This window comes from Lacinutrix chionoecetis (assembly GCF_053604665.1).
In genome coordinates this window covers 173,015-230,685 of sequence record NZ_JBSHNQ010000070.1, presented here as the reverse complement: position 1 = coordinate 230,685, position 57,671 = coordinate 173,015, and the positions used below count along the sequence as shown (strand labels likewise).

Here is a 57,671-nt window from a genome sequence, read left to right as displayed (position 1 = left end):
TTGTATTTACTTCGAAAACAATAGTGTTTATAACATTTTTACTCTTTGCTACCAGTATGGCATCTGTTGTAATGAAAATAATTATCTCTAAATGGAGTTTAGATACAGAAGATGAAAACAACAGCAATGCTCTGGAAAATGCTGGTGCTTATATTGGAATTTTAGAGCGATTATTTGTATTTCTATTTATAATTACAAACCATTGGGAAGGTGTGGGATTTTTAATGGCCGCAAAGTCTATATTCCGATTTGGAGACCTATCTAAAGCCAAAGACAGGAAATTAACAGAGTATGTTTTAATAGGTACCCTATTAAGTTTTGGCATTGCTATACTTGCAGGTTTAGGCTATTTATATTTTTCAAAAAACATCTAAACGTCTTAAAATATGTTAAAAAACAACGGTTTAACAAGGTTTTAACGCTATTTAGTAGCCTTTGTCTGTATCTTGAAACTATTATGATACACACGGAAAAAGTAGAAAACGCAGAATTTATTCAGGAATCGGTTAATTATTTAGAAAACTTAGGTTTTGAAAATATAAAAGCAGATTTAGAAGGTTACGAAACTCCAAAATCTTACATTAAGCAAGATGGAGAAATAAAAATAACTCCAGATATTACTGCAACAAGAAGATCGAGAAAGTATTATTTTGAAATTAGCTTGAAAAGTAACAAACCGCGTTTACTTAAATCGAAATGGCGTTTTTTAGATGTGTTAAGTAGAATGAATGATCATAGATTTAGAATCATTACTACACGTGGGCATTATAAATTTACAAATGAAGTATTAGACGATTTAAATCTAAATAAAACACTAATCAAATTATAAGACATTTTTTTTTGATTAGGAAAAACAGCAAACAATATTTAAACATTATTTGCTGTTTTTTTATGCTACATTATTAGCTTTAACGGTCGTTATCGGATTGAGACCTCAACAGTTTATTTTGCTCTTCCATTAATTCTGTTAAATCTGTAAGCAGTTGTATGTCTTTAGGAGTCGTTACTGTTTTATCTTTAGTATCATGAGATTTGTTTCGTAATCTATTCATCGCTTTTACCACTAAAAATACCGTAATTCCAATGATGAAGAAATCTAATAATGCTTCAAATAAAGCACCATATTGAACCGCGACTTCGTCCGTAATAACTTTTCCAGCGTCGTCTAAAACGCCTTCACGAAGTATTACTCTCTTATCCTCAAAGTTAATACCATCAGTCATTAAAGACAATGGTGGCATAATTACTTTTTTTACTAATACATCAATAACTTTATTAAAGGAAGCGCCAATAATAATACCTATTGCCATATCCATCATGTTGCCCTTAACGGCAAATTCTTTAAATTCTTTTAAAAATCCCATATAAAATAATTAACAAATAAAATACTAATCTTTAAATCGCTTGTTATAAATTCTAATCATAACAATAGCCCAGCAAACTACGCATAACGCAACAACAATAGAAGAATATAATATTACGCTATTTGGATTCATTATCTACCAATTTTAAAAATATCATTATTCCAATAATGGTAGGAGACCACAATCCTAAAAATATTGCATGTATTTCATTTCCAGTAAGAAACATGTATTCTGCAACTAAAATAATGATAAGGCAAATGACCAACATGATAATGTTATGAATACCTATGTGTTTAATGTAATTCATTTATTAAAACAGATTAGAAGACTCTAAGTTAAAATTTAAATATTAAAGTGCACTTTATTTTTTATAGAACTTTTTGTATTTAATAAAAGAAAACACACCTAAAACACCCACAATTGCAACTGCAATTGCAATGTACTGAAAGCTTGCAATTTGTTGTCCAGATTGGTACGAATGCAATCCAGATAGATAGAAATTTACACCAAAGTAGGTGAAAATTATAGCCGATAATGCCACAATAGACATGAGATTGAAAAACCAACGTCCTCGTAATCCAGGCACCAAACGCGCATGAATAACAAAGGCATAGACCATGATACTAATTAAAGCCCAGGTTTCTTTTGGGTCCCAACCCCAATAACGACCCCAACTTTCGTTTGCCCACATGCCACCAAGAAAGTTCCCAATAGTTAACATTACAAGGCCTACTGTTAAGGACATTTCGTTAATAATGGTTAACTCTTTAATATTCAAGAGCATTTTTTCTTTGTTCTTTTTAGAAGTTAAAATCATGAGTATTAAAACCGTTGCTCCTAAAATCATGGATAGCGTAAACGGCCCATAACTGGCAACGATTACAGCAACATGTATCATTAACCAATAACTGTCTAATACTGGTTGTAAATTCGCAATTGCAGGATCCATCCAGCTTAAATGCGCAACCATTAATAACATGGAAGTAACAAATGCAGTAGCAGCCATTGTTAGGTCGCTTTTTCTTCCAAAGGCTAAACCAAAGAACATGGTTGCCCATGCTACATAAATCATAGATTCGTAGGCATCACTCCATGGTGCATGTCCTGAAATATACCAACGAGCAATTAATCCTAAAGTGTGTAAAATAAATGATATTACAATGAGTATTTTAAAAACCGTAATAATTGATTTAATAGCTTTACTTCTGTCTTTAAAGATTTGAATTATCAACACGATAAACATTAAAGCTCCCAACAGCATGTAGGCATAATGCAGATTTTTAAAAATATCATACTTATTATATAATATCTCAGTATCAATCTTCTCGTCGCTAAGCATTACTTCACTACCTAATTTCTCCTGATTTTTCTTAAAAGCCTCTAAAATTTTATCTGCTTCTTTATAATCACCAGATTGTTTTGCTTTATTTAAACGATAGAGATAAAGGTTAAAGCTCTGGTTTACAAAACTCTGATAAATGGTATCTTTTATCTTTTCTTTATAGCCCTCATTTCTAAATTCATTAGAAGAAATCCATTTGTTATTTTCATCTTCAGGAACTGGAAATATTTTAAGAGAACTGCCTTGAATAGTATTATATAATAAAGTTACACGTTGATCTGTTTCTCTGAATTCTTTCTGAAATGCATTAGGTGCTAACGCTTTGTAAGCTTCGTCTAAATAAGGCGCCAATTTATAATCACCTCGACTGGTTAGAAAATGACCTAATGTTGCATATTTAACAGAGGTATCTACACCAATAATTTTTCTAATAGAATCGTCTTTTTTGGCTTTTAAATAAATAATTGGAACATTGTACCAAAATTGCGGGCTTTCTTGAATGGAAAGAAAAATCTGATCAGCCGTAAAACCCTCGTAAGTATCCTTTTTACTTACTTTTCTTAAAAACTCTGATGCATACGTATTAATAGGCATCATTCTACCTCCAACATCTTGTATTACTGTACGACCAAACTTATCTGCCTCTTTTTCAGGAACAATATTGGCTCTTAAAATAGAATCTACTTGCGATTTATTTTCTTGATAAGAATATTCTTTAATGTCAATACTTTTATCTTGAAGGTCTTGCGTTGCAGCCTCTTGAGAATGGTCGTGGCCATCGTCTGCAGCATGCTGTTCTTGTGCGAAACCAGTTAAGCTAAAGCACAATAATAAGATAGAAATTAGGTTAGATTTTTTATTTTTTACTTTGTCAAGCGCTCGTTTTAAATCGGCAAAACGTGTGTTCTTATCAAAAAGAATAGCCATTAAACCAAAATAAAGCAGCATATAGCCTAAATACGTTACCCAAGTTCCCCAACGGTCATGATTTACAGATAATCGCGTTAAAGTTTCATTATTATCGAACCCTGCTTGAAAGAAACGGTACCCTCTATGGTCTAAAACGTTATTCATAAAAATTTTGTAATCAAAATCACCTTCTTGAGCATCGTTTACCGTTATGGCACTTGAAAAAGCGGAATAACTATTTTTTGTCCCTGGATATTTTTCGGCTACAAAATCGTTTAGTTTGATACTAAAAGGCAACTCTAAAACTTTAGCGCCATACCTAAAGCTCATATCTAATCCACCAATTTCTAAATTTTCCCATTGGTTATTTGTACCCATACCACCAAGTAAACGTACTTGTTTCGTGTCGCCATTGGCAGTAACGTTTAATACCATGCCATCTTGATCGTTTTTTAATAATTTCGATTTTTTTACAATATCAAAATGTCCTTTAACGACCGGTTTAGGAAACACCATTTGCATATTTCCAATTACATAGCGAGACCTTAGCATTAACGGCTGAATACTGTCTTTAACAAGTTTACCTTCTGCCATAGTAGCCATTTGCAGGTATTCACCTTCAAAAGGAGATTCTATGGTTAATCCGTTGTCATCACTAACAATATTAATAGCACCCTTTTTAGGATTGTTTAAAGTGAAAATAATGTTATGAATTAATTGATCTTCACCAACTTTTAAAAAGTGATTGTGTGGTGCACTATTTCCAGCTTCAACTATTTTTAAATATTCTTCTCCGTTTTCGTTGGGAATAATATCTCTTTCGGCGTTGGCAATAAATTTATCTAAAGTTATTTTAACAGGAACGGTATCGTACGTTGTATTTATTGAGAGTTTGTTGTTTAATCTTTCAGAAAAATCAACTTCTTTTTCAATGCGTAAGCGTTGTGGGACCTCATCAATTTTATAATCTCCATCAACTAAAACCGAAACATACGTTTTTTGAGAAAGGAAACTGCTTTCGGTTTCTCCTTCCTGAATAGGCATCATACCTTCGTAACCAATGTAACGTGTAATAAAAGCACCTACAAGAATAAATATAAATGCTAAATGCAACGTTAAGGTTGCCCATTTTGCTTTTTTATATAAACGGAATCTAAAAATATTTCCTACAAAATTGATTACAAAAAATACCATAATCCCCTCAAACCACCACGTGTTATAAATCATGCTTCGCGAATAAGGCGTTGGAGATGTTTCTTGACCAGCGTCCATAAACGTACCAACAATCATCGCAATTGCGAAAACGATAAATAAAACAGCTGTTAAACGAGTAGAAAAGAGAATTTTTGCGAGTTTATTTTGCATGATATCAAGGCTTAATTTAGCTCGTGCAAAGATACTCAATTTTGTTTGTTTTCTTTAAGTGAAAAACGAGTAAAAGTGTTAAAATTATTTTAGCTTTTGTGTGCGTGCTTCGAAGATTTTTAAATATAAAAAAGTACCCATTTTTCTTGCACGACGCTTGGCATTGTTTGCAACTTCTCCTTCAAACAGCTCGTCTATAGTTTGCATCCAATAGTTTAACCAGATTCCAAAATGCATTTCTGTAATGCTGCTATTGTTATCCCTATCTACTTTTACATGTGCTTCCAGAGGATTCCCCACATATTTATTATCTAACTTTCTTGTAAAAAACAAGCTGGACTCCCAAAACGTGGTGAGGTGATTTAAATGTTGCTCCCAGTCTTTAATAGCATTGTTAAAAAACGGACCTAACACGTTGTCTTTCCTTATTTTGTTATAAAACAAAGCAACTAATAATTCAATATCCTCTCGTGTAGTTATGTCTTTTTTATTCATTGTTTACAAAGATAATGGAAACATCTTTTATTTGATCTTTTGGTTGATTATTTTAGCACTATGATATCAGTAGTACTTTTAGGCGCAGGAAATGTTGCCACTCATTTATTTAAAGCGTTTAATGCTTCAAAAGAAGTAGCACTAAAACAATGGTATAATCGCAACTTAAAGGCAATTGACAAGTTTAAAAATAAAGTTGAAGTAACCGACGATATATCGAAACTTACAGAAGCAGATATTTATATTTTAGCGGTTAGTGATGATGCTATTGAAGAACTATCAACCCAACTTCCTTTCGAAAACAGATTGGTAGTGCACACCTCTGGCAGTACAAGCCTGTATGCTGTAGATATGAAACAAAAACGAGGTGTTTTTTATCCCTTACAAACGTTTTCTAAAGCTGCAGATGTGGATTTTAAAGAAGTCCCAATTTGTATTGAAGCCTTAAAAAAAACCGATTTACCTATATTAAAAAAATTAGCAAAAGCTATTGGTAGCAAAAGCCACAAGGTAAATAGCGACCAGCGCCAAGCGTTACATTTAGCAGCTGTTTTTGTAAATAATTTTACCAATCAGTTATATCGTATGGCACACGAAATAACAGAAATGAATGGTGCAGAATTCGATATTTTAAAACCATTAATTAAAGAAACTGCGCATAAAATTGAAACCTTATCGCCTTATTTGGCTCAAACTGGTCCTGCTTTGCGTAACGATAAAAAAACCATAAAAAGACATTTAAAGCAATTGGAAAGCGACCAGCATAAAGCGGTTTACGATCTGCTGACTAAATCCATAAAAAAAACACATGGCATTCGATAAAAGTTATAAAGAATATTTAAAAAACATCAACACTTTTATTTTAGATGTAGATGGCGTATTAACCGATGGCTCTTTAACTATTACTACTTCTGGCGAAATGCTAAGAACTATGAATGTAAAAGACGGTTATGCGCTTAAACAAGCCCTAAATAAAGGTTACAACGTATGTATTATTTCTGGAGGTACTAACGAAGGTGTTAAGAAACGGTTAGAACATTTAGGCGTATTAGACGTTTTTTTAGGCGCTCACAACAAAACAGAACCTTTTAAAAAATATCTTTTAAAACGTAAAATAGAGGCTAAAAATGTTTTATATATGGGAGACGATATTCCAGATATTCCTGTTATGCAACTTGCTGGTTTAGCTACTTGCCCGCAAGATGCTGTACAGGAGGTTAAAGGAGTTTCGCATTATATCTCCCATAAATTGGGTGGAAAAGGCTGCGTGAGAGATGTGATTGAGCAGGTTTTAAAACTTAATAATGATTGGGATTATTTGTTTGATGCGTCGCTTTAAAATACAGTGGCAAAAATTTATTAAATAGATTTTAAATTAAAAACAACATACTTTGAATATACTAAACCTCATCCGCTGGAAAAATTTAATAATGATTGCCGTTGTGCAAGTTTTAATTAAATATGCACTTTTTAATGTCACTTTCGCAGATGGAACAGCAATTGCAACAACCTTGGATGGTTTTCATTTTCTATTGCTAGTTTTAACCACCCTGTGTATTGCAGCTGGTGGTTACATTATTAACGATATCTACGATATGGAAACAGATGCCGTTAACAAGCCCAATAAAGTGGTTGTAGGTAAAAGCATTACAGAAAGTACTGCAAACAAACTTTATATTGCATTTACATTTATTGGTGTTTGTATTGGGTTTTACCTGTCTCATGCTGTGGGACGTCCACCATTTTTTGCCATTTTTGTTATCATTGCGGCACTACTTTATGTCTATGCTTCCTATTTAAAACAAATTGCCGTAGCCGGAAACATTGTGGTTTCTATATTGGTTGTGTTTAGTCTTTTAATTGTTGGTGTTTTTGAGCTTATTCCTGCAATGACCGTTCAAAATGAAAGCATACAATCTACTATGTTAGAGGTTTTAACCGATTTTGGAATCTTTGCCTTTCTAATTAATTTTATTCGTGAGATAGTAAAGGATACCGAAGATGTAGATGGCGACCATAAAGTGGGCATGCAAACACTACCTATTCTATTTGGAAAAACCCGAACCTCTAAAATTACTATGGTCTTAACCATAATAACCATAGCTATTATAGTATATTACGTTACCACCTTTTTATACAGGCACACCGCTGCAATTGTATATTTCCTATTCGCGATTATTGGTCCTCTAATATACATTGCTATAAAAATGTTTTCTGCTGAAAAAACTATACACTTTAAGCACATTAGCTTTATGCTTAAAATAGTCATGATAACAGGTATGTTAGCGATGCTACTTTACAGAATTATATTTTAAATATGTTAAGCGAAAAACTTAAAAATTGGCATATTATCTTGGCGTCTGGCTCTCCAAGACGTCAGCAGTTTTTTGTAAATTTAGGTTTAGACTTCGAAATTAGATTAAAAGATATTAAAGAAGATTACCCTAATAAACTTATACATTTTGAAATTAGCGATTATTTGGCACAGTTAAAATCGCTACCATTTGTCGAAGAGCTAAAAGATAATGAGATTTTAGTAACCAGCGATACCATTGTTTGGTATAAGGGTAAAGCATTAGGCAAACCAAGAAACAACGACGAAGCATTTGCCATGTTGCAATCACTAAGTAACGATACGCACGAAGTAATTACTTCTATTTGTGTCCGCACCAAAGTGTTTCAAAAAACAGTTAATGCTGTTACTAAAGTAACTTTTAAAGCTTTTACAGACCAAGAGCTCTGGTATTACATAAAAGCATATGCACCATTAGATAAAGCCGGTGCGTATGGCATACAGGAGTGGATTGGGCAAATAGGTGTTATTGGTATAGAAGGTTCTTACTTCAATGTCATGGGCTTGCCAACACATTTACTTTACGAGACTTTAAATACTATTGCAGATGAACATTAATACAATACCTTTACACAAATTATATTATTAATATGCTTTTTGAAACCTACCAAACACCACTTATAAATACAGCCATTGTATTGGCTGTTTTTATTATTATAAGAATTATTGGAAAAATGACCATTAGAAAAATTGGTCAGAAAAGTGGCGTAAACGACGCAAGAATAAAGCTTATTTCAAGATATTATACAGTTACCCTTCTCATTATTTTCTTATTCTTTTTAGCTTATATATTTGGCGCAGAACTAAATGAAATATCTGTAGTGTTTTCTTCGGTATTTGCTGTAATAGGAATTGGCTTATTCGCTATTTGGTCTATTTTAAGCAACGTTACTTCTGGCATAATCATGTTCTTTTCTTTCCCTTATAAAGTAGGAGATAAAATAAAAATCCACGATAAAGATTATCCTATAGAAGCTGTAATTGAAGATATACGTGCGTTTCAACTACATTTACGTGTAGAGAATGGCGATTTAGTAACCTATCCCAATAATCTAATTTTACAAAAAGCTGTAACTTTAGTCGAGAAAGACGCTATTGAGGATTTTGGCGATTTTCATTAAAACATAAAAATGGCAAGACGTAAACCTAAAAAACGGACTCAACATTACAAAAAACAAGTAGGCCAAGTTCCTGGTGCCCTTGTGTATACGGGAAAAAAGGAAACTTCGCAGTTATTTATTGAAACATTCGATTATAACGCAGACACTATAATAGAAAAAGAATTAACAAACGTTGAAGAGGCTTTTCAGTTTAAAACAACCAATACCATCACGTGGATAAACTTAAACGGGTTGAGTAACACCACAGAAATTGAAAAATTAGGAACGCATTACGATTTACATCCGCTTGTTTTAGAAGATATTGTAAACACAGGACAACGACCAAAAATTGACGAGTACGAAGAGTATATGTTTATTGTACTTAAGATGATGTACTATGATAACGAAGAACATATCATTTCAGAACAAGTTAGTTTTATATTAGGCGAAAATTATGTACTCTCATTACAGGAAGCAGAAGGCGATGTGTTCGATGCTCTTCGCGAACGTCTTCGTCAAAGTAAGGGCCGTATTCGTGGTTTAGGTTCAGATTATTTGTTGTATGCTTTAATAGATTCGGTAGTAGACCATTACTATGCTATTATTGAAATCATGGGTAATAAAATTGAAGATCTTGAGGATAGTTTATTCGAAGGATTAACAAAAGATGAAATTAGCACCGAAATACAAAGCCTTAAACGCGAAGTACTAAAAGTGCGTCGTGCTATTTTTCCACTTCGTGAAATTATAAGCCGCATTGATAAAAGCGACAGTAAACTTATAGACCCAAAAACCTTACATTATTTTGGTGATGTTTACGACCATATTATCCAAGTATCTGATACTATAGATATTTACCGTGAAATGATTTGGGGATTAATGGATATGTACATGACGACCATTAGTAATCGTATGAACGAAGTGATGAAAGTACTAACCATTATCGCTACCATTTTTATACCACTTACCTTTATTGCTGGTATTTACGGGATGAATTTTGATAACATTCCAGAACTGCATTATAAATACAGTTACTATATTCTTTGGGTTGTAATGATTATTATTTTCTTAGGAATGCTGTATTATTTTAAGCGTAAGAAGTGGTTGTGATTTTTATAGGCTATTTTAAAAATGAAACCACACTTTTATAAAAATCTTCCATTAAATAAAGAATGGAAACGTTCTTTTGTTGCGTACTGTAAATAATAATTATTTCGAAGTTAGAATCTGTTTGATTACCTGAAATAGATGGAGAAAATTCAGGACTATTTTCAACTACTTTATAAATTTCGTTGAGATATTTATTCTTTTTTAAAAAAGACTTCATCTTTTTGTTAGAACAGTTTACGCTAAAAAAATGAATTGGATGTTTCTTAAAAATTTTAGAAAAAAGATTTCTTTCAATTATTCTAAATTTTAACTTTTCATCTTTTGAATGTAATTTACATTTTATAATGCAATTGTGTCTATCACCATAGGCTCCACCAACATCAACTGCATTTGGTTTAGTGAATTCAGATTGTCTATACTCATATTGAATTTTAATACTTGATTTTTCAAAAGTATAGTTTACAATAAAAAGCTCTAACGGAAGATATGCATGCCCATTAAACCATTTTTTGCTAATCTTATTGAACTTTACATCTTGTTCAGATTTTTGAGAATCAAAAAAAGTCTCTATTTCATTCATTAAAAAAAAAGAGCATATTAATTCCCCTCAACCCGCGTAATCTTAGCACCAATCCTCTGTAAACGTTCTACAATATGTTGGTAACCACGATCAATCTGCTCGATGTTATGAATAGTAGAGGTTCCTTTTGCAGATAATGCTGCAATTAACAATGAAATTCCGGCTCTAATATCTGGAGACACCATTGTTGTTGCTTTTAATTGCGATTTAAAGTTGTGACCTATAACTGTTGCTCTATGTGGATCGCAAAGTATAATTTTTGCGCCCATATCTATTAACTTATCTGTAAAGAATAAGCGGCTTTCAAACATTTTCTGGTGTACTAACACTTCGCCTTTGGCCTGTGTTGCAACAACTAAAACAATACTCAATAAATCTGGTGTAAAACCTGGCCAAGGTGCATCGGCAATGGTCAATATCGAACCATCGATGTAGTTTTGTATTTCGTAACCGTCTTTATGAGCAGGAATGTAAATATCGTCACCTTTTTTCTCTAATGTTATACCTAATTTAGCAAACACATTTGGTATTTGTCCTAAATCATTCCAGCTTACATTTTTAATGGTTAGCTCACTTTTAGTCATTGCTGCTAAACCTATCCAACTCCCAATTTCTATCATATCTGGAAGCATGGTGTGGTCTGTACCACCTAAGGTATCGACACCTTCAATAGTTAATAAATTTGAGCCAACGCCAGAGATTTTTGCTCCCATTCTGTTAAGCATTTTACATAATTGCTGTAAGTACGGTTCGCAGGCTGCGTTGTAAATGGTTGTTGTGCCTTCGGCTAATACGGCTGCCATGACTATATTTGCCGTTCCTGTTACAGACGCTTCGTCTAAAAGCATATCTGTTCCAACTAATTTATCGGCTTCAACACCATAGAAATAGTCTTCTCTGTTGTATCTAAATTTTGCTCCAAGGTTTATAAAGCCTTCAAAGTGCGTATCTAAACGACGACGGCCAATTTTATCGCCTCCAGGCTTTGGTATGTAACCTTTTCCAAAACGTGCTAATAATGGACCAACCATCATAATGGAACCTCGCAAGCCACTACCTTCTTTTTTAAAGTCGGCAGTTTGCATATAATCCAAGTCTATTTCGTCTGCCTGAAATTTATAAGCACCTGTTCCAAGTTTTTCAACTTTAACTCCTAAATTTTTAAGGAGTGCAATAAGTTTATTAATATCAATAATATCTGGGATATTATTAATGGTTACTACTTCTGGAGTTAATAATACTGCACATAATATCTGTAATGCTTCGTTTTTAGCGCCTTGAGGTTGAATGTCTCCCTTTAATTGGTGACCTCCTTCAATTATAAATGTACCCATGTTAAATTAATATCGTTTTTTTCCGCGATTTGAGTTGTTTTTCTTTGATCCTTTTTTATTAGAAGAATTTGAGTACTTCTTTTTAGCTGTTGTTTTTAATAAACTTGTAGAATCTGTTAAATCTTCTTCAGAGCCCTTAAGGTTAATTTCTCCATTAGACAACTCGAATAAATGGTTGTAAATCACCTCATCTTCAACCGTATCTTTATTCCAATTTAAAAAACACTTCTTCATGTGGTTTGCAATGGTGTAAACCAATGCTTCTTTTAAATCACCTTCTTCCCATGAAATGGCAACATCGATCATGGTTTTTATATTGTTTCCGTAAAAACGATATTTAGGAAAATTTTGCGGGTATTTTAAAACTTCCGGACGTTCCTCTAAAACCTCTTTAGATGGCTTTTCGTAAGGTGAATCGACATCTAACTCAAACTTAGACATGATGAATAGCTGATCCCAGAGTTTGTGCTGAAAATCTGGAACATCCCGTAAATGAGGCTGTAAATTTCCCATCACCGAAATAATTGCTCGCGCTACTTTATTTCGTTCTTCTTTGGTTTCTCTGGATTTGGCAAAGTTTACCATTTTTTGAACGTGTCTTCCATACTCTGGAATAATTAAATGTTCACGTTCTGTGTTGTATTCTATATCGTCTATCAAAATAAAAATGTGTAGAATTAATGTATTGCATTGAAGTTTCTAATGCTTTCGCAAAATACAAAAATGTTTAGAGTATAACGTAAAAATTACAGAGAAATTACGCCATCCACCTTTTTACCCACTTCAAGGTATTTTGCAATAACGGCGTCTGGGTTTTTCATCCTAACGTTTACAGAAACGCTGGTGTATTTACCGTTGCTTGATTCTTTAGTGTTAATGACTGCACCAAGATGATTAAAAACCTCTTCAATCTCTTCTATCTTTTTTTGGTCAGATTTTACAATAAATTTGTACAAATATTCTGATGGCCAAAGTGCGGTATCCTGCAATTGCTCTTTTAGCTTTGCATAAAATTCTTCTTGATTTTCTTGTTTACTCATAAATCTTATAATAGTTAGCAAAGATAAGTTATCCCTGCATTTTTTTTATACCTTTTTTATTCCGAATTTTACATCTAAAATCATACCATAGTTGAACACAAAAAGAATTGTCATAACAGGAGGTCCTGGAAGCGGAAAAACATCAATAATCAACGAATTAATTAAAAGAGGGTTTACTTGTTCTGAAGAAGTTTCGAGAGAAATAATACTAAAAGCGCGAGAAAATGGCATCGAGCAACTCTTTCTTACTAATCCAATTCAGTTTAGCGAACTCCTTTTAAAAGGTAGAATTAAGCAGTATAATGAGGCTTTAGAGAGCAATAACGAATTTGTTTTTTTAGATCGTGGCATTCCAGATATTCCTGCCTATATGGATTTTAAAGGCGATGTTTATCCCGATTTTTTTAATAAAGCCTGCATAGAACACAAGTACGATCGCATTTTTATTTTAGCACCATGGCAAGATATTTTTACTAATGATAATGAGCGTTATGAGAGTTTTGATCAGGCTTTAGAAATCCATGACAAATTAATTGAAACTTACAGCAAATACGGTTACAATTTACGCGATGTGCCTTTTGGCACCATCGAAGGTCGCGCAGACCATATTATAAACGATGTAAAAGCGCTATAATTATTTTATTGAGTCATCCTATAAACATATTAGAACGTTATTGGAAATTCACCTCATTCAGACCGCTTCAGGAAGCTATTATAAATTCGGTTTTAGAAGGTGAAGATACCTTTGCCCTGTTGCCAACTGGTGGCGGAAAATCGGTATGTTTCCAAATACCTGCTTTAGTAAAAGATGGTATATGTGTTGTAATTTCGCCTTTGGTTGCCTTAATGAAAGACCAAGTACAGGCACTTCAAAATAAGGGGATAAAAGCAATGGCTCTCACCAGCGGAATCTCTTACGATGAGTTAGATAAACGCCTTGACAATTGCATCTACGGTAATTATAAATTTCTCTATTTATCTCCAGAACGTTTACAGCAGGATATTGTACAAGAGCGCATTAGGCAAATGAATGTGAATTTGATTGCTGTGGACGAAGCACACTGCATTAGCCAATGGGGAAACGATTTTAGACCCAGTTATAAAAACATTGCAAAACTTAGAGAACTGCAACCCACTGTAAATGTTATTGCTTTAACGGCAAGTGCAACTCCTGAGGTTGTGGAGGACATTATTAAAGAATTAGATTTTATTAGCCCAAAGGTTTTTAAACAATCTTTTTTAAGACCCAATCTTGCGTATATGACGTTTACTGAAGAAGACAAATTCTTTAGACTTAAAGCCATTTTAAGCAAAAATAAAGCGTCCTCTATTGTTTACGTTCGTAACAGAAAGGCGACACAAGATGTTAGTAATTTTATTGAAAAAAACGGATTTACAGCTACTTACTATCATGGCGGGTTAACAAATACAGAAAAAGACAAAGCTTTAGAATTATGGATGAATAATACTAAGCAGGTAATGGTTGCTACCAATGCATTTGGAATGGGTATTGATAAACCAGATGTAAAAACAGTAGTGCACTTAAATTTACCAGAAAGTCTGGAAAGCTATTTTCAGGAAGCCGGACGCGCAGGTCGTGATGGTAACAAAGCCTTTGCTGTAATATTAAAAAACAAGAGTGATGACCTTTTGGTTAAAAATCAATTTTTAAACGTATTACCAGATGTAGCCTTTATTAAAAAAGTGTATAGGAAACTAAGCAGTTACTTTCAAGTACCTTACGGAGAAGGGCAAGACAACACCTTCGATTTTAGCTTTAATAAATTCTGCATAACCTATGGTTTCAACACGCTTTTAGCCTATAATGCCTTACTTCTGTTAGATAGAACAAGTATAATAACGTTGTCTAAACAATTTAATAATCGTACTAAAATTCAGTTTATAGTTAGCAATAACGTTTTGTTTAATTATCTCGAAACCCATGCTAACATCGGTATTATAGTAAAATCAATTTTAAGAACTTATGGTGGTGCTTTCGAACAGGAGACAAAAATTAACACCACTCTAATTGCAGAAAAAGCAGCTACTAAAGAAGATAAAGTAATCGAGGCCTTGCAAAGTCTTGAGAAAGCCAAGGTAATTACACTTAAATACTCGAAAACCGATGCGCAAATAACCTATTTAGTACCGCGTGAGGACGATAGTACAATTAATAGCATCGCTAAAGTAATAAAACAACAAAATGCATTAAAGGAGAAGCAAGTACTATCTGTATTAGAATATTCTAATAATAATGAACTTTGCAAAAGCATACAGCTACTCTCCTATTTTGGAGAAACCAAACTTACAGATTGTGGTATTTGTTCGGTTTGTATAACAAGAAAACCTGCAAGCAAAAGTGCCTCTGCAGATATTAAGAAAGAAATTATTCAAGCATTAGAAAATGGAGAACTTTCGTCGAGAGCCTTATTTGAACATCTTAGCTTTTCCGAAGAAAAAATAAATAACACTTTAAGAGAGTTGTTAGAATATCAAATTATTAGTATTACCAAAACAAACACTTACAAATTAGCACACACATAATGAGTAAAAAGAGAGATTTAAGAATTGTATTTATGGGCACACCAGAATTTGCTGTGACTATTTTAAAGACACTGTTAGAAAACCAATACAATATAGTAGGTGTTATTACTGCGCCAGACAAACCTGCTGGTAGAGGTAGAAAACTCAACAAAAGTGCGGTTAAAGAGTTTGCGGAAACCAAAGGACTTAACATATTGCAACCAACAAATTTAAAAAGTGAAGATTTTATTGAAACACTTAAAACCTTAAACGCAAATTTACAAATAGTTGTCGCTTTTAGAATGTTACCAAAAAAGGTGTGGCAAATGCCAGAATATGGCACCTTTAATCTGCACGCGTCGTTATTACCAAATTATAGAGGAGCAGCACCTATTAATTGGGCGATTATTAATGGTGAAACAAAAACAGGTGTTTCTACATTTTTTATAGATGAAAAAATAGACACTGGTGAAATGATTTTACAAAAGGAAATTAACATTGAGCCCAATGAAAACGCTGGTAAACTACACGATAAACTCATGCATTTAGGGAGCCTCCTTGTTTTACAAACGGTAAAACGTATTGAAAACGGAACCGTTGAAACAACACCACAACCCGAAGACGCCATGTCCAAAACAGCGTACAAATTAAATAAAGACAATTGTAAAATAAACTGGACAGCAAGTATAGATAATATCCATAACCAGATACGTGGCTTGAGCCCTTATCCTGCTGCGTGGTGCATACTACAAAATGGTGATGACGTTTTAGATATTAAAATTTATACTGCAAAAAAGGAAGTAGAAGCGCATAGCTATGAGACAGGACGTATAATTTCTACTAAAAAAGAAGTTAAAGTGGCTGTAAAAGAAGGCTTTATAAATATACAGGATATTAAACTTCCTGGAAAGCGTACAATGGATGTAAAATCACTTTTAAATGGCTACACTTTTAATGAAGATGCCAAAATGCTCTAAAGCCTTATGGTTACTGATAAAGTTAAAAACATCATAAATTCCGGTGCCTTTATTAACAAAAGCCCAAAGTTATCAACAAAATAGGGTTTTTCCCTTGCTATTACTTGCACAGTAGCATAATCCGTATAAATTTGTAGAGGATTTAACAAAAATATTGTTTACCAACTATTTATTAATAATTAAAATTAAAATTATGAACAAAACAGATTTAATCGATGCTATGGCAGAACACGCAGGAATTACTAAAGCAGCTTCTAAGAAAGCTTTAGAATGTGCGTTAATTGAAATTGAAGGCGCTTTACAAAAAGGTGACAGAGTTTCATTAGTAGGATTTGGATCTTGGTCAGTTTCTAAAAGAGCTGCAAGAGACGGAAGAAACCCTCAAACAGGAAAAACAATCAAAATCAAAGCTAAAAACGTTGTTAAGTTTAAAGCTGGATCTGATTTAGCAAGTGCAGTAAACTAAGTTTACTTCATTATAAATGTTTAAAAAGCCTTCTTTAAAGAAGGCTTTTTTGTTTATAACCCTTAAACTATTGGTTTTTTTAAAAAAAAAGTTTACATTTATTTAATAAATTCCTTTTAATATGATTTTAACCAAGCCAAAAAAAGGAGATTTGTTAGTCGCAGAACCATCAATTATTGGCGACTTATCATTTAACCGCTCTATTGTTTTATTAACAGACCATTCTGATGAGGGCTCTATAGGCTTTATCTTAAATAAGCCGTTAGATTTTACAATTAGCGATTTAATTCCCGAAATAGAGATACCGTTTAAAGTATATAATGGTGGTCCCGTAGAACAAGACAACTTATATTTTATTCATAAAGTTCCGGATTTAATACCTAACAGCATTGAAATTTCGTTGGGTATTTTTTGGGGAGGCGATTTTAGTGAGGTTTCAAAATTAATTGCAGAAGGTAAAATTAATGAAAAAGACATTAAATTCTTTTTAGGCTATTCTGGCTGGGAAATCGATCAACTCGAAGGCGAATTAAAGTCTAATGCTTGGGTAGTAACCAATAATATTTACGAAAAAGGAATCATTGAAAAGGATTACGAATTTTTCTGGAAAGAAAAAATGGTTGAATTTGGTGGCGATTACAGTATTTGGTCTAATGCTCCAGAAAATCCAAGTTATAACTAACCTAACCTCACTTTTACGTTAACTTTTTGCAGTAACATTGTACTCACTTCTTTTTTAAATTCTTTTTTTCTATATTTTGTAATTGGCTGAATACCTTGTATTACATTGGTAATAAAGAGTTCGTCGGCTTTTTGAAGTTCGAAAGGTGATATTGAAGCTTCTTCTAAGGTAAACTCTGGAAGCAACTCTAAGACCTTAATAATTTGCGAGCGCATTATGCCTTTTAAACAGCCATCTGCAATAGGTGGTGTTTTTATGGTATTACCTCTTACCAAAAATAAATTACCATTTAAAGCTTCTACTACATTTTTATTGGTATTTAGTAATAAACAATTGTCTAAATCATTCTCTTTAGCAAATATACTTCCAACTACATTTATTGCTTTATTATTTGTCTTTAATGTCGACAACAATCCTGGAGCGATGTAAAAATCTTTAAATAAATCTACTTCGTATGTATCGTCGTTTAGCAAATAGAAATCGTTATCTAATGCTTGTGCTGAAATTATAAAACTCACTGCTTTATTGGTTGGCAAATAATAGCCACCACTATTTCTATGTACTTGAATTTTTACTCGCGCCGAAGCTTTTAGTAAACTGTTTTTATCAACCGTTTTTAAAATTTCTTCCTCTATAAACTCCATAGTAAAAGTCATAGGTATTTCCATACGCATTATGCGCATAGATGCCATTAACCTAAAATAATGATCTTCAAGAAATAATACTTTTCCAAAGGATACTTTTATAGTTTCAAATAACGCATCACCATAGCTATAACCACGGTTTTCTGGTGTTAAAATTGTATGGTCTTCGCTAAAATTTCCGTTAACATTTATCATAAAAAAAACGCTGAATTTCTTCAGCGCAAATATAAGTTTTAAATATATAATCTCTTAAGCCGAGCCTAAAACTTGTTTTAAATCTGAAATTTGGTTCTCCCACAACATTTTACCCTCCTCTATTTCATCTTCTTCTGCAAAATCTGTAATCATTATAGAAACATCTTTAGTGATTTCATCGACTTGAATTCTAATTTCGAAATAATAAGATTCGTCTTCGTCTTCCAACCATCTAAATTTAATACGTTCACCACTTTTTTTGGTTAAGAGTTTAGCCTGCTCTTCTGCACCATCCCAAATAAACTTAAAAAGTTCACCACGTGAATTAACATTATCTGCATACCACTCAGACAATCCTGAGGGCGTAGATATGTATTGATATAGTAGCGAAGGAGAGGCATGAATAGGAAATTCCATCTCGTATTTAATTTTTTCGTCCATGTTAATTATCTAAAAATATTATGTCTCCAATATATACATTAATTAATAAGTTTTGAAACAATTTAAATAAATATTTTAATTCCTTTTATGTTTGCTAACAATCAATTTGTTTTTATATTTGCACACTCAAAATTATGGCGAGGTAGCTCAGTCGGTTAGAGCGTCGGATTCATAACCCGGAGGTCACGAGTTCAATTCTCGTTCTCGCTACAACAAAAAATCATTGCAAATAAACGGTTTAGCCTTTCTAAACCGTTTTTTTTATGCTTAACTTTAAACAAATTGTAACATTTGCATACGATTGTGAATACGAAAACGCATACGATTTGAAAATTAAAAAGAATTTTTCTACTCCAAAAATCTATAACGCTAAAGGAGATTTAACCAAGCGTTGGTATGTGTATTTTTCATTTAGAAATCCAGAAACTGGAAAACTAAAGAGAATGACACCAATTTATGGTGATGCAAATGCATATAAAACCAAAGAAGATCGTTTACAAGTATTAACACAATACCGTAAAACAATTATTAAACTATTAAATCAAGGTTTTTCTCCTTTTGAGAATAATATTGAAGCGTTTGAAAATTTAAAAAAACCACCAACTATTCCAGAAATTATTAAGGAAGAACCTAAACCTGAAACACCTATTCTTAAAGTAGTTGAAGAAAAAATAGTTGAAGAACCAAAAATGCTAGTTAAAGAAGCTTTTGATTTTGCTTTAAACTATAAAAAAAAGCTTGTTGGTGTAACCACAATGAGGAGTTATGAAAATAGAGATGATTATTTTTTAAGATGGTTGACTAAAAATTACCCAGAATTAAAAACTATAGATAAATTATCAAAAAAGTTAATGTTAACCTTTTTAAATGAAACCTTAGAAAGAACAACCGCAAGAACAAGAAACAATTATCGAACCGAATTAGGCGCTATTTTTCAAGTTTTAGAAGATAATGAAATTATTGAGTCGAATTTTGTAAAAAAAATTAACGTTCTAAAGTCTACACCAAACAGAAATAAAACCTATACAGATGAGCAGCAACAAGTCATTTTTGAGTATCTAGAAAAACATGATAAAGTACTGTTATTGTTTATTAAGTTTATTTCTTATAATTTTCTACGTCCTATAGAAGTTTGTAGATTACAAATAAAAGACATAAATATTAATACAAGAACTGTTCAGTTTAAAGCAAAAAACAGTCCTTTAAAAACTAAAATTATTCCAGAAATACTCTGGAAAGAGCTTCCCGATTTAACACAATTTAATCCCGAAGACTTTTTATTTACCAACGATGGAATTGGAGGCACTTGGGATACAAAAATTAACAACAAACGCGATTTTTACTCCAAACGTTTTAAAAAGGTTGTAAAAGAGAAGTTTGATTTAGGTGTGAATTATGGCTTATATAGTTTTAGGCATACTTTTATTACCAAATTATATAGAGCAATGGTTAAAGACTCTTCTCCTTATGAAGCTAAAAGTAAGTTAATGCTAATTACTGGACATGCAACGATGACAGCATTAGAAAAATATTTGCGAGATATAGATGCAGAATTACCGGCTGATTATTCTGAAATGCTATAAAATAAGAATGAATAATAAAGATTTAAATACTTTCTATAATAAGTTAACTACAAAACTTAAAAACGATTTGGTGTTTTTTATTCCAAAAGCAATTTTAGATAAAAACACACTAAAGACTATAGAGATAGAAGAGAATTTAAGTATGTTATTTGATAATGTATTAATTATCGAATTAAATAATGGTGCATTTATTTTCGATTCTATAGAAGATTTAAGCAGGTGTATAAGAAAACCTGAAGAGCTAACCGAAATAATTTTTCTCTTATTAGAAAAGAAGGACGCATTACAAGATTTTCAGTTCTCCTTTATTGTAGATAAATATTTTGAGCAAGTAGAATTCTTGTTTTACATAACAAACTGGTTTAGTTTAAATATAGAAAAACTTGACAATGCAGATTTTAAGTTTAAAGGCTTGTTTAAAACACAGCAAAAATATTACAAACAACATTTAGAAGATTTTATTAGAAACTTTTATCCTAATAAAACATATATACCAAAAGATAAACTCGATCTATTAAAGCTTATTAAAGTTAATTTTAAAGACTTAACTAATACTAGTTTAAACAAGGAAATACTGCCAGAAAAAACAAAAGAAATTTTCACTAATCTAATTGATGAAAAGCAGAAAGAGGTTAAACAAACTAAAATAAAACCTATAAAGAAAGTATTAGTAACTGAGGAAGAATCAGAAAAATTTATATTAAGAACAGTTTTCAATATTGACATATAATCATTAATTTAGCGTTAAACAAACGTTTGTTTAACGCTAAATTAATGATTAATGGAATTTTACACCTGTAAATATTGTTTTTCTGAATTCAAACCAACACGAAGACGTGTACAAAAATATTGTAGTGGTACTTGTAGATCAAAGGCTCATCATGCAAGAAAAACAAACGAAATAAATTCGCCTACTCAAAAAATAATTGCACCTCCTCTATCATTATCATTAGATACTACACCAACTAAAACTAAAGTCGAAGCTATGAGTGCTTCTGGTGTTGGCAATGCAGCTGCTGGAAGTTTACTTGCAGAAGGAATAAAAAATGTTTTTACTGCAGACAAAAACAAACCTGCCACTAAAGGTGATATTGCTGATTTAAAATCACATTTAAGCAAAAGGTATTTGCCTATTAAAAATATGCCTTTTGATCAATTTGGTAGATTACCGTATTATGACGTGAGCACTGAGAGTGTGATTTATTTGTAGGGCAAAATTTAAATAAAGTTTCTTTAATTTATTACATCTTTTTTAGCACCAACCCTATAACAACTTTCCTCTCCAAGATATAGAGAGTCTCCATGCTCTTCAGACCAAAAGCCATCTTGCAATACATTTATAAACGACAACGCCTTTAAAAATAGCCTCGTTATCGCCTTTTTAATTAAAATATTATTTTTAAAGAAACCTATACCAAATTGTTCTTGGTAATTGTTTATTAACCTTTTGGCAATAAATTGGTTGTGCTCGTTTAGTATAGGTCTAATTTGCCTTTATAGGCTTAAGCCTCCTGGTCTTTGTTTTTGCCTATTATTAGGTAAGTTCCTGAGAGTTGGGTTATTTCCATTTGATTTATTTTAAATTAACATCTTTCACTGAAAAATTAAATTTTTCTTTTATGAAATCTAAAATTCTATTTTCATTTAGTATAAGTTCTTTAATCTCTTCACCTGAATAAACCCGTAATAGATCTCCTTTAATAAAATAAAACTTATCATTCTTTACTATTGAAAATCTAATACTATTTTGAAATGGATAATTTGAAGAATCAACAAATCTGTTTTTAATATCGATTAATATATCTCCCTCTGACTTTGTGAGTTTAGGTATAACAGTCATTTTGTTAAACTCCTTAGACGATTTAGATTTATGATATAAAACAATTTCCGTATCCTTTACTTCTGTTTTAAAATTCATGCCATAAACAGAATATTCAATTTCTTCAAATTCAGGAAACAATTTAACTGATGGCCATCCAGAACCAACATCTATAAAGTATTTTTTATTATTAATAATAACAGAAAGCATTCTGTGACACTCTATTCCATTAATAAAAGATGAATGGAGATTACTCTTAATACCGTTATTGAATAGTACTTTTTTAAAACTTAAAACTTTATCTGAACAGGTTCCTCCTAAAGAGAATTGTCTATTTTGAATATTATTTAACATAAACAGGTTATGAAAAGGAACTGTCTTAAATTCATTCAATAATAAAAATTCTATTTTATCAATTTCACTCAACTTATCTATGTTTAATTCCTCTTTTATCAATTGCTTCATCAAAAACAGGATATTGATGAAAGTAATTTTTATCAGCTAATCTTTCTGGGTAATATTTTAACCATATTTTTTTTAAAGAAGACCTTTCTAATTGATTGTTTTTTTCAAGATGTTCCACTATTAATTTCCTAATTCCTGAACCTACATCGAATGATGTCTTTTTTCGAGATAAAATATCTTTTGGTAATTCATTAATAAATAAATCCCTCAATATTTGCTTATCTATTAATTGGTCTAGCGTCAAGTCTAAAGAAGTTTCATAAACTTGTTTGTCTAAAAAAGGACACCTAGCTTCAATAGTGTTTGCCATTGAAGCTAAATCCAATCGTCTTAACTCTGTATAATATAGGTTATTAATTAAGATTGCACTTTTTTTTCTTGTGACTTCTGTGTCATCAGATATTTTATAGCCACAAAATAACTCATCTGCACCTTCTCCTGACAATATTACTTTCAAACCATCCTCTGAAGCATATCTTGATAAAACGTATGTTGCTAACCCATTACTTATTATAGAAGGATTATAACTTTCTGTTTGATAAACTAATCTATCTATTAATTTATCCAATTCAATTGGAGCTGGTAATGATATTATTTTTAATTGCTTTTCAATGCCTAAAAAAACAGATAGTTTCTTAACATATTTATAATCTTCACTATCAAAATTTACTAGTGTATAATAAATCACATTTTTAGTTAACCTATTAACTATTGAGGCAATTATTGAGCTATCTAATCCTCCACTTAAACAAACACCAAAGGGAATATCATGATTTTCTGGGATTCTTTTTTTAACAGCATCTATTATTCTTTTTTTTAAATCTACTGATGATTGACTTAAAAATTGATGTTCTACATTTTTTGATAATGTGTTATTTTCGATAACAGAAAAACCTCTTGGAACAGATTCAAAATATTCTATATCACTAATACTCTTTAACTCACTAGTTATAAATTTAAATTTAAAACTAGAACCATAAAAAAGAGGCTTTTTTCCAATATAATCTCTTATCGTATATACTTTGTAAGTTAATTTGTTATAAATTAAACCTGAATAAAATCCATCTAAAAGATGAATTACATCTTCTCCATACTTAGTAAACAAGGGTAAAATGATTTCAGTATCAGATTTAGAAACTAATGAAATATTATTTTCTTTTGCTAAAGATTTATAATTGAAAATTTCTCCGTTAAAGACACCAATATAGTCTCCATATTCAAATGGTTGCATTCCATTGTCTGATATATCGTTAATTGCTAAACGATTAAAGCCTATTGAAATAGTATTATCTTGATATACTCTAGAACCATCTTTACCTCTATGCTTTAAAAGCTGTAGGCATTCTTCTATAGCTTTAGGGTTTTGATTTCCTATTAAAGCAACAATACCACACATATTTATATATTAGTATTATTAATCCATTGTATAAACTTAATAAATACTTCTTTATGTTTTTCTAATTTTAGAATATCTAAACTTTCATTTTCTCTATGTATATTAGACTTACTATCATTAGGACCAAAACCAATATAAAAACCATCATCAGGTATATTAGAAACAAAAGGACATTTTGTAAATTTACTTAAGCTCCTATTATCAAAAATAGCTTCACCATTATATATTACAATGTTTAATTCTGTTAAGAAAGCAGGCTGGTTTTGAGTAATAGGCAAATAGAAAATCACTGGTGTTTCGCCTTTATTAACTCCTGTTTCCTCAACATATATTTTAGAACCAAATTCAGTAATATGTTTTGGTATCACTTTAAAAGGTGTATTTCCTGCAACCTCTTCTTCTCCTTGAATAATCCATAATATATTTGGTAATTCAAGTCCTCTTTCTTTCATTTCTAACAAGGCAAATATGCGACAAATTAAAATCCCTTTATTATCAGCTATGCCTCTTGCATAATACCTACCTTCCTTTTCCGATAGAACAAAAGGATCCGTTTCCCATTTTTCTTTTCTATTTATCTTTTCAACGTCGTAGTGATTATATAGAGTTACTTTTTTTGAAGAATCTATATTAATGTACTTCGCTATTATTACTGGTTGATTATAAGGGCTATCTCCTTCAACAGATATTACAAAACCTATTTTTTCTAATAATTCTTTAACTAATTTAATTCCTTCAAGGTTTGCTTCTTTATCATTTGCTATCGTCTTAATAGAGATAAAGTTTTTTAAAATATTAATCATATATGTTTTTTCTAATTGATTCTGAATAAGACCATATTGTGGTAGATAAAGACTCTATAAATTGTTTTAACATTGTTTTATTTTCGGAAACCTCAATAATATCTAGAAAATGTTCTTTTAGAACAGGATTTGTAAATTGATTATAGTAATCATTAATAAAGTTATAGTCTTCACCTAATATTTCTAAAAGTCCATATATTCTATAATAATTCATTAAAAATCGAGATTTTCTTTTAATAATATTCTTTTTATATTCCTCTAAAAAAATATTAAAATAACTAGATTCATTTAATCTTTCATAAATGTCATTTGGATTATTTGGTTTTGATTTCTGTTTAATATCTTCGATTGTTTTTATTATAGCCTTGTTAAAAGCATAACCAATTAAATCATTAGCGGATTTGTCAAGTTCGTGCTCAATCTTAAAATTTTGAATAGGTCTATTCTGATCTAAACAAAAAGTGTGTTCTGCAATTTTTTTATTAGATATTGACTGATTTAAAAGTGCCCAAAACAAATCACCTCTTCTTACAAACTTATCATTTACTTCTAAATTAACAACAGGATAAAATCGCAACAAATCTCTATTAAAAATCAAGGTATTAGGACCTCTATTGCTAACAAAATTTGAGTGATAAATCTCAGTTTTTTGTAAAACTGGTCTAGAAACTGATTTCCCTGAAAAAATGTGAATAATATCCTTTTCTATACTATAAGAATAATAAATAGGTGATTCTATATGTGTAAAGTGTGCATCTGATATATCGTAATAATAATCCTTTAAATCTTTAAGACTTTTATAATCTAACTCCTCTTTATTTTTAGAATGAATACTATAAACCAAATCCACTAATTGCACTCTTATTGTTGATAAAAAAGGTAATGGAGGATCTTTACTTACACTACCTATTAATGCATCGTATTTATCTTTATAGTTATTAATTATAGAGAACAAATCTGTTTTTGAACAAATATTATTACCATGTGTACTTGAAAAAGTTATATCATCATCTATAACCCAATACACTGGGTTTTTAAATGATATAGATTCCGTAAACAAATGATGTTGAAGTATTGTCCTACCAATAGGAATAGAGTTAATTTTATTAAATTTTTTAAAGTACTCACCGTAATACCCTAAAATTAAATTATTCTCCCAATCCTTTCTAGGTACGATTGTAAACTCTATCCTAGACTTTACTAATTTCTGTTTTACATCATCGAAATTTTCAAAAGAAGATAGATTATCTATTATCAACAGTTTATCAATTCGTATAGTTTTTTTTATAATAGAATCAATAATTCTTTCTGAAGTTTTTTTATCTCCAGCTATAAAACCTACAATAAATTCAAAATCTTTAAAATCGTCAAATAGTATTTCTTGTTTATTAACCAATTCCTGTTTTTTATTAGGAACAATAATATCTTTTTCGTCTAATTCAAATAATTTTTTTGCTCTGCTAAAAAAGCGTTGCCTATCTTGAGAATTCATAATATGTTGGTATTTATAATAGAAATACCTGTAACTCTCTTTTTTTAGCTTCAAATTATTTGTTATACGTTGTCGTGAGTTTTCAACATAAAGAGTTACTAAATTATTTTCTATAACTTTATATTTTGGGTTTAATTGAAATAATCTTACAAATAAATCTCTGTCTACTGTAGCATCCATTGCTTCATCAAAAGCACCTGCTTTTAAAAGCGTTTTCAATCTTACAAAAGTACTAGAGCCTCCAACTCCAGGATTTCCACTTAAAAAATCATGAGAATCTAACTGTTTAGGTAATTTTAAATAGGACTCTTCTTTTAAATTTTTTCTTATTAAGTTAGCATAAACTATATCTTCATTTGCAGTATTTAAAGTAATTGTTTCTAAATAATTACAATGCCATTCATCATCATCGTCAAGTGACGAAAAATAAACAGTATCAACAATTTCATTACTACTAATAAAATATTCTATTCCTGTATTTAAAGCTCCTGAATAATTATTTGTTCTTTTATTTTTAATCCAATCAAAGTTATAAGTCTTGCATAACTCTTGTTCTTCTATCTGATTTTTTTGATGGGAATTTGAAACAATTACAACATAATCTGGTTTTCGTACTTGATTCTGAATAGACTTTAGTGCTCTGTTTAATAACTTTACTCTATTACAAGTAACTACAACTGTAAAAACAACCATTCTCTTTACATCTGTTTAATATAATCCTCAATATCTTCAATAGTCTTTACAGGAATTAATAAATCTTTCAATCTATGATCTAGATTTTTTCCTGCTAATTCCTCAGACCAACCACCAAATTGAGTAACACATAAAACTATTTTCTTTTTTTGCCATGCAAAAGCTAATTCGGATAAAGTACCTGCTCCTCCTCCTGCTGCAATAATAATATCTGAGCTATTTACCAAAATAATATTACGTGCTATTCCCATTCCTGTTGGTATAGCTATATCTATATATTTATTAGCTTCTTCTGCTTTATTTCCTTGTAAAACACCTATTGTTTGGCTATCAAACGTTTCGCTAGAAGATTTCACACCTTTACTAACTGCTTCCATAAAACCACCTGCTCCACCATTAAAAAACAATCGATTTTTTTTTGATATTGCCTTTCCTAACTTCTCTCCAAAATCATACAACGCATCACTACAAACCGATTTATTAGGACCTATTACTCCAATCTTAATCATTCACTAATTCTTATTATATTTATTTAACTCGCTTTTGATTATATACACTCTTATTATTACCATAGTAATTAGTGTAAATGTGCTGATAAACATTGGCTGTTTTAATACCTACTTCTTCATCGCTATAAAAATCTTGAGGTAAATACAACAGGTTATCATAAATCGCACTTTTAACTTGTGCTTTTATCTGTCTACTTTCTCTCCAATTTTCAATTTTAAGCTTTTCAGACTTTAGTGTTTCTAATGTTTTAGCTGCCACTTTTTTGACTTCTTTAAGCTCTTTATTTGTTAATTCCTTTCCTTCTTTTAGTAAATCGAAAATAGCTAGAGTTTCTTGATCTTTAAGATTTTCCCTAACCACACGTTGCTCTTCAAAAGATAAATCTTTTATAAAATCATATAAATTATCAAAAGTCTTAACCGTATCTTCTAAACTCTTTCCTTTGTTGTACTCTTCTATAATTTCTTTGTAACGCTCATAAAATTCAATACGTAACGGATTTTCTTTTAGCATTTGCTCCAATTGCTGTTCTATAGCTTCCTGCAAGTTAAAAACCAACGTGTTTTTACGAGGCGTTTTAGCAAAGGCTGCTTTCAATTTATCAAAATCTAAAGATGACAAATCTACATACACTTCTTCTTCATCCTCATTAACTTCGTTATCTTGAACAACAACACTATCGCTTACTATAGCTTGTAATTCCATAATAATTTGTGTTACATCAGCCGATTTTACATTTTGGTTTAAAGCCGTGTAAATTGCTTCGATTGCATTAAAATCTTTAACGTGCTTTTTTAATTTATCATTAGGAAATAAAGCTTTGTATTTTCTAAATACATTTCTAGCCATCATTTCAAAAGTAGTACGTGTGGTTTCATTTAAACACACACAATCTGTTGCGTCTTTAATTTTAGCAATCTTAGAAATTGGTTTTGCATCTTTTAAGTCTTGAAGTTTAAAGTCCAATTCTTTTAAATACGCTTTAACATCTTTTATAGCTTGTTTTAACTCAACCTCAACATCTTCTAATGGCTCCACAGGACTTCCTGACCCTTTATCTTTCCCTCCAGATTTTCCGCCTTCTCCATATACCGAATATGCATGTTCTAATTGCTTATATACGTTTCCATAATCTACAATTAAACCGTTTTCCTTTTCATCGTCATACACACGGTTTGCTCTTGCAATGGTTTGCATTAACGTATGTCCTTTTATGGGTTTGTCTAAATAAACAGTAGAGACACAAGGTGCATCAAAACCAGTAATCCACATGGCACATACTATGGCTAAACGAAATGGATTCTCTTCGTCTTTAAATTCTTTTTCTAGGTTACGTTCCACCATTTTTCTACGATGCACTTCAATATCTAAATTCATTTTACGGAATTTATCTACTTCGTTTTGCTCGCTACTTACTACAACGCAAACTTCTGTTTCTTTTACTTTATTGTATTTACGTTTTAGTTCTTGTTCTTCCTGTTGGTCTTCTGCGTTTTTTATGCGTTCTTCTAATTCTTTTAGGTATTCTGGCCAATAACCTTGAATCATCTGATACATTCTAACTGCTGTAGGTTTATCTAAAGCCACATACATGGCTTTACCTTGATAACCTCTTTCATTAAAATGCCAGACTAAATCTTTTGCAATTGCTTCTAATCTTGGTTGCGCTGTAAGAATTGGATAATTTCTACTAAACAAATATTCTAGTTTCTTCTTTTGGTCGTCGTCTAAATCTTCATTCTCGAAAACCTCAGCCATTTTTGCATCCAACTCAGGATTGGTAATATCTAACTTTTCTCCTCTATTTAAATAACGCAGTGGTAAGGTTGCTTCATCTTCAATGGCACGTTTAAAATCGTAAACAGAAACGTACTCACCAAATATGTTTTTAGTTAACTCTTCTTCTTCTTTTATAATTGGAGTTCCAGTAAACCCTAAATATGATGCATTTGGTAAACCATGAAAACGCATGTTTCTTGCATAGGTTCCAGATTGTGTTCTGTGGGCTTCATCACTAATAACGATTACATTTTTACGATCTGTAATTAATGGATATTCGGTTTCTAGTTTTGGATCTATAGAAAATTTATGAATCAAAGAAAACACATAACGATGGTTTTCAGACAATAACTCACGCAAATGCTCACGACCAGTCATCCCTTTCTTTTTTCCTGCAATACAGTTTTTATCGTTTACTGCGCCAACACCAGAAAAGGTATCGTATAATTGATTTTCTAATTCGGTTCTATCTACAGCAATTAAAAAGGTATAAGAACCTCCTAATTTTCTGTGAATCTTTTCACATAAAAACACCATAGAATAAGACTTTCCAGAACCTTGCGTATGCCAAAACACACCCAACTTCCCTTCTAAATCTTCTATATTATTTACGTTTTCAATCACTTTGTTTACACCAATATATTGGTGATTTTTAGCCATTAACTTTACCACATCACCTTCAGAATCATCGAATAATAAATAGTTTTCAAAAATATCCATTAAACGATGCTTGTCGCAAGTACCACGCAACATCGTATCTAAACTTACTTCTCCTTCTTCATCTTCTTCTATACGTTTCCAGTCTAAAAAGTATTTATACTTACTAGTAATGGTCCCAACTTTTGCATCTAAACCGTTACTTAAAATAACAAATCCGTTATTATGAAACACTTGTGGTATAGCATCTTTATAATCTTTTAAGTTATCGTTATACGCATGACGTAAATCTTGATGATGTGCTTTTAACTCAAAAAACACTAACGGAATACCATTAACAAAACCAATAACATCTGGTCGTCTTAAATATAACTCTCCTAAAACTTCTAATTGACGTACTGCTAAAAAGTGATTATCTTGATAATCATTAAAATTAAAAACCTTTAGTTTGGTTTTTATCAATTCTCCTTTATCGTTAGTATAACTTACAGGAACACCATTTTTAAGTAAATTACTTTTTTCTTTATTTATAAAACCTAAAGTTTGGTCTGCTACGTTTTGAGTGATTCTATCTATAGCTTGTTGATACGCTAACTCAGGATGATTGGGATTTAATTTTTTAAGCGCTTGTAATAAGTAATGCGTTAAAACTACCTCGCTTTTATCTTCTCTACCTAACAAACCGTTGTCTCCAAAAGATTCTTTATGCCATGCGGAAACTACTATCCAACCCAATTGTTCTAAAACATCTTGCGTTGCATTTTCTATTAAACCGTCTTCTGAATATTCGTAGCTCATCCTTTATTATTTTACTAATGGCAGTTTAACACCAAGTTTATAAACATCGTAATAATGTTCGATTGGTGAATCATTTAATTTTACATCCAATAAATTTTCTAATCCATTTTGGTCTGGATGAATTATCAAACAATCTATAACCTCTCCTTGTTCTTTGTTTAAAGCATCATAAACTTTTTTTAAACGCGCATAACCACTTACTTGTCTTATATCCTCATCATGCTTACCATTTAAATATTTAAGCTTGTATTTAGCATCTATAACCATTTGATAGTCTTCATTATTTAATAGGTAATCTAACTCGTTACCATAATGTTTAAATTGAAACTTAACTAGATTATGAAATCTGACTTTTAACAAACCCAATACATACAACTCAAACAACTTGGTCATGTCTATCCAAAAAGGTGGAGATTGTACTGTTTCCTTTATTGTATTAGAAATATTATAACCAAAACGTTTTAAAATAAGCTTTGCTAGATATAATGCTTGCTCATACTCTTTATAAAACACATTGGTTTTAGTGTGCTTAATCTCGGTAATTTCTATGTTGTCTGATACTTGAGTAAAAGCAGGATTTATATAATTAAAGGTGTTTTGTAAGTCTTTATGATTAGTAAGTTTTGTGTACGTTGGTAAATAGCGTTTTATAAATTGTAACGCTTTTTTTAATAATCTATTTTCTTTATTGTTGATGCCAAATTCATCAAAACTACAATAGGTATAAAGGTTTTTATTTTTAACAAGGTTATGTTTTATAGTTTTAGATACTTGTACTTTTCCTTTTACTCTACCTTGAAGATTTTGCTCTACTTTGTAATAGGATTTTTTTAATCCTTTTCTAACGATTTGTTTTAAAAGACTTAGAAACTCTACCACTAAAAAAGGCGTAAGTAAATCTTGTTTCTGACTAATCTCAATTGTTGGTTGGTCCCATTTTACAACAAAAAGCTCTTTTATCTCTTTAGAAATATCTGGATGCTTTAAAGCCGAAAACAACATATTTACAAAATCGACTTCTTGTGAATCATCATTAATTTTAGAAACCACATGAATAGCAGTTTTATTGACTTCTAACCAATCTAGACCAATAAAATAGCCTGTTTCTAAATAATAAACTGGATTTTCTTCCGTACGCTTAGTAATGGTGTAACAAGGCTCATTATAAACATTTTGTTTATGAGATTTAGAAAAACAATCTTGATAAAACGATTGCGTTAAATACTTTGCGTCTTCAACTTTAACCCAATTATTATAATGCTCCCTATATGTTAACAGTTTAACACTCAAATTCTGAAATTTCTTTTAATTTATCTTTAGCAGTTTCTAATAGCAAACCATCTTTTATATACTCATTTAGTATTGGTAAAATTTCGTAATCTAGTTTTAATTGTAATTGCTCTGACTCACTTAAATCACTTTTATTATCTAACAAAAAATAACTATGTCCTAGCTTAACATCTTTAGATTCAAAATCTGATGCTAAGTAATTATTCTTTTTTTCAAATAGCTCACTGACTAATCCAAATAAAGCTTTTGCTTTATCATAAATAATCACCTGAGCATTTGGAGGAACATCAACAAAAGCAAAACGACGTTTTATAGCATAATCTATATGACCAACACTTCTATCTGCTGTGTTCATAGTCCCAATGATGTACAAATTCTCTGGAATAGTAATAGCAGAATCTCCATCTATAGCATACATGCTATTAACAGGTTCTCCTCTATATTCTATAGCGTATATAAGTTCTCCTAAAACTGATGGTAAATTTGCTCTGTTTATTTCGTCAATAATTAATACGTAATCGTTGTTTTGAAGTTTTTTAACAAACGCGTCAAAATCCTGCCATATAGCATAATGAGATGCATTATTAAAATTATCTAGCTTATGATACGCTGGATCGTTCCAATTGTCAAGGTTATATTTATTTTCAATACTTACCCAAGTTGCCATATACCAGTTACCATTATCTGCAAGTGTTTCATATCGCATTCTACCAACATCAGTTTCAGACGTTGGAACATCTTTTAATCTAATTGTTTTTTCTTTATTAAAATAATAGTGCGTTCCGTTGTGCTCTGCTTCTTCTCCTTTTTGATGTAAAAAACTTCTATACTCTAATGGAATATTATAATCTTCTAAAGCATTCTTTTTAGATGCTAATTCTGATAATTTTGCAATAACCTTATTTTCAGTTTTATAAATAATACTATCATTTTCGTTTTTTACAGAAATACCTCGTACAAAATCCTCATAACTATAAGATGGATGAAACTGCACCAAAGTAAAATTAGATTCAGTTTTTACTTTAGAAGGTTTTATTAATTTATACAAGTATTTAGCTACTGCTAATTCATAAGGTTCAAAAGCATGTACATTGCTTGGTTTTTCTCCTTCAACAAGTTCATTATACTTAGAAATAATATTTTTATATTTTGGTTTCCAAGGTTGACTTCTTTCAGATTGAAGCTCTACGTTTTCGTCATTAATACTATTAATAGTGTAATAATCTTGCTTTCCACTTGCATTAGCTATTTTTTGGCCAACCTCTAGCGCTTCTATTATAATCTCTACTGTTAAAGCATTATATTTAGAAACACTTCTTCTACCTGCCAATTGCTCTGCAATCTTTTTTGCTGTATAGGTTTTACCAGTTCCTGGAGGTCCTTGTAAAATGATTTGTTTTTTGTGTTTTAAAATTTTAATATAACTATTTAACTCGCTCATTTCTTTTTTGTTTGATAAAAAACGTTCTAAGTATTCTACTTGCTTTTTAAAAATTGGTGTGGCAATCTCTATTAAATCATTCCAATTTTTGGGAAAAGTATTATCTACAGGAATTTTCCAATTTACTTCCTTTTGAAACTGGTCACGAAACTGATTAAATGTGTTGTTCTCATCTGAAAAGTTAACATCTATATCAAACCCAAACTGAAAGTTAGATTGAAAACCATGAAACGTCATTTTTAAAAACACACTATTCCCAAACTTGGAATACTTACTTGGTAAAAAACCAGTTAATATATATTCTTTTAAAACAAACCCTTTACCTTGACCAGCCATTTTATTTGGCTTTTCGTTGTAATTATTTTTTAAAGGAATCCCTAATTCTTTAGACAAGCAATCTCCTAAATATTGTAATTTTTTACGTGTATCAAAGTACAATTTAGTACTTAGATTATCAGAATCGTAAGGTTTACCAATATCATTTTTATAGTTATGTAATTGTATTAAATCAAAATAGTCCATTTTATGGTTTAAATTAACAATTGGGTAACCAGACATTTCTTTAAATACAGCTCTATAATGTGCATTACTACTAAAATCTCCTGCTATTAGATTTACATTTGCCAATTTTGCAGCTTCTGTTATTATATATTTAAATGGATAGTTTTTTCCATTTATGGATACTGCATATTCTGTACCTTGTCTATTATCAGGCACACCATTTTTGTCAATCTCTAAAACTGCTTGATCTATTAAATCTTTAGTTAAAAAATCTAGTTTTTGATTCATTAATTATAATTGATTTATCTGTTTTCGCAAAATATTTATATCTTTCAAAGCTTTTCTACCTTGACTTGCTAAATGCTCTAATTGTAATTCTTGCAATTTATTTGGTACAAAACCCTTGACTAAAATCTCGTTATTTGTAACTTTAATCATAGTTCTTAAACCTAATACATAAGTTTCTAATTCGTTTATTCTTTCGTTAATTGTCTTTTTCATAAATATATTGTTTTAATATAAATATGTAGAAAAAAAGCAAACGACACTTTTTCTCTAATTATATTTCTCACGCTCCTCCGCAACCATACCCAAACCTGCATCTACCTCCAAACCATCAACATCTATCATCCCACTCATTAAACGTGGTAACAAAATATCGCGTGCTTCTTTTAAGTGTTGGTTTTGTTTTTGAAGATTTAAGACCATTGTAAATATCTTTGTATAATATATATCGAATCTCTCCTGCAATTCTATATTTGGTACTTTTATAGAATATGGTTCTAAAGATGTAATTGTAATTTGTGATTGTGCTGCACCACTATCTAAAGACCTTAAATTTGAATCTTTTAGATGATAATACAAATAACTTTGTTTAATATCATCATTCACTAAAACAGCAATAGATAGATTTGTTAACCAACATTTGGCTGGAGCAATTTTTACATCTCCAGTTCCTCCAACACCTCTTGCTACAATTATTAAAGTTGGATTTTCAAATAAATAACCATTGCAATATCCTGTTACTCGATAACCACTATAAACAGGAAAACCAGTTTCTGTAAGCATTCCTTTTTTAGGCATTTTACCGTATTTGAAGTCTGCAAATTTATCAAGTCTTGCAATCTCCCAACCAAAAGGCAAACCACTTACCTCATCAATCTCCACATCTTCATAACCAGGAAACTTAAAACGTACAAACCATTCTTCATAGGTTTGTTGTGCTTGTTCTTCTAATAATTTAATGCGTTTTAGGTTGTTTTCTATTAAATCATCATATGCTGATAAAATGGATGCTATTTTGCGTTGGGTTTTTAGTGGTGGAATAGTGACTTTAGCTTCAGAAATATCTTTTGCACTTACTGCTGGATAATTTGCTCCTTTTTCAACAGATACTAAATACGACGTAAAAGAATTTTCTGAAATGATATAATACAAATATCTTGAATCTATTTTATCCCTAATTGGTGTTAAAACAGCAAAACCAGTTGATACGACAGTGTTTTCTGGAAAATCACTCAAATAACTATAAGTTTTATTTCCAGGTCTCACTGTTGCAATTATTGAATCTCCTTTAATTGGGATTCTCTTTGCTCGAGAAGGTGCTTCTTTAATAGAAACTACATTATCAAGTTGAGCATCTCCAGAACCAACTGAAGAAATATCTAAATACGTAATATCATTAAATTTAAAATCTTTGTTAATATTCTTATCATTGATTTTACAAACTTCACCTAACTTTATTTGTTTCCAATCTTGACTCATAACTTCACCGATTGTATTTGCTCCATTAAACTATTGGCTTCGGTATTGAGTTGTGCTAATTCGGTATGTATTTCTGTTAGTCGTGTTTTGTAGTCAAAATCCATATCAATATCAATCTTTACACCAACGTAGCGTCCTGGTGTTAGGCTGTAGTCTTGTTCCTTAATTTCTTCTATAGAAGCTATTTTGCATAAGCCTTCTACGTCTTGGTATTTGTTTTCTGGGAAGTGGGTTTTTAGCCAGTCGTTCCCATCATGAGATTGCTTTACTTCGACTGCGCTCAGTACAGGCTCTTCGCCTCGCAATGACGGTTTTAATGATGGTTCGTTGTTTCTAAATGAATTTAGAATTGCAGTTAACCCTTCTAAATGTTCGTCGCTAAAATCGTTAATAGTTGTGCTTACTTTGTTAAAGGTGTTACGTGCATCTATCATGAGCACTTTGTCTTTGTTGGCTTTGGTTTTTCCTTTGTTAAAAAACCAAACGTGACAAGGTAAACTACGTGTGTAGAAAAAGTTATTGCTTATGGCTACAATACATTCTACATCGCCTGTTTCTATTAATTTTTGGCGTATTAGTTTTTCGGCATTACCTGCATCGGTTGCAGAACTTGCCATAACAAAACCTGCGCGACCTGTTGCATTTAAATACGAATGGAAATATTGCATCCACAAATAGTTACCATTGCTTATGGTTCCTTTTCCTGTTAATGGGGCACCAAATGGTAAACGGTCATCATCCGCTAAAAATTTATTCTTCGCATCAATTTTATCGACATTAAATGGTGGATTCGCCATTACAAAATCGCACTTTCCAGTTAATTTTGGAGTATGTGGATTAGTGTAAAAACTATTGGCTTCTATAATTTTACCTTCTATACCATGTATGGCAAGGTTCATTTTAGCTAAACGTGTGTTGTTACTTTTTAGCTCTGTACCATAAACGGTTATGGCTTCGTTTACGCTTTTGTTTTCTTTGTCTTTTATAAAGTGTGCTGTTTGTACAAACATACCACCAGAACCACAAGCAGGATCGTGTACAATTCCGTGATTAGGCTGTATAAAATTTACAATAAGGTTTACTAAAGATGGTGGTGTAAAAAACTCTCCACCTTCCTGTGCGCCTGCACCTTGCATAGAGAATTTCATTAAGAAAAACTCGTAAATACGTCCAAACACATCGCCTTTTGCGTTTTTTACAGCATCTTTGTTAAAAACACGTACGAGATTGCGTAATAGCTTTTCATCAAATTCTTGATAGCTTTTTGGTAGAATACCTTCTAAATCTGGATATTCTGCTTCAATAAGCTTCATGGCATTGTTAATGGCTTCGGCTATATTTTCGCCTTCTGGTAAGTCTGCTAAATAATCGTACTTTGCTTTTTCTGAAATAAACATGGCGCCTGCTCCTGCATAATCTCCTTTATTGGCTTCGCGTTTTTTTCCTGTTCTTGGGTTAATAGGCAGTTTACTTTCTACTTCTATTTTAGCATCTTCGAAACGGTTTTGTGCAAAGCGTAGTAATACTAAACCTAATAATGGGTCTTTGTATTCGGCTGCTGTTAGTTTAGAATTTGCTCTAAGGTCGTCTGCTGCGTCCCAAAGTTCTGATTCTAATTGTTTTATATCTTGGTGGTTCATTTATGGCTTTTTAAACAAATAAAGCGACTCGATAGAGGCGCTATTTACTAATAAATATTTTGACTTTCAATATACAAAAAGCCTATTACTGTCAAAGTTAATCTAAGTAAGTTTTAGCCTTTAATCGAAAATTTTATCATACCATGAGCCTACGTTTTCACAAATTTCATCATGGTACTTATAAATGGTTAGAGCAAGACTAAAATCTGCCCGTTTAGTTTTATATGAATTGACTGTAAAATATCCATAGAAATTGCCTTCTTTGTCTACTACCACTGGTGGATTTGAGCTGTATTTATTCCAAGGTGATAAAGAATTATATTCACTTCCATAAGTTCCAAATTTATTCCAAATTGATTTTGAATTATAACTACTTCCATAGGTTCCGTATTCATTCCAGATAGAGCTACTGTTGTAATTATTACAATTCAAACAGCCTAAGTAAACATCATGATTACTTCCACCATACAAATGCAATGTTTGCCCAAAACTTAATTGAGATAAAACAAATAGAACACAAAAGAGATAGAACAATCGCATCATAAACATTTTTGTTTTTTAATTATTTTTATTTGAAAGATCATCAAATTTAGCTTTCATCGTTGGGTTCCCATGAGTTAACTTTTTAATTGTTAAATCATCTGCTTTGTTATTAGCAAGACGCAAATTATTTTCTGAAGATAGCAAAGCCTCTTTTGTTTTTTGTAAATGACTAATGGTTTTATCAATTTCATCTATAGCTGTTTTAAACTTCCTACTAGCTAAATCGTAATTTCGAGCAAAACCTTCTTTGAATACGCTTATTTTTTCTTCAAAATTGGTAATATCTACATTTTGGTTTCTAATTAAATTTAGTTCTGCTTTGTATTGCATTGAATTCATTGCTGCATTTCGAAGAAGCGTAATTATAGGAATGAAAAATTGAGGTCGTACTACATACATCTTATTAAATTTATGTGACACATCCACTATACCCGTGTTATAGAATTCATTTTCTGATTCAAGTAAAGATACAAAAACTGCATATTCACATTTCTTTTCCGTACGATCTTTATCTAGTTTGGTAAAAAAATCTTCATTCTTCTTTTTTGTAGCTGTCTCGTCGTTCTCATTCTTCATTTCAAACATAATTGAAATAATTTCATTACCAAATTCATCTGTTTCTTTATAAATAAAATCACCTTTATTACCACCTCTTGAGTCGTTATCTTTTTCAAAATAGGCATTTTGAAAACCAGTTGCGCGAAGTTTGTTAAATTCGGCCTCACAATGCTGTTCCAATGTTTCGCCTAGCATTTTAGTGGAGAGTTTTTGCTTCATATCTTTGTAAAAAGCAATTTCTTCATCTTTTATTCTGATGAAATCATCTTTAGTTTTAAGGTCATTACTAAATTTTTCATTTAAAGATTTTTCAAGTAATTGTTTTTCAGTTTCTTTAATTTTTAAATCATTAGCAAGATTATCACGTTCCTTTTCGATATCCTTAATCGCTTCAGAAACCTTTAGTTTTTTCTCTATTTCTGCATTCTGAATTTTTGAATTCAATTCTGAAATTTCCGATTCTTTCTTAGCCAGCTTTTCGGCAAATTCGCTATCACTTTTAGCTTTTAATTCGGTTAATTCTTTATCTTTTTTCGAGAGTTGTTCTTGTAATGTATTTCTCAAATTAGCTTCTGCAAGCTTAACAGCATTTTCTTTATCTTTCTCAGCGAGTACTAGTCGCTTTTCTAATTCTTCTTCGAATTGATGATCACGCACCTGTTTCAATATATCTGCAAAACCAGCTTCATCAACTTTAAACGCTTTATCACAATTTGGACATATAATCTCGTTCATATTCTTTTTTTAATTAAAAGTTATTGATTTGGCTTTCGCCTTAAAAATAGTATTTAATATAAAATTACTAAAGTAATTTCTTACATTACTTTTGCAGCTAAGTATTTTTGTACTACGTAAACATCTATACTTTTATTAAATTTCTTACTTACCGATGGTATGTTTTCGCTAGAGATCCAAATTTTTAATTCGGCATCCAAGTCAAACGTTCCAGAGGTTTCTAGCGAGAATCTTGAAATGCTTTTGTATGGCATAGATTTGTATTCTATTTTACTACCAGTTAGTCCTTGCACATCAATTAATATTAGACGTTTGTTAGTAAACATAAATACGTCTCTAAACAATATAAAACCTAATTCTATTTGTTCGTTATCTATTAATAAACGTCCGTATTTCTCACTTAATTTCTCGGCAGATACTTCGCTTGCGTTTCCTAATAGTTTGTTAAGTAATCCCATGGTTTTTTATTTTTTTGATTTGTTTAATATAATTATAGATTAAAGTTCCTTGTCGAAGTGTTTAACAACTAGGCAATTATCATCTTTTACTGCAACTTTATACACAATTGAATGCTCGTAGTCTTTCCAAGTCATATTGTCGACTTTTACAAAATTTTTACTATTGAAGTATCTTACCCAATTATTAGTTTCCGAACTAGGCTCAATAAATAATACACGATAGCATAATTGTTCTTCATTTTCTTCTTTTTTAGTAAGATAGCAAGCTACTATTTGATTGTAATTTTCAAACTCAACCACATAGGAAATATACTCTGTACCATCGTCTGCAACTTCGATGGTATAATTTTCATGCTCTTGAAGTATTATAGACTTTGTTGCTCCTATTTGTGAGCTAACGTTTGTTGTTGTGAGGATTAATAAAATTAGGAAAAAAACGTTTTTCATAACAAATAAAGATTTTGTTTATTTAGTGTTAATAGATATAAAAAAGTTAGGTAATTTTAATCTTTATCAAAAAAGAAGTCATGAATATTAATAATGTCACCTCTTCCTATTTGCACGAGGTCTTTAGTTTCTTTTAGAAAAATACCTAAAGACCTTTCATTATATAATAATTTCATTTCTGATGAGTAATCTGTGACCACATACATGTCACCTTCTAACTTAAAAAAAGGGATGACTAATTTGCTTTTTACTTTCACACCTCTATTGACCACTTTACCTTCCTTTAAAGTAGACACTATTGTACTGTTATTACTTTCACTAGAGGCAACTTTTACATAAGCGACCATCATGTTCATCCATTCGGCATCATCAATGAGATACCATCTTACTTTTTCGAAATCAATGCCATATTCGCTAATCCAACCTCGACTTGTAAAACCGAATAGCACTTGCTTTTTACCATTTAATTCAGGTTTATCGCCTGGAGTAAATTCTTGTAGTTTAAATGAGATTACAGAGGTTGTAGACATATCTTTTACCTTTTTGCCATCAAAGTCTAATGTTTTAAGAGAGAAACTAGTTAGCTCTGGCTGGTTGGTTAATACCCATTGTGTAGCGGTTAGCTCTGCTTGTTCTTTCATTTGGTCAACAGCAGCGATACCTACTCCTATTGCTAATAGACCACTTACAGCAGCTACTGCTCCCTCGTTTTGCGCTGTAACATTATTAGGAGTTAGATAAAAGACGATTAGAATTGTTAGAATAGTTTTTTTCATTAGTTAAAGTTTTTATTAAGTTAAAATAAGTTGCTAACCTAACTTTAATTAAAAACAATACACTACGGAAAACCGTAAACAATAAATAATATTAGAGTATTTAATGTTGATAGCACCTTCCATTTACGCTTTTAGTTTTTCGTTTACAACGCTTGCCTGCTTTAGTTTTACCTGTACATTGACTTGCTGTAGCTGTTCTTGAAGTTGAACTATTACTACTAGAGGTTGCTTTTAAACTAGAAGACAGATTGCTTTTTGTAGGTTTACATACAGAACACGCCACGAAACCTAATGCTAAAGCTTTTTTTAATGTGTATTCCTTTTTAGAATACTTTAAATACCTACAGCTAGATTTATGATATTTCTCTCCTGTTTTAGTTGTGTATACGTTTTGTGCAATAACACTGTTAAAAAAAGCAAACGATAGTATGAATAAGACTATTTTTAATGTTTTCATTTCGATTTAGGTTTTACAAATGATGAAATTATTAAGCCAATAGCGACTATAACATCTACTATGTTCCAAAGCTCTCGACCTAAAGCTATTTTAAAAAGTGGCTGAAACAGTATTGCCAAAGCGATATAAACAAAGGCTTGTATTTTGTTTTCTTTTTTATAAGCATCAAATGCTAAATAGCCAAAACCTACTAATGCAAGAAAACGTACTAATTCATAGAAACCGTACGGCATATTTAATAAACATAAAAGCAATAGTATGGTTAATATAACTTTAATTAGCTTTTCAATCATTTTTTTGCTTTTTCAATTTGTAAAGTCTCTTTTTATTGGCTCTCCATTCCCAAGGTGACATCACATTTTTATCTGCCCATAAACCAACATTATCTTTTCTTGCTTTATCTTCTAAGCTTTGTAAAATAGTGTCTTTTGAATACTTTACGTAATGCCAGGCAAATCCGTTTTTAACTAATTCATGGTTTAGATTAATCGAGTCTCCGTAAAATACATTAGCAATTAGTCTTCTGTATCTGTCTTTTTTTAAAACTTGAACAGTTACTTCTTTACTAAAAATAGCTTCTGAAACAAACTGCTTTGCTTTTGTTGAAAACGGTTGCTTTTTCTCTGGGCAATCAATGTTAGCAAGCCTTACTTTTACGGTTGTTGAATCTTTTGTTAGTAGTTTAAAAGTATCGCCATCCATAATGCCAACTACTTTTCCTTTAATTATAGTTGGTTTAATTTCACTAACTATATTAAAAGAAAATATTAATATTACAAGTGATACTGAATATAACCAAAGCTTAGACATAAGTTGTTTTAATTAATTATTTAAAATAAAATCTTTAATGATTTTATCCATATTTGAAGGTAAACTGGCTGTTTTAATAATATAACGCTCTACTTTCATCTCGTCAAACCAATCACTCCAATATTTTACTATAACTTCTTCTTCATAAGGATTTTTTTTATCTAGATTAATCCCCAAAACTAAAATTTCAAGTTTCGATAAATCTTTATTTGCTGGTATAAACCCAAATTGCTTTTGAATTAACTTATTATTCCAATCTTTGACGTTTAAGTCAAGGCTTCTTATTACTTGAGGTGTTAGATAAGTTGTTAAGTTGTCTTCTTTCATTTTGGAATCCTTATGATAAATGTAACCATCTGTTAAAACGATTAAAATATTTCTATAATCTTTATCAATACAGTAGTCGTTGACTTTCGTTTTAAAAAATCGCCATGTGTCTGAACCTACGTATTTATTGTCCGAAATTGCTGAATCATAAATCTCTATTGGTTGTGTAGCATAACGTTTTTTTAACTCATCTAAAAGTTCTAATGTAACATTATCTCTATTTAAATTATACCTTAAATCCTTAGATATTTTATTTATATTTTGGTTTTTTGGTTCAGGATCAAAATACAATTGAATTTTATCATTCATATATCTTACTTTTTTTCTTCTTAGATGCATATCAAAAGCTTCCGAAACAGATTTAATATATGCAACATCTCTTAAATAAAATTCCATAGATTCATTTGGATACTTTTTTGGATTTATCCTATCTGATAGGTCTAATAAGAAACTAATATTTAAATTTTCTCCATTTTTGCTTTTTACTTCTTTTTTAGCTTCTTTTACTACCTTAGTTTCATTTTTTTCTGAATCATCAACGCATGATAAAAACGTAAAAAGTATTAAAAGTATTGAAATTTTATGTAAAGTATTTTTCATGATATTAATTTTTAGTAAATACTAAATGCTGAAAATCTAGACCTTCCAAATTCAATTCTTTTAAATGATTTTGAGAGACATCTTCACAACTATTTCTTAATTCATCCTTTGTTTTGGTGGGCAATGCTAAAACTTCATTTATAGATTGATACCATCCTTCCTTATATTGATAGTGATAATGAAGATATTCTTTTACGGGAAAAATAAATCCATCAATTTTTGATTGAAGTTCAGATATTTTGCCACTTATTGAAGCTATTTCATTTTTGAGATCAGCCATTTTTATAAGCAAATTCTTTTTTTTGTTTTCTGTGTTTTTAATTTCTTCTTTTTTTCCTCTTATAAAAGCTTTTATTTTATCTACATTTTCATGTTCTTTCATGACAAAGTCAAAAACCAATCCCCAAATTAAATAGACGACAAAACCAGCAAAAATTATTCCCCAAAAATTAACACTTTTAAATGCTATAGAAGGAGAGAAGCTCTCTCCTAAAACTCTATCAAAATCAAATATCTTTTTTTCTATTAAGTATGCTAAAATCACATCAAAAATAAAAGTCAGGACAAAAAGAGCGGAGAGTTTTATGAATGAAATAAACTTTTTGTTTTTTTGAAACATATGTATTAAATAACCTAAACCTAAAAATACAAAAGGAATTGTACCTATGAAAACAGCTTCAAGCCAACCATCTGACATTGCCTTATTTAGGGCGTTAGCATCAAAAATGGCAGCAGTTAGACTACCTGTTTCAAAATCTTTAAAAAAAGCGGAATATGAAGCAGAAATATAAAATACAAATAGATAAATAGTAATAGGTAACAACAATAATAACCCTATATAAAATTGTGCTTTAGGTCTTTTGTCCGCATCAATTCCATAAGTTTCTGGATTTTGATTGACATCTATCATTTCAAATTTACAATCATCAATGTTTTTTATTAGATCTTTTTTTTGTTCTTCATGGATTAATAATCCTGTTTCTCGTTTCTTTAGTTCTGTTCTTTCCTTTTCTTGTTGTTCCTTATATGGCTGTTTCAGCCTGTCTTGTTCGTTTAACTGTTTCCTACATAAATCTTCAAAACTGTTGTACAAGTTTTTAAGTCCAACACCAAAAGTAACTGAATTACCTGATGCTTTTGTTGATGCTCCATAACCACTTTGATAATAAGTGATTCTTACTTGCTCTCTAGCCTCTTCTGTATTATCAAATAGAGGTTTAGTAGCCTCATTGCTTTTAAGCTTAAATAATTTTTTTATAGCTCCCATATCTTACGAATTTATGTCTCTAATAATATCTTCTTTGTTCACTCCCTTTTTAGCAGATTCTAATAAATAATCTGTTAATTCAATAATATTTTCATCCAAGAATTCGAATTTTTTACAGTACTTTTTTAAAGTATTATATTCATCGTCCGTCACTTTTCCGTCTGCCCATATCATTACAGCTAAATCATAGAGATATTCTACTCTTAGCTCCAAAGATTCTGGTATAGATGAATCGTGAGAAGGATTCAGCAAAATTTCATTAAGCTGTTCTTTTGTTAAGCCTCTTTCTTCTGCAAAACTGTACAGCATTTGCATTTCAAGAATGTCAAAATTGTCGTCTGAGAAGGCAATTTGATAGAGTCTTAAAAAGTGACTTTTTAATTCTGTTGATATCATAATTGTTATTTGGTTTAGCTAATTTGCGTTAAGTAATTTTTTATAATCTATTTTTTTACGATAATTTCATTATTAATTTTTCAAACATAAATGATAAATGCAAAAAACCCTTACGGAAAACCGTAAGGGTTTTTTGCATTAATGAGGATGATGACTATTCTTATCTAAATCTAATTTTTACAACCATTCTTATTACAAGTAATGCGTTCATTACTATTAACCCAGTGTAATGATTGATCTTTAGTATTAGTACCGCATCCTGTACTTCCTCCTTTATGTCCACTATGAACAACTCCTGTTGGTGTGTGTTTTACTGCCATGATTTTTTATTTTAAAATTATTACTTCAAATTTAGAAGATTTAAAAAATAAAACCTTACGGAAAACCGTATGTAAATAAAAGTGAAACTAATTATTATCACGCAAAGACTAAATCAGTCCCAAATCTTTTCCAATAGCAACTAAGTGTATTGCATTGTTGGCACTAAATTGAATTTTTAATTTGTTTATTTTCTTTTCCACAGAACTTAAACTGTAAGGAGATATATTATTTTCTTGGAGGTATTTAGATATTTCATCCTGAGACAATCCTAAAGATAATTGGCGAAGTAATTCTATATCAAAATCGTCAATTTCCAGATTAGTTTTAGGACTTAAAGCAGAAACAACCTGTGGCGAGAGATAAGTTTCATTTATATAAACAGCATTAATTGCCATGTTAAGTTCCGTAAGTCCTCTCCTGCCCTTACAGACATATGCATCACTATCATGCTTGTTAATAAGTGTCCTTACTTTTTGTAATCGGTCTTCGATAGAATAGACTATGATTTTTAACTCTGGATGCTCTTTTTTCAATATTTTGACTAACTCCTCTCCTGAAGCATATTTCTGACTTCGATGATCTTTTTTATAAGATAAATCTGTAATAAGTAACTGTATAGGATTATTATCTAATGCAGCTTTCTTAACTTTTAAATAAGCATCATCACAATATTGTACTTCCTGAACGTCTTCAATACCAAGAGTATGCAAAACTGTTAAAACACCTTGATTAATACTCAATAAGTCATCTGCTACTAAAACTTTCTTAAACATATTTTAAACCTTAATAATCGCTTTAAATCCTTTATTAATTTCAGATTCAAAAATAACGGTTCCTTTTATTCCAGAAATACGGTTTTCCACATTCTGTAATCCATTAGCTTTTTTTAAAGTAGTACCAACTCCATTATCTTGATACATTATCTTTAGACAACCTCTTAATTCTTCAAAATTAATCACAACGTATGTTGCTTTACTATGTTTTCTCATATTTATCATTAACTCTTGTAAAACTCTATAAATAACCATCTTTTTTAATTTTGAAAACGATTCCCAATCTATCTTATACAGATTTTTGGTTATGATATTAGTTCTTTCATTTTTATAGCTTTGAAATAAATCGGTTAGAACTTGATCAAAATTTTCTGTGACCAAAATGGCACTAATCTCTTTAGAAATATCTCTTGTTTTTATATAGACAGATTCTAAATCGTCTAATACAATATCATTGATGTTATGTTCGTTTTGAAGTTTTGTCATTACATGATAGATATCATTAGCTACTTCATCGTGTACTTTTTTAGAAATACGAGCTTCGGTATTAAAAACATTTTGCAAATTGGCTTTTTTGTGTTTTGCCCTCAATAAAAGCAAAAGAAATATTGAACTCAAAAAAATTAATACACCAATTGACTTATAGAATAACTTGAGACGTTTTTCTTTTTCTTTTTCAAGTTCATTTTCTTTGGCAATTAGCTCTTGCTTTGTGTAATCGTATTTAACTGATGCATATTTATTAGTAGTCGAGAGTTTAGCTTCTGAAATACTGTCTTTTAAATATATATATTCTGCAACTTTAGAATCGCTTGATAATTTACCTAATAATGCTAAAGCTTCTAGTCTATAAATTGAGCTATTCAGTTTTTCTGCAATTAGGTAGGCTTCTTGTGAATGAAATTCTGCTTTTACAGTATTATTGTTGTCTAAGAAATATTCAGCCATATGCATATGACTTGTGTATATTCCAAAAGAGTCATTATCCTCCTTTCTAAGCAGAAGCGCTTTTTCTAAATTTTTTATACCTATGGGTTTATTTAATTTTGACTGCACGAATCCCAAATTATCTAATGCTTGATTTTGCTGTTTTAAGGTTTGATTTTTAAGAGTGCTTTCATAAACAAAATTTAGAATACTTTCCGCTTCTTCCAAATTTCCTTGTTCTCTGTAAACATTCGCTTTATTATTTGAGATATTAATTTTATATATAGCATTATTGGTTTTTGAAAGGGCAACATTATATAATTCTAAAGATCGCTTATAGTTTTTTAGATCTTTATAAATAATACCTAATTGATTATATATACCTACTTTTGCTCTAACTACTTTTGGTGTTTCATTTATGAGCTCTAATAATTTTAAACATTCTACTGAAGATTTTTCACTTTCAAATGGTAATCCAATAACATTTTGTATGCTAGCTATATACTGTAAAGCTTTTACCGCTGCTAAAGTATCTCCAGACTTAATACTAATTTTTTTAAATTCGTCATAATAATTGAATGCATTCACTAAACTAGTGTTTAGCCTACTATAGTCAGCTAGTTTTTCATAAGCCAATTTTTGCATTTTTAAATCATTTGCTAATATGCTTTTATCCAATAGGATTTCGGCGTAAACTAGAGCACTATCAAATTGTTTTTGACGATTAAATAAAAAGCTTTTCGTATTTAGGGCTTTCAGATACAATTTATTGGTTTTATCTTTTTCTAACAACTTTAACACCTTAGAAACATTATTTTGTCTGTATTCAACAGACTCAGACATATCTTTAGCTTGTTCATAGTAAAGCTCAATACTATCTTGTTTTTGGCAGAACATATAATTTACTGTCAAAAAAAACAAAACAAAAAAGAGGAATGGGTTTTTTAAACTTTTCATTCCTCTAATTTATCAACTAAAAATTTAATTTTTTAGTTATGAAAGCAATAATTTTTAATTATCACCATCATCTTCTGGTTCTTCTGGTAAGATTTCCGCATCTTCACCACCTGTCGCTTGTTCGGCATTCACGGGGTCATGAATACTAGTTGGTGTACAAGAAAAAAATGCTCCATTGAGGAAAACCGTAAATACTATTATGAATAATTTCTTCATTTTATTAAAATTTAAAATTTGACAATAGTGTTGCTGTCCGATAGTTTTATCAGATTTTATTTTGTATAGCAACACGCTAAAAATTTGAAGAGAATTCTCTTCTTCTTTTGGAAAGTGTGGAGTATATTACCTAAGAAAGATTGTTACTTTCCAAATGGCAATTTTAACTTAGAATAATACTCCACTTTCGAATTAAAGAATCTCGCAAGCCTTATTACGAAAAGGCATTCTTTAATTCTGAGTCAAATAAAAGGATTATGTCAAAAAATGAATGGAATGATTATGGAAAGTCTATGGAAAAGAATTTCCATAATAGAATATAAATATTTGCAGAAAATAAAAGAGGAAGTTTAATGCACAGAAAATTACTTACGGAAGCTTTTGAAAAAGCAAAAAAAGAGCGTGGTTTTACTCAAAAGATTCACGTTACAAGATTTTTATCAGATTATATTATTGAGGACACAAAAAAACCTTACGGTGAAAGAATTTTGCGTAATCATTACAAAAATGCAATCGAAAACAGAGAGGAAGATGTAGAATTAAAATCTTTTGCTGCGAAAAGTTTAGCAAAATATGTGGGTTATAATAGCTACGAAGATTACACAACAAAAACTAAAGGAGTTTTGCCTACGATTCATAATATATCCTTTATAAAAAAACATAAATTAAAATTTATTTTTCTATCACCAATAATTATAATTATAATATTGTTAAGCACAATGACTGTTAATAATCAAAGATGGATGATTTGGCAGAACGATCATTATGTAGAAGTTAAATTTGATCCAAGTTTATATAGTGTTAGTGATTTAAAACTATACAAAGAAGAGCGTATTAATACATTTAAGAAAATTAAACCCGACTGTGATATAATTTTTTTTAAAGGTGATGGAAGCGTGAATATTTGGTATGGTAAAAACACTAAAAAAGAGTTAGAACTTTTTACTAGTTTAGGTTTGCATCCAGAAACTGGAAGAACATTAAAGCCTATTACAGAATATATGATTACTAAATATATTTGTAGTGACTTTAATAAACAATAACTTTTTATATATCTGTAAATAATCCCTAAATTGTAATTGAAATTATTATTTAACCATTAGGTTAAACTGAATACGATTTGCATACGATTTAGAAAACACATAACTCGGGAAACCTTATAAACAGGCGTTATTGAATTTCAAAATTCGATTCATAACCCGGAGGTCACGAGTTCAATTCTCGTTCTCGCTACAACATTAAATTATTTCAAAATCAACGGCTTAGTTCACTCTAAACCGTTTTTTTTATGCAAACTATTTATGAATTGGTTACCTTAGATGTTCATATTGAACACGATTTGATACACAAAACCCTTTTTTTCTTTCCTAAAAATTACTAATTGAGATATCTGTTTATCTGAAGCACAAAAAAATAGAAGGGCTCTGTTAAAATTTGTGTCGATTTAAAAAACAAATTAATTTCGTTACAGCCACTAATAAATGCATAAAAGTTAATCCAATTAAAAAAATATTTGGATTTTAGAGTACAAGATTTCAATTCAGAAATTTAAAAAACTTATTCCATGGCAAAAGAGAAAACGACCACCAATCAAAAATCCAAAGATTTAAAACAGTTCGAAAAAGATTCTAAGAATAAAGTAATGACTACCAACCAAGGCTTGAAGGTCAATGACACAAACAATTCACTAAAGGCTGGCGAAAGAGGTTCTACACTACTTGAAGACTTTTTATTACGCGAAAAGATTACACATTTTGACCATGAACGTATCCCAGAACGCATTGTTCATGCCAGAGGAAGTGCTGCCCATGGTGAATTTGAATTGTACGAGAGTATTGAAAAATACAGTAAGGCTGGTATATTTACAGACACCAAACGAAAAACACCTGTGTTTGTTAGGTTCTCTACAGTTGCGGGTTCAAAAGGTTCACCAGATTTAGCGCGAGATGTTCGTGGATTTGCCGTTAAATTTTATACACAGGAAGGAACTTGGGATTTAGTCGGAAATAATATGCCGATTTTCTTTATCCAAGATGCCATGAAATTTCCAGATTTAATTCATGCCGTTAAACCAGAGCCAAATAATGAAATTCCTCAAGCAGCCTCCGCACACGATACCTTTTATGATTTCATTTCCCACACTACTGAAACTATGCATAACCACATTTGGGCGATGAGTGATAGAGCAATCCCTCGAAGTCTAAGAATGATGGAAGGTTTTGGTATCCACACGTTTAGGTTAATAAACAAAAAAGGGGAATCGCATTTTGTAAAATTCCATTGGAAACCAAAATTAGGTGTGCACTCTGTTACTTGGGACGAAGCTGTTAAAATTAATGGTGCAGATTCCGATTTTCATAGACGTGATTTATGGGATGCTATTGAAGCAGGACACTACCCAGAATGGGAATTAGGAATCCAAGTAGTAGCTCAGGAAGACGAACATAAGTTTGAATTTGACCTTTTAGATCCAACGAAATTAATTCCTGAAGAAATGGTTCCCGTTGAGATTATTGGTAAAATGACTTTGAACAGAAATCCTGAAAACTTTTTCGCAGAAACTGAACAAGTTGCATTTTTACCAGGACATATTGTTCCTGGAATCGATTTTACAAACGATCCGCTACTTCAAGGACGGTTATTTTCGTATAGAGATACACAGTTGTCGCGTTTAGGCAGTCCTAATTTTCATCAAATTCCAATTAACCGACCTATTGGTGAGGTACATAACAATCAGCGCGATGGACACATGCAAATGGATATTCCTAAAGGACAAACGGCTTACTTTCCAAACACGTTAGGTGGTGGATGTCCGCATTTGGCAAAAATGGCTGAAGGTGGTTTTACCTCTTATGAGGAACGTATTGACGCCAAGAAAATTAGGACTCGTAGTGAAAGTTTTAACGACCATTTTTCACAACCAGCACTCTTTTATAGAAGTTTAGCGAAATGGGAACAGCAACATGTTGCCGACGCCTATACTTTTGAACTTGGCAAATGTACCCAAAAACCCATTAAAGAACGTATGCTTTGGTTAATTGCCCAAATTGATAAAGATTTAGCAAAAAAGGTAGCTGAAGGTTTAGGCTTAGATATTCCAAAAAAGATCGATCAACCTATTAACCAGGCGATTGGTGCTGATGCTGACGTTAAAAAAAACCAACCGCCAAAAAAGAAGAATTACTTGGATGCTGATCCAGCATTGAGTCAGGCCAATACAAAATTCGATAGTATTGCTACACGACAAATTGCGGTATTGGCTGCTGATGGTTTTTCAATGAGCGATTATAAAAAAATGAAAAAAGCATTAGAAGGTGAGGGCGCCATAACAAAGTTAATTGCACCACATGGTGGGACAATTAAATGCGATGAAAACATGGAGCATGAAGTTGATGCTTCAATAATGACCACTGAAAGTGTTTTATTTGATGCTATATTTATTCCTGGTGGTAAAAAATCAGTGGATAAACTTAAAAAAGAATCTAAATATATTAAGTTTATTAATGAAGCTTTTAAACATTGTAAAGCCATTGCTGCAAATGGAGAGGCAGAGTCATTAATTGATGATACTTTTGTATCCTATTACAAAGATGATAAGGCCATATTAATTAACGACAAGCCTAAGGCTTTTATAGATGCTATTTCACAACACAGAAATTGGGATAGAATGGAAGTAGCTTCTAAAGTTCCAGCTTAAAATCGGTAACCATATAAAAGCACCATGAATTCATTTTTCATTGTATTGTTAATTGTAGGAATTACGTCGTTGATGGCAAGTTTTATGCCTATAATTCTAAAAAAATATAAAATTAGCTTTACAATACCTTTATTAATTCTTGGTGCTTTACTTTATTATCTCAAGGCACCATTGCCATGGCCAGATCCGGTATGGCAAATTGATTTAACCTTGCGGTTTTCGGAATTCTTAGTAATTATTAGCCTTATGGTCGCTGGATTAAAAATTGGGCTTAATTATTCATGGAAAGAGTGGCGAAATCCATTCAGGTTAATCGGTATTACAATGCCGCTTTTTATGGCATTTGTTTTCCTAACGTCTTATTATGTATTTGATTTTGATGGGCCAATTTCATTATTACTTGCAGCAGTCCTTGCGCCTACAGATCCAGCACTTGCTTCCGAAATAAAATTAAATAAAAAACAATCATTAGCCTCAAAAAACACTGGAGTTCAATACAATTTAACTGCTGAAGCAGGTATTAATGACGGTTTGGCTTTTCCGTTTGTGTTTTTAGCCATATTGTGGTCTAAAAATGACTCGTTAGGGTTGGATGAATGGCAAGAATGGATTAGCTATTATCTAATTTATAAGGTATTTGTCGGAATTTTAATTGGTTCAGCAATTGGTTTTTCATATAGTTACTTAACCATGAAATTATCAAAGAAAAACGAGCTTAAAATTCATCAAGCTTTTGTGGCAATTTCCTTAACACTAATTTCTTATGGATTAGCAGAGGTTATTAGTTCTTATGGATTTTTGAGTGTTTTTTTTACAGGTTTATTTGCGCATTATCACAAGCATATCAATGATAAAACAACTGAAAGTGATCCAAGCTTGAGCTTTATTTCCAACGTTGAAAAATTTCTTATCATCTTTTGGATGATTTTCTTTGGAGGCTCGATTATGGGAGGTATTTTAAATTTTATTACTATACCAACCTTGGTATTTGCCATCGTGTTAGTCGTCGCAATAAGACCTCTTTTAGGTTTTATAAGTCTCAAAAAATCGGGATTAAGTAAGGGCAAAAAATGGGCCATTTCATTTTTGGGCATCCGTGGAATAGGTTCTGTATTCTATTTAACTTATGCAATCAAACATGGAAATTTTAATGATATCAACTCTTTATTCTCAATAGTGGCATTGGTTATTCTTATTTCGGTTTTAATTCATGGATTTTCTGCAAAGCGCATAATGACTAAAATAAATGAGTGAATATTTAGATTCAAAAAGTTAAATTATTATAAACTAAAACAGCATAATTATGAGATCAGTATGGAATGGTTCAATAAGTTTTGGGTTGGTATCAATCCCAATAAAAATGTACTCAGCTTCAGAAGACAGGGCGCTGGACTTAGACATGTTAGATAAAAGTGATCACGCACGCATAAGATACAAACGCGTTAATGAAGATACAGGTAAAGAGGTTGAGTGGAAAAATATCGTTAAAGGTTATAAAAAGGATGATGCCTATATAATTCTGGAAAAGGAAGATTTTGAAAACGCCAACGTTAAAAAAAGTAAAACTATAGACATTGAAGCGTTTGTGGAGGAGACTGATGTGGCAGATATGCTATTTAAAAAGCCTTATTATTTAGAGCCTCAAAAAGAAGGCGGAAAAGCCTATAATCTACTTCGAGATGCTTTAAAAAAAACAGGGAAGTTAGGTGTGGCAACCTTTGTGATGCGCCAAAAGGAAAATTTATCGCTAATTGGTGTTTACAAAGATGTTATTGTTTTACACGTTATCAGGTTTGAAGATGAAATTAGAAACCCAAAGGATGTAAAGATTCCTAAGACAAAAACCTCACCTAAAGAAATAAAAATGGCAGAAAGCTTGATAGAAAATTACACAGAAAAATTCGATTTTAAAAAGTACAAGGATATTTACAACTCACAACTTTTAAAGATTATTGAATCTAAAGCTTCAGGAAAAACTGTCAAGGTTGAAAAAGTTGAAAGTGAACCAACAGCTGCCAAGGATTTAATGGCAAAATTAAAGGCGAGTTTAGAGCAAAAGAAAAGTAAAGCATCCTAACCATGAGTCTCGACGAGTATCGCAAAAAACGAAGTTTTGAGAATACACCAGAGCCAAAAGATGCTTACGATAACTCCAATAAGCTTCGGTTTGTGGTGCAACGGCATCGTGCAAGCCACTTGCATTACGATTTACGCTTAGAAATGGAAGGCGTTTTAAAAAGTTGGGCGGTACCTAAAGGTCCTTCAATGAATCCAAAGGATAAGCGACTTGCTGTACATACTGAAGATCATCCAGTCGCTTATTTAAATTTTGAAGGCATTATTCCTAAAGGAAATTATGGAGCGGGAAAAATGAGTATTTGGGATAGTGGGTATTATGAAAGCTTGTATGACAATGAAGATCTACCTACCGATTATGCTGAGGGCAAATTGAAAATTGTCTGTCATGGCAAACGCTTAAAAGGTATTTTTACATTGGTACGTTCTTCATCAATGAACAAAAAAAATCAATGGTTGCTCATAAAACACGAAGATGAATTTGCTACCAACCTAAATTATGATGCAGAGGACTATGGATTGGAATCTTTTACCAATACAGAATCCAAAGAGACGAAACTGCTCAGCCTTAAGTCTTTTGTTAAACCAATGCTGGCATCACCAGCTAAAAAAGTGTTTAATAGCAAAGATTGGATTTTCGAATTGAAATATGATGGTTATAGGGCCTTAGCAAATATCAATTCGGCTGAAGTGGAATTGTACACCAGAAATGGCATTTCCTTGAATGAAAAATTCAAAATTATCTATAACGAACTTTCCGCTATAGAACACAATGCCATTTTAGATGGTGAAATTGTAATTTTAGATGAACAGGGTATTCCTAAATTTAATGCGCTTCAAAATTATGATGAAAAATCCACTAAAGGCCATTTGGTTTATTATGTATTCGATTTATTGTTCTTGAATGATCACAGCACTTTAGAACTTCCTTTATTAGATAGAAAACAACTTTTAAAAGCATTACTTGCCGAATCGTCTCATATTAAATATTGCGATCATATTGAAAGCATGGGAAATACGGTTTACAATCAAGCCATAGAAATGGGCATGGAAGGTATTATTGCTAAAAAAGCGAATTCTAAATATTACACAAATACCAGATCGCCAGATTGGTTGAAATTTAAGAAGGTTGAAAATTCAGAAGCTATAATTTGTGGTTATACGCATTCTAAAACTAAGTCGCGAAAATTTGCTTCCTTAATTTTGGGTATGGTTGAAGATGACCAATTGGTATATGTGGGTACTTGTGGTTCGGGGTTTTCTGAAGCACAGATTAAGGAACTTTACAAAAAGTTTGAAGTATTGAAAATCGACACACCAGTTTTTGATATCAAAAGTCATCTCAAAGGAAGAGAAGCTACTTGGTTAATACCCAAGTTAGTTTGCGAGGTGAAATTAGCAGAGTGGACCTCAGCAAATGTAATGCGACATCCTGTGTTTAAGCGATTACGTGAAGACAAATCGGTTCCTGTATCTGTTGAAAATACGTCTGAAACCCTTCAAAAAAAAGAGAAAAAAACAAATACCGAATCCATACTCGATGTCAATGGAATTGACGTTGCTATTTCCAATATCGACAAAATGTATTGGCCTACCCAAAGTTTAACCAAGTATGATTTAATGGATTACTATTTAAAAATGTCGGATATTATTTTGCCCTATTTAAAAGATCGACCGCAAAGTTTGCATCGCCATCCCAATGGTATTCAAGGCGATTCATTTTATCAGAAAGACAACGACAATTTACCTAAATGGATTGAAACGGTTCCTATATACTCTAAATCTTCAGAAAAAGAGATTAATTATCTATTATGCCAAAATGAAGCCACCTTATTGTATATGAATAACTTAGGCTGCATAGAATTGCATCCATGGCATTCAACAATTTTTCAATTAGATCACCCAGATTATACAATTATCGATTTAGATCCTTCAGAGAGCAATACTTTTGAACAGGTTATAGAAACCGCTTTAGTAGCCAAAGACATTTTAGACAAAGCAAAAATTGATAGTTATTGCAAAACCTCTGGTGCGTCAGGACTTCACATTTATATCCCATTAGGTGGACAATACACTTATGGTGAAGCCCGAGATTTTACTAAATTAATTTGTATATATATTCAAGAGCGACTTCCAAAACTAACCACATTAGAACGTTCACTAAAAAAACGAGGTCCAAAAATATACTTAGACTATTTACAAAATCGAAGAGGTCAAACGATAGCATCTGCTTATAGTTTAAGGCCAACTAAAGAAGCCACAGTTTCCAAGCCACTTCTATGGTCTGAACTAAAAAATGGATTGCGTGTTGAAGATTTTAATATACATTCAGTTCCTAAAAGAATTAATTCAATGCAAGATCCTTTTTCTGGCATATTAAAAAAAGGCATTGATATGAATCAAGCACTTGATAATTTAAGTGAAATTTAAAAACCTACTGAACTAATCGAAAAAAATATGGAAGATATTATTGGAATATTAGCGGGTATTTTTACGACTGTTGCAGTTTTACCTCAGATAATCAAAGCTGTAAAAACTAAAAAAGTTGAAGATGTTAGTACATTTATGTTTGTTATATTATGCTTAGGCGTTGGCCTTTGGACGGTTTATGGTATTATGAAAAAAGATTGGCCAATTATAATAACCAATGGGATTTCATGTATATTAAATGGCATTATGTTATATATCGTTTTAACACAAAATAAAAATTGTGGCAAAAATTAAATGATTATAGGAAATGAGCCAAAATTAATCTTGATTGAGTAAGTAATTAAAATATTTTACAATTAACTTTAGTGAAACAGTTTTTCATTTAAATAATAAATAACATGGCAAAAGACAGAGAAAATCCAAAAACGGAACATGCAAAAAAACTTCATCAAAATGCTACCGATGAAAAAGGTCCACAAAAGAAAGAACACTATAACCAATATGGTAAACAAGGTGATGACCGTGTAGAGCGAGGAGCGACTAAAAATAAATAACGGTTTTACGCTTGTTACAAATAATTTCAAATGAACGGTTTAGTTGTATTAAACCGTTTTTTTTTATTGTAAACTATTAAGAAATTGACTACTCAATGGGTAAAACAGTTTGGATAAAAAATAACTTTAATGGTAACACATTTATTGGTGCACAGTTAATACTGTACTCGTATTTAACTTTTTTAATGTGGAGATAGCCTTAGATTTATAGAGACCAATTTTGAATTAACAATGTTGTATTTCTTAATTATTAACAAATAACATTGTATTTTCTTTACGCATTTTAAAGAGAATATAAATATAGCTATTAATCTGTCTGTTTACTTTTTATCGACATCAAATATCTCAATCTCACCAAGTCATAATGGCTTACCTTATTTGGTTGAGCAGATATGAAACAGTGATTATTAACAACTACAATGTTTTTAAAACTTTTTAATTATTTTTTTTTCAGAGTTAAAATCAACTAAAACAGAATCTTTAAAAAATTCGACAACTTTCAATCCTTCGGTAAAATCTTCTCCAATTTTTTTTCTAAAAAACTTATTATCAATCTTAATCAATATTAATGGATCATTTGCTTTTTCTTCTTTGACGAAACCTAAGTATTCAATATTAGGCCAATTTTGATTTATTGGAGTTTCTATTTTTTTTATTTGATTAAAAGGTTTGCGTGTTTTATCTGTCCTTTGATTATTGTTCAAAGTCCCAAGGAATGGATCTCTGGTATATCTTTTTAAATTAAATGTGTCTTTTGCTATTTGCGGTACATCTATTATTTTTTGAGAAACAGTA

59 protein-coding genes and 1 tRNA gene (2 of these 60 running past the window's edge) are annotated in these 57,671 nt (G+C 31.1%); 24 read left to right on the top strand and 36 right to left on the bottom strand.

All coding sequences use genetic code 11. The features are described from left to right. Positions 1-374, top strand: the 3' portion of a protein-coding gene (locus ACVC43_RS05345) for a DUF3307 domain-containing protein (RefSeq protein WP_452223541.1). It extends 352 nt beyond the left edge of the window; only the last 374 of its 726 coding nucleotides appear in the window; the start codon falls outside the window, past its left edge; it ends in the stop codon at positions 372-374. Positions 375-457: 83 nt separating this feature from the next. Beyond that, on the top strand, positions 458-829 hold the full coding sequence (locus ACVC43_RS05340; RefSeq protein WP_452223540.1) for a hypothetical protein: 372 nt from the start codon (positions 458-460) through the stop codon (positions 827-829). Between the two features lie 79 nt (positions 830-908). Here the strand turns inward: ACVC43_RS05340 and mscL are convergent, their stop codons facing one another. From mscL to ACVC43_RS05325, 3 genes are all read right to left on the bottom strand, one after another. After that, on the bottom strand, positions 909-1,364 hold the full coding sequence (gene mscL, locus ACVC43_RS05335; protein ID WP_452223539.1) for a large conductance mechanosensitive channel protein MscL: 456 nt from the start codon (positions 1,362-1,364) through the stop codon (positions 909-911). Positions 1,365-1,725: 361 nt separating this feature from the next. Further along, positions 1,726-4,980, bottom strand: coding sequence for a cytochrome c biogenesis protein CcsA (gene ccsA / locus ACVC43_RS05330; RefSeq protein WP_452223538.1), 3,255 nt, complete (start codon positions 4,978-4,980; stop codon positions 1,726-1,728). Positions 4,981-5,064: 84 nt separating this feature from the next. Continuing rightward, a complete protein-coding gene (locus tag ACVC43_RS05325) occupies positions 5,065-5,475 on the bottom strand; it encodes a group III truncated hemoglobin (RefSeq protein WP_452223537.1) in 411 nt (136 codons plus the stop codon). 60 nt (positions 5,476-5,535) lie between these two features. Between ACVC43_RS05325 and ACVC43_RS05320 the strand changes: the two genes are divergently transcribed. From ACVC43_RS05320 to corA, 6 genes are read left to right on the top strand one after another with little or no spacing between them, the layout of a single operon-like run. Beyond that, complete coding sequence (locus ACVC43_RS05320; protein WP_452223536.1) at positions 5,536-6,297, top strand: Rossmann-like and DUF2520 domain-containing protein; 762 nt, start codon at positions 5,536-5,538, stop codon at positions 6,295-6,297. Beyond that, positions 6,284-6,814, top strand: a complete 531-nt coding sequence (locus ACVC43_RS05315) for a KdsC family phosphatase (protein ID WP_452223535.1) — start codon at positions 6,284-6,286, stop codon at positions 6,812-6,814. The genes ACVC43_RS05320 and ACVC43_RS05315 overlap by 14 nt, the downstream gene beginning before the upstream one ends. Positions 6,815-6,866: 52 nt before the next feature. Continuing rightward, entirely contained in the window at positions 6,867-7,790 is a 924-nt protein-coding gene (locus tag ACVC43_RS05310; RefSeq protein WP_452223534.1) for a geranylgeranylglycerol-phosphate geranylgeranyltransferase, read from the top strand. Between the two features lie 2 nt (positions 7,791-7,792). Then, on the top strand, positions 7,793-8,386 hold the full coding sequence (locus tag ACVC43_RS05305) for a Maf family nucleotide pyrophosphatase (protein ID WP_452223533.1): 594 nt from the start codon (positions 7,793-7,795) through the stop codon (positions 8,384-8,386). A gap of 32 nt (positions 8,387-8,418) precedes the next feature. Further along, positions 8,419-8,949, top strand: coding sequence for a mechanosensitive ion channel domain-containing protein (locus ACVC43_RS05300; protein WP_452223532.1), 531 nt, complete (start codon positions 8,419-8,421; stop codon positions 8,947-8,949). A 9-nt stretch (positions 8,950-8,958) separates the two neighbouring features. After that, the gene (corA, locus tag ACVC43_RS05295) at positions 8,959-10,038 is read left to right on the top strand and encodes a magnesium/cobalt transporter CorA (RefSeq protein ID WP_452223531.1); all 1,080 of its coding nucleotides are present in this window, start codon (positions 8,959-8,961) and stop codon (positions 10,036-10,038) included. A 10-nt stretch (positions 10,039-10,048) separates the two neighbouring features. Here corA and ACVC43_RS05290 read toward each other — a convergent pair whose 3' ends face one another. From ACVC43_RS05290 to ACVC43_RS05275, 4 genes are all read right to left on the bottom strand, one after another. Further along, positions 10,049-10,618, bottom strand: a complete 570-nt coding sequence (locus ACVC43_RS05290) for a hypothetical protein (RefSeq protein ID WP_452223530.1) — start codon at positions 10,616-10,618, stop codon at positions 10,049-10,051. Positions 10,619-10,635: 17 nt separating this feature from the next. After that, the gene (gene murA / locus ACVC43_RS05285; protein ID WP_452223529.1) at positions 10,636-11,952 is read right to left on the bottom strand and encodes a UDP-N-acetylglucosamine 1-carboxyvinyltransferase; all 1,317 of its coding nucleotides are present in this window, start codon (positions 11,950-11,952) and stop codon (positions 10,636-10,638) included. 6 nt (positions 11,953-11,958) lie between these two features. Beyond that, on the bottom strand, positions 11,959-12,612 hold the full coding sequence (locus tag ACVC43_RS05280; protein ID WP_452223528.1) for a DUF4290 domain-containing protein: 654 nt from the start codon (positions 12,610-12,612) through the stop codon (positions 11,959-11,961). An 86-nt stretch (positions 12,613-12,698) separates the two neighbouring features. Further along, complete coding sequence (locus tag ACVC43_RS05275; protein ID WP_452223527.1) at positions 12,699-12,992, bottom strand: DUF493 family protein; 294 nt, start codon at positions 12,990-12,992, stop codon at positions 12,699-12,701. A gap of 91 nt (positions 12,993-13,083) precedes the next feature. Between ACVC43_RS05275 and ACVC43_RS05270 the strand changes: the two genes are divergently transcribed. The 5 genes from ACVC43_RS05270 (at position 13,084) to ACVC43_RS05250 (ending at position 17,640) form a co-directional block, all read left to right on the top strand. Next, complete coding sequence (locus tag ACVC43_RS05270) at positions 13,084-13,626, top strand: AAA family ATPase (protein WP_452223526.1); 543 nt, start codon at positions 13,084-13,086, stop codon at positions 13,624-13,626. 8 nt (positions 13,627-13,634) lie between these two features. After that, entirely contained in the window at positions 13,635-15,536 is a 1,902-nt protein-coding gene (locus ACVC43_RS05265) for a RecQ family ATP-dependent DNA helicase (protein WP_452223525.1), read from the top strand. Continuing rightward, positions 15,536-16,492, top strand: a complete 957-nt coding sequence (gene fmt, locus ACVC43_RS05260) for a methionyl-tRNA formyltransferase (RefSeq protein ID WP_452223524.1) — start codon at positions 15,536-15,538, stop codon at positions 16,490-16,492. The genes ACVC43_RS05265 and fmt overlap by 1 nt, the downstream gene beginning before the upstream one ends. A 193-nt stretch (positions 16,493-16,685) precedes the next feature. Continuing rightward, the gene (locus ACVC43_RS05255) at positions 16,686-16,958 is read left to right on the top strand and encodes an HU family DNA-binding protein (RefSeq protein WP_299890817.1); all 273 of its coding nucleotides are present in this window, start codon (positions 16,686-16,688) and stop codon (positions 16,956-16,958) included. Between the two features lie 121 nt (positions 16,959-17,079). Next, complete coding sequence (locus tag ACVC43_RS05250) at positions 17,080-17,640, top strand: YqgE/AlgH family protein (protein WP_452223523.1); 561 nt, start codon at positions 17,080-17,082, stop codon at positions 17,638-17,640. Here the strand turns inward: ACVC43_RS05250 and ACVC43_RS05245 are convergent. Then, a complete protein-coding gene (locus tag ACVC43_RS05245) occupies positions 17,637-18,479 on the bottom strand; it encodes an aminotransferase class IV (RefSeq protein ID WP_452223522.1) in 843 nt (280 codons plus the stop codon). The genes ACVC43_RS05250 and ACVC43_RS05245 overlap by 4 nt on opposite strands. Positions 18,480-18,533: 54 nt before the next feature. Next, positions 18,534-18,920 carry an START-like domain-containing protein gene (locus ACVC43_RS05240; RefSeq protein WP_452223521.1) on the bottom strand — a complete coding sequence of 129 codons (387 nt, stop codon included), beginning with the start codon at positions 18,918-18,920 and terminating at the stop codon, positions 18,534-18,536. 136 nt (positions 18,921-19,056) lie between these two features. On the opposite strand from ACVC43_RS05240, the gene ACVC43_RS05235 reads away from it, so the two are divergent. The 4 genes from ACVC43_RS05235 to ACVC43_RS05220 all read left to right on the top strand — a co-directional run bounded on the left by ACVC43_RS05235 (position 19,057) and on the right by ACVC43_RS05220 (position 21,713). Then, a tRNA-Met gene (locus ACVC43_RS05235) sits at positions 19,057-19,130 on the top strand. 53 nt (positions 19,131-19,183) lie between these two features. Then, positions 19,184-20,503 (top strand): tyrosine-type recombinase/integrase, encoded by a 1,320-nt coding sequence (locus ACVC43_RS05230; RefSeq protein ID WP_452223520.1) that lies wholly within the window; start codon positions 19,184-19,186, stop codon positions 20,501-20,503. 7 nt (positions 20,504-20,510) lie between these two features. After that, on the top strand, positions 20,511-21,233 hold the full coding sequence (locus ACVC43_RS05225; RefSeq protein WP_452223519.1) for a hypothetical protein: 723 nt from the start codon (positions 20,511-20,513) through the stop codon (positions 21,231-21,233). A gap of 51 nt (positions 21,234-21,284) precedes the next feature. Further along, a complete protein-coding gene (locus ACVC43_RS05220) occupies positions 21,285-21,713 on the top strand; it encodes a hypothetical protein (RefSeq protein WP_452223518.1) in 429 nt (142 codons plus the stop codon). Positions 21,714-22,076: 363 nt separating this feature from the next. Here ACVC43_RS05220 and ACVC43_RS05215 read toward each other — a convergent pair whose 3' ends face one another. The 26 genes from ACVC43_RS05215 to ACVC43_RS05090 all read right to left on the bottom strand — a co-directional run bounded on the left by ACVC43_RS05215 (position 22,077) and on the right by ACVC43_RS05090 (position 48,119). Further along, on the bottom strand, positions 22,077-22,748 hold the full coding sequence (locus ACVC43_RS05215; RefSeq protein WP_452223517.1) for an arylamine N-acetyltransferase: 672 nt from the start codon (positions 22,746-22,748) through the stop codon (positions 22,077-22,079). A 1-nt stretch (position 22,749) separates the two neighbouring features. Next, entirely contained in the window at positions 22,750-24,183 is a 1,434-nt protein-coding gene (locus tag ACVC43_RS05210; RefSeq protein ID WP_452223516.1) for an asparagine synthetase B family protein, read from the bottom strand. Between the two features lie 2 nt (positions 24,184-24,185). Next, the gene (locus ACVC43_RS05205) at positions 24,186-24,986 is read right to left on the bottom strand and encodes a M20/M25/M40 family metallo-hydrolase (protein WP_452223515.1); all 801 of its coding nucleotides are present in this window, start codon (positions 24,984-24,986) and stop codon (positions 24,186-24,188) included. Beyond that, entirely contained in the window at positions 24,979-27,171 is a 2,193-nt protein-coding gene (locus tag ACVC43_RS05200) for a glycosyltransferase family 2 protein (protein WP_452223514.1), read from the bottom strand. Before ACVC43_RS05200 ends, ACVC43_RS05205 begins: the two co-directional genes overlap by 8 nt. A gap of 5 nt (positions 27,172-27,176) precedes the next feature. Next, positions 27,177-27,680: a TIGR00725 family protein gene (locus ACVC43_RS05195; protein ID WP_452223513.1), complete on the bottom strand. Its 504-nt coding sequence runs from the start codon at positions 27,678-27,680 to the stop codon at positions 27,177-27,179. 19 nt (positions 27,681-27,699) lie between these two features. After that, positions 27,700-30,915, bottom strand: coding sequence for a type I restriction endonuclease subunit R (locus ACVC43_RS05190; RefSeq protein ID WP_452223512.1), 3,216 nt, complete (start codon positions 30,913-30,915; stop codon positions 27,700-27,702). Positions 30,916-30,921: 6 nt separating this feature from the next. Continuing rightward, entirely contained in the window at positions 30,922-32,205 is a 1,284-nt protein-coding gene (locus ACVC43_RS05185; protein WP_452223511.1) for a 5-methylcytosine restriction system specificity protein McrC, read from the bottom strand. Next, a complete protein-coding gene (locus ACVC43_RS05180; protein WP_452223510.1) occupies positions 32,195-34,435 on the bottom strand; it encodes an AAA family ATPase in 2,241 nt (746 codons plus the stop codon). Before ACVC43_RS05180 ends, ACVC43_RS05185 begins: the two co-directional genes overlap by 11 nt. Before the next feature lie 3 nt (positions 34,436-34,438). Then, positions 34,439-34,648 carry a hypothetical protein gene (locus tag ACVC43_RS05175; RefSeq protein ID WP_452223509.1) on the bottom strand — a complete coding sequence of 70 codons (210 nt, stop codon included), beginning with the start codon at positions 34,646-34,648 and terminating at the stop codon, positions 34,439-34,441. Positions 34,649-34,702: 54 nt separating this feature from the next. Beyond that, positions 34,703-35,911: a restriction endonuclease subunit S gene (locus ACVC43_RS05170; protein WP_452223508.1), complete on the bottom strand. Its 1,209-nt coding sequence runs from the start codon at positions 35,909-35,911 to the stop codon at positions 34,703-34,705. Then, positions 35,908-37,551 carry a type I restriction-modification system subunit M gene (locus tag ACVC43_RS05165; RefSeq protein ID WP_452223507.1) on the bottom strand — a complete coding sequence of 548 codons (1,644 nt, stop codon included), beginning with the start codon at positions 37,549-37,551 and terminating at the stop codon, positions 35,908-35,910. Before ACVC43_RS05165 ends, ACVC43_RS05170 begins: the two co-directional genes overlap by 4 nt. 120 nt (positions 37,552-37,671) lie before the next feature. Next, entirely contained in the window at positions 37,672-38,094 is a 423-nt protein-coding gene (locus ACVC43_RS05160) for a hypothetical protein (RefSeq protein ID WP_452223506.1), read from the bottom strand. Positions 38,095-38,109: 15 nt separating this feature from the next. Continuing rightward, the gene (locus tag ACVC43_RS05155) at positions 38,110-39,387 is read right to left on the bottom strand and encodes a DUF2130 domain-containing protein (protein WP_452223505.1); all 1,278 of its coding nucleotides are present in this window, start codon (positions 39,385-39,387) and stop codon (positions 38,110-38,112) included. A gap of 80 nt (positions 39,388-39,467) precedes the next feature. Beyond that, positions 39,468-39,845: a PH domain-containing protein gene (locus tag ACVC43_RS05150; RefSeq protein WP_452223504.1), complete on the bottom strand. Its 378-nt coding sequence runs from the start codon at positions 39,843-39,845 to the stop codon at positions 39,468-39,470. A gap of 39 nt (positions 39,846-39,884) precedes the next feature. Further along, complete coding sequence (locus tag ACVC43_RS05145) at positions 39,885-40,292, bottom strand: hypothetical protein (RefSeq protein ID WP_452223503.1); 408 nt, start codon at positions 40,290-40,292, stop codon at positions 39,885-39,887. A 56-nt stretch (positions 40,293-40,348) separates the two neighbouring features. After that, positions 40,349-41,068, bottom strand: a complete 720-nt coding sequence (locus ACVC43_RS05140; protein WP_452223502.1) for a hypothetical protein — start codon at positions 41,066-41,068, stop codon at positions 40,349-40,351. A 100-nt stretch (positions 41,069-41,168) separates the two neighbouring features. Beyond that, a complete protein-coding gene (locus ACVC43_RS05135; RefSeq protein ID WP_452223501.1) occupies positions 41,169-41,525 on the bottom strand; it encodes a hypothetical protein in 357 nt (118 codons plus the stop codon). Beyond that, positions 41,522-41,815 carry a DUF6804 family protein gene (locus tag ACVC43_RS05130; RefSeq protein ID WP_452223569.1) on the bottom strand — a complete coding sequence of 98 codons (294 nt, stop codon included), beginning with the start codon at positions 41,813-41,815 and terminating at the stop codon, positions 41,522-41,524. Before ACVC43_RS05130 ends, ACVC43_RS05135 begins: the two co-directional genes overlap by 4 nt. Then, entirely contained in the window at positions 41,811-42,335 is a 525-nt protein-coding gene (locus ACVC43_RS05125) for a thermonuclease family protein (RefSeq protein ID WP_452223500.1), read from the bottom strand. The genes ACVC43_RS05130 and ACVC43_RS05125 overlap by 5 nt, the downstream gene beginning before the upstream one ends. Positions 42,336-42,347: 12 nt before the next feature. Further along, positions 42,348-43,262, bottom strand: a complete 915-nt coding sequence (locus ACVC43_RS05120; RefSeq protein ID WP_452223499.1) for a hypothetical protein — start codon at positions 43,260-43,262, stop codon at positions 42,348-42,350. Positions 43,263-43,266: 4 nt separating this feature from the next. Continuing rightward, positions 43,267-44,529 carry an ABC transporter permease gene (locus ACVC43_RS05115; RefSeq protein WP_452223498.1) on the bottom strand — a complete coding sequence of 421 codons (1,263 nt, stop codon included), beginning with the start codon at positions 44,527-44,529 and terminating at the stop codon, positions 43,267-43,269. 3 nt (positions 44,530-44,532) lie between these two features. Beyond that, on the bottom strand, positions 44,533-44,925 hold the full coding sequence (locus tag ACVC43_RS05110) for a hypothetical protein (RefSeq protein ID WP_452223497.1): 393 nt from the start codon (positions 44,923-44,925) through the stop codon (positions 44,533-44,535). Between the two features lie 170 nt (positions 44,926-45,095). Beyond that, a complete protein-coding gene (locus ACVC43_RS05105; RefSeq protein WP_452223496.1) occupies positions 45,096-45,245 on the bottom strand; it encodes a hypothetical protein in 150 nt (49 codons plus the stop codon). 108 nt (positions 45,246-45,353) lie between these two features. Then, entirely contained in the window at positions 45,354-46,019 is a 666-nt protein-coding gene (locus ACVC43_RS05100; protein ID WP_452223495.1) for a response regulator, read from the bottom strand. 3 nt (positions 46,020-46,022) lie between these two features. Then, complete coding sequence (locus ACVC43_RS05095; protein WP_452223494.1) at positions 46,023-47,903, bottom strand: tetratricopeptide repeat-containing sensor histidine kinase; 1,881 nt, start codon at positions 47,901-47,903, stop codon at positions 46,023-46,025. Between the two features lie 54 nt (positions 47,904-47,957). Then, positions 47,958-48,119 (bottom strand): hypothetical protein, encoded by a 162-nt coding sequence (locus ACVC43_RS05090; protein WP_452223493.1) that lies wholly within the window; start codon positions 48,117-48,119, stop codon positions 47,958-47,960. Positions 48,120-48,472: 353 nt separating this feature from the next. On the opposite strand from ACVC43_RS05090, the gene ACVC43_RS05085 reads away from it, so the two are divergent. The 7 genes from ACVC43_RS05085 to ACVC43_RS05055 all read left to right on the top strand — a co-directional run bounded on the left by ACVC43_RS05085 (position 48,473) and on the right by ACVC43_RS05055 (position 56,876). Then, positions 48,473-49,162 (top strand): hypothetical protein, encoded by a 690-nt coding sequence (locus ACVC43_RS05085; protein WP_452223492.1) that lies wholly within the window; start codon positions 48,473-48,475, stop codon positions 49,160-49,162. A 521-nt stretch (positions 49,163-49,683) separates the two neighbouring features. Continuing rightward, positions 49,684-51,816: a catalase gene (locus ACVC43_RS05080; protein ID WP_452223491.1), complete on the top strand. Its 2,133-nt coding sequence runs from the start codon at positions 49,684-49,686 to the stop codon at positions 51,814-51,816. Between the two features lie 24 nt (positions 51,817-51,840). Next, on the top strand, positions 51,841-53,070 hold the full coding sequence (locus ACVC43_RS05075) for a cation:proton antiporter (protein WP_452223490.1): 1,230 nt from the start codon (positions 51,841-51,843) through the stop codon (positions 53,068-53,070). 49 nt (positions 53,071-53,119) lie between these two features. Further along, positions 53,120-53,893, top strand: a complete 774-nt coding sequence (ku, locus tag ACVC43_RS05070) for a non-homologous end joining protein Ku (protein ID WP_452223489.1) — start codon at positions 53,120-53,122, stop codon at positions 53,891-53,893. 2 nt (positions 53,894-53,895) lie between these two features. After that, entirely contained in the window at positions 53,896-56,322 is a 2,427-nt protein-coding gene (gene ligD, locus ACVC43_RS05065; RefSeq protein ID WP_452223488.1) for a DNA ligase D, read from the top strand. Between the two features lie 27 nt (positions 56,323-56,349). Next, on the top strand, positions 56,350-56,616 hold the full coding sequence (locus ACVC43_RS05060) for a SemiSWEET family sugar transporter (protein WP_452223487.1): 267 nt from the start codon (positions 56,350-56,352) through the stop codon (positions 56,614-56,616). A 104-nt stretch (positions 56,617-56,720) separates the two neighbouring features. Further along, complete coding sequence (locus ACVC43_RS05055; protein WP_452223486.1) at positions 56,721-56,876, top strand: hypothetical protein; 156 nt, start codon at positions 56,721-56,723, stop codon at positions 56,874-56,876. Between the two features lie 425 nt (positions 56,877-57,301). Here the strand turns inward: ACVC43_RS05055 and ACVC43_RS05050 are convergent, their stop codons facing one another. Continuing rightward, positions 57,302-57,671 carry the 3' portion of a hypothetical protein gene (locus ACVC43_RS05050; RefSeq protein ID WP_452223485.1) on the bottom strand. The gene runs 116 nt beyond the window's last position, so the window shows 370 of its 486 coding nt (coding positions 117-486); its start codon lies off the right edge, out of view — the gene reads right to left on this strand; its stop codon occupies positions 57,302-57,304.

Bases quoted from the DNA above. Each gene is read 5' to 3' on its own strand.
- ACVC43_RS05340 (WP_452223540.1), top strand. From the start codon at position 458: ATGATACACACGGAAAAAGTAGAAAACGCAGAATTTATTCAGGAATCG.
- mscL (WP_452223539.1), bottom strand. From the start codon at position 1,364: ATGGGATTTTTAAAAGAATTTAAAGAATTTGCCGTTAAGGGCAACATG.
- ccsA (WP_452223538.1), bottom strand. From the start codon at position 4,980: ATGCAAAATAAACTCGCAAAAATTCTCTTTTCTACTCGTTTAACAGCT.
- ACVC43_RS05325 (WP_452223537.1), bottom strand. From the start codon at position 5,475: ATGAATAAAAAAGACATAACTACACGAGAGGATATTGAATTATTAGTT.
- ACVC43_RS05320 (WP_452223536.1), top strand. From the start codon at position 5,536: ATGATATCAGTAGTACTTTTAGGCGCAGGAAATGTTGCCACTCATTTA.
- ACVC43_RS05315 (WP_452223535.1), top strand. From the start codon at position 6,284: ATGGCATTCGATAAAAGTTATAAAGAATATTTAAAAAACATCAACACT.
- ACVC43_RS05305 (WP_452223533.1), top strand. From the start codon at position 7,793: ATGTTAAGCGAAAAACTTAAAAATTGGCATATTATCTTGGCGTCTGGC.
- ACVC43_RS05300 (WP_452223532.1), top strand. From the start codon at position 8,419: ATGCTTTTTGAAACCTACCAAACACCACTTATAAATACAGCCATTGTA.
- corA (WP_452223531.1), top strand. From the start codon at position 8,959: ATGGCAAGACGTAAACCTAAAAAACGGACTCAACATTACAAAAAACAA.
- ACVC43_RS05290 (WP_452223530.1), bottom strand. From the start codon at position 10,618: ATGAATGAAATAGAGACTTTTTTTGATTCTCAAAAATCTGAACAAGAT.
- murA (WP_452223529.1), bottom strand. From the start codon at position 11,952: ATGGGTACATTTATAATTGAAGGAGGTCACCAATTAAAGGGAGACATT.
- ACVC43_RS05275 (WP_452223527.1), bottom strand. From the start codon at position 12,992: ATGAGTAAACAAGAAAATCAAGAAGAATTTTATGCAAAGCTAAAAGAG.
- fmt (WP_452223524.1), top strand. From the start codon at position 15,536: ATGAGTAAAAAGAGAGATTTAAGAATTGTATTTATGGGCACACCAGAA.
- ACVC43_RS05255 (WP_299890817.1), top strand. From the start codon at position 16,686: ATGAACAAAACAGATTTAATCGATGCTATGGCAGAACACGCAGGAATT.
- ACVC43_RS05250 (WP_452223523.1), top strand. From the start codon at position 17,080: ATGATTTTAACCAAGCCAAAAAAAGGAGATTTGTTAGTCGCAGAACCA.
- ACVC43_RS05245 (WP_452223522.1), bottom strand. From the start codon at position 18,479: ATGATAAATGTTAACGGAAATTTTAGCGAAGACCATACAATTTTAACA.
- ACVC43_RS05240 (WP_452223521.1), bottom strand. From the start codon at position 18,920: ATGGACGAAAAAATTAAATACGAGATGGAATTTCCTATTCATGCCTCT.
- ACVC43_RS05230 (WP_452223520.1), top strand. From the start codon at position 19,184: ATGCTTAACTTTAAACAAATTGTAACATTTGCATACGATTGTGAATAC.
- ACVC43_RS05225 (WP_452223519.1), top strand. From the start codon at position 20,511: ATGAATAATAAAGATTTAAATACTTTCTATAATAAGTTAACTACAAAA.
- ACVC43_RS05220 (WP_452223518.1), top strand. From the start codon at position 21,285: ATGGAATTTTACACCTGTAAATATTGTTTTTCTGAATTCAAACCAACA.
- ACVC43_RS05210 (WP_452223516.1), bottom strand. From the start codon at position 24,183: ATGTGTGGTATTGTTGCTTTAATAGGAAATCAAAACCCTAAAGCTATA.
- ACVC43_RS05205 (WP_452223515.1), bottom strand. From the start codon at position 24,986: ATGATTAATATTTTAAAAAACTTTATCTCTATTAAGACGATAGCAAAT.
- ACVC43_RS05200 (WP_452223514.1), bottom strand. From the start codon at position 27,171: ATGGTTGTTTTTACAGTTGTAGTTACTTGTAATAGAGTAAAGTTATTA.
- ACVC43_RS05195 (WP_452223513.1), bottom strand. From the start codon at position 27,680: ATGATTAAGATTGGAGTAATAGGTCCTAATAAATCGGTTTGTAGTGAT.
- ACVC43_RS05190 (WP_452223512.1), bottom strand. From the start codon at position 30,915: ATGAGCTACGAATATTCAGAAGACGGTTTAATAGAAAATGCAACGCAA.
- ACVC43_RS05180 (WP_452223510.1), bottom strand. From the start codon at position 34,435: ATGAATCAAAAACTAGATTTTTTAACTAAAGATTTAATAGATCAAGCA.
- ACVC43_RS05175 (WP_452223509.1), bottom strand. From the start codon at position 34,648: ATGAAAAAGACAATTAACGAAAGAATAAACGAATTAGAAACTTATGTA.
- ACVC43_RS05170 (WP_452223508.1), bottom strand. From the start codon at position 35,911: ATGAGTCAAGATTGGAAACAAATAAAGTTAGGTGAAGTTTGTAAAATC.
- ACVC43_RS05165 (WP_452223507.1), bottom strand. From the start codon at position 37,551: ATGAACCACCAAGATATAAAACAATTAGAATCAGAACTTTGGGACGCA.
- ACVC43_RS05160 (WP_452223506.1), bottom strand. From the start codon at position 38,094: ATGATGCGATTGTTCTATCTCTTTTGTGTTCTATTTGTTTTATCTCAA.
- ACVC43_RS05155 (WP_452223505.1), bottom strand. From the start codon at position 39,387: ATGAACGAGATTATATGTCCAAATTGTGATAAAGCGTTTAAAGTTGAT.
- ACVC43_RS05150 (WP_452223504.1), bottom strand. From the start codon at position 39,845: ATGGGATTACTTAACAAACTATTAGGAAACGCAAGCGAAGTATCTGCC.
- ACVC43_RS05145 (WP_452223503.1), bottom strand. From the start codon at position 40,292: ATGAAAAACGTTTTTTTCCTAATTTTATTAATCCTCACAACAACAAAC.
- ACVC43_RS05140 (WP_452223502.1), bottom strand. From the start codon at position 41,068: ATGAAAAAAACTATTCTAACAATTCTAATCGTCTTTTATCTAACTCCT.
- ACVC43_RS05135 (WP_452223501.1), bottom strand. From the start codon at position 41,525: ATGAAAACATTAAAAATAGTCTTATTCATACTATCGTTTGCTTTTTTT.
- ACVC43_RS05125 (WP_452223500.1), bottom strand. From the start codon at position 42,335: ATGTCTAAGCTTTGGTTATATTCAGTATCACTTGTAATATTAATATTT.
- ACVC43_RS05120 (WP_452223499.1), bottom strand. From the start codon at position 43,262: ATGAAAAATACTTTACATAAAATTTCAATACTTTTAATACTTTTTACG.
- ACVC43_RS05115 (WP_452223498.1), bottom strand. From the start codon at position 44,529: ATGGGAGCTATAAAAAAATTATTTAAGCTTAAAAGCAATGAGGCTACT.
- ACVC43_RS05110 (WP_452223497.1), bottom strand. From the start codon at position 44,925: ATGATATCAACAGAATTAAAAAGTCACTTTTTAAGACTCTATCAAATT.
- ACVC43_RS05105 (WP_452223496.1), bottom strand. From the start codon at position 45,245: ATGGCAGTAAAACACACACCAACAGGAGTTGTTCATAGTGGACATAAA.
- ACVC43_RS05100 (WP_452223495.1), bottom strand. From the start codon at position 46,019: ATGTTTAAGAAAGTTTTAGTAGCAGATGACTTATTGAGTATTAATCAA.
- ACVC43_RS05095 (WP_452223494.1), bottom strand. From the start codon at position 47,903: ATGAAAAGTTTAAAAAACCCATTCCTCTTTTTTGTTTTGTTTTTTTTG.
- ACVC43_RS05090 (WP_452223493.1), bottom strand. From the start codon at position 48,119: ATGAAGAAATTATTCATAATAGTATTTACGGTTTTCCTCAATGGAGCA.
- ACVC43_RS05085 (WP_452223492.1), top strand. From the start codon at position 48,473: ATGCACAGAAAATTACTTACGGAAGCTTTTGAAAAAGCAAAAAAAGAG.
- ACVC43_RS05080 (WP_452223491.1), top strand. From the start codon at position 49,684: ATGGCAAAAGAGAAAACGACCACCAATCAAAAATCCAAAGATTTAAAA.
- ACVC43_RS05075 (WP_452223490.1), top strand. From the start codon at position 51,841: ATGAATTCATTTTTCATTGTATTGTTAATTGTAGGAATTACGTCGTTG.
- ku (WP_452223489.1), top strand. From the start codon at position 53,120: ATGAGATCAGTATGGAATGGTTCAATAAGTTTTGGGTTGGTATCAATC.
- ligD (WP_452223488.1), top strand. From the start codon at position 53,896: ATGAGTCTCGACGAGTATCGCAAAAAACGAAGTTTTGAGAATACACCA.
- ACVC43_RS05060 (WP_452223487.1), top strand. From the start codon at position 56,350: ATGGAAGATATTATTGGAATATTAGCGGGTATTTTTACGACTGTTGCA.
- ACVC43_RS05055 (WP_452223486.1), top strand. From the start codon at position 56,721: ATGGCAAAAGACAGAGAAAATCCAAAAACGGAACATGCAAAAAAACTT.